The sequence below is a fragment of the Mesorhizobium sp. M1252 genome, from assembly GCF_040318265.1.
Classification (GTDB): domain Bacteria; phylum Pseudomonadota; class Alphaproteobacteria; order Rhizobiales; family Rhizobiaceae; genus Mesorhizobium.
In genome coordinates this window covers 226,536-283,088 of the sequence record NZ_JAMYLX010000002.1, presented here as the reverse complement: position 1 = coordinate 283,088, position 56,553 = coordinate 226,536, and the positions used below count along the sequence as shown (strand labels likewise).

51 protein-coding genes (2 of these 51 running past the window's edge) are annotated in these 56,553 nt (G+C 63.8%); 26 read left to right on the top strand and 25 right to left on the bottom strand.

The features are described 5' to 3' along the window. Positions 1-2,483, bottom strand: partial view of a [protein-PII] uridylyltransferase gene (locus tag NKH22_RS04890; RefSeq protein ID WP_352909052.1) — the 5' portion only. It extends 313 nt beyond the left edge of the window; 2,483 of the gene's 2,796 nt are visible here — the first part of the coding sequence; it begins with the start codon at positions 2,481-2,483; its stop codon lies off the left edge, out of view. Positions 2,484-2,516: 33 nt separating this feature from the next. Then, positions 2,517-3,359: a glycosyltransferase family 25 protein gene (locus tag NKH22_RS04885; protein ID WP_352909051.1), complete on the bottom strand. Its 843-nt coding sequence runs from the start codon at positions 3,357-3,359 to the stop codon at positions 2,517-2,519. A gap of 176 nt (positions 3,360-3,535) precedes the next feature. Here NKH22_RS04885 and NKH22_RS04880 point away from each other — a divergent pair, with 176 nt between their 5' ends. The 4 genes from NKH22_RS04880 (at position 3,536) to NKH22_RS04865 (ending at position 8,225) form a co-directional block, all read left to right on the top strand. Then, entirely contained in the window at positions 3,536-6,049 is a 2,514-nt protein-coding gene (locus NKH22_RS04880) for a heavy metal translocating P-type ATPase (protein WP_352909050.1), read from the top strand. Between the two features lie 43 nt (positions 6,050-6,092). After that, the gene (gene copM, locus NKH22_RS04875; protein WP_352909049.1) at positions 6,093-6,476 is read left to right on the top strand and encodes a CopM family metallochaperone; all 384 of its coding nucleotides are present in this window, start codon (positions 6,093-6,095) and stop codon (positions 6,474-6,476) included. Positions 6,477-6,568: 92 nt separating this feature from the next. Beyond that, on the top strand, positions 6,569-7,414 hold the full coding sequence (locus NKH22_RS04870; protein WP_352909048.1) for an aldo/keto reductase: 846 nt from the start codon (positions 6,569-6,571) through the stop codon (positions 7,412-7,414). 52 nt (positions 7,415-7,466) lie between these two features. Continuing rightward, positions 7,467-8,225, top strand: coding sequence for an MBL fold metallo-hydrolase (locus NKH22_RS04865; protein ID WP_352909047.1), 759 nt, complete (start codon positions 7,467-7,469; stop codon positions 8,223-8,225). Positions 8,226-8,229: 4 nt separating this feature from the next. On the opposite strand, the gene NKH22_RS04860 is transcribed toward NKH22_RS04865, so the two are convergent. The 3 genes from NKH22_RS04860 to mutS all read right to left on the bottom strand — a co-directional run bounded on the left by NKH22_RS04860 (position 8,230) and on the right by mutS (position 12,118). Beyond that, positions 8,230-8,784, bottom strand: a complete 555-nt coding sequence (locus NKH22_RS04860; protein ID WP_023698949.1) for a TetR/AcrR family transcriptional regulator — start codon at positions 8,782-8,784, stop codon at positions 8,230-8,232. 66 nt (positions 8,785-8,850) lie between these two features. Beyond that, complete coding sequence (locus NKH22_RS04855) at positions 8,851-9,315, bottom strand: nuclear transport factor 2 family protein (RefSeq protein ID WP_352909045.1); 465 nt, start codon at positions 9,313-9,315, stop codon at positions 8,851-8,853. Positions 9,316-9,388: 73 nt separating this feature from the next. Beyond that, positions 9,389-12,118 carry a DNA mismatch repair protein MutS gene (gene mutS / locus NKH22_RS04850; protein WP_352909043.1) on the bottom strand — a complete coding sequence of 910 codons (2,730 nt, stop codon included), beginning with the start codon at positions 12,116-12,118 and terminating at the stop codon, positions 9,389-9,391. Between the two features lie 165 nt (positions 12,119-12,283). Here mutS and NKH22_RS04845 point away from each other — a divergent pair, with 165 nt between their 5' ends. The 3 genes from NKH22_RS04845 (at position 12,284) to NKH22_RS04835 (ending at position 17,085) form a co-directional block, all read left to right on the top strand. Beyond that, complete coding sequence (locus NKH22_RS04845) at positions 12,284-13,501, top strand: glycosyltransferase family protein (protein ID WP_352909042.1); 1,218 nt, start codon at positions 12,284-12,286, stop codon at positions 13,499-13,501. Between the two features lie 106 nt (positions 13,502-13,607). Then, positions 13,608-15,887 (top strand): NADP-dependent malic enzyme, encoded by a 2,280-nt coding sequence (locus tag NKH22_RS04840; protein WP_352807692.1) that lies wholly within the window; start codon positions 13,608-13,610, stop codon positions 15,885-15,887. A 124-nt stretch (positions 15,888-16,011) separates the two neighbouring features. Beyond that, positions 16,012-17,085, top strand: a complete 1,074-nt coding sequence (locus NKH22_RS04835; protein ID WP_023746643.1) for a GGDEF domain-containing protein — start codon at positions 16,012-16,014, stop codon at positions 17,083-17,085. A 71-nt stretch (positions 17,086-17,156) separates the two neighbouring features. Here the strand turns inward: NKH22_RS04835 and NKH22_RS04830 are convergent, their stop codons facing one another. After that, positions 17,157-18,149, bottom strand: a complete 993-nt coding sequence (locus NKH22_RS04830) for an adenosine kinase (RefSeq protein WP_352909041.1) — start codon at positions 18,147-18,149, stop codon at positions 17,157-17,159. Between the two features lie 215 nt (positions 18,150-18,364). Here NKH22_RS04830 and NKH22_RS04825 point away from each other — a divergent pair, with 215 nt between their 5' ends. Further along, complete coding sequence (locus tag NKH22_RS04825; RefSeq protein WP_023672873.1) at positions 18,365-19,267, top strand: DMT family transporter; 903 nt, start codon at positions 18,365-18,367, stop codon at positions 19,265-19,267. A 197-nt stretch (positions 19,268-19,464) separates the two neighbouring features. Further along, entirely contained in the window at positions 19,465-20,166 is a 702-nt protein-coding gene (locus NKH22_RS04820; protein ID WP_023692652.1) for a sulfate transporter family protein, read from the top strand. Positions 20,167-20,171: 5 nt separating this feature from the next. Here the strand turns inward: NKH22_RS04820 and NKH22_RS04815 are convergent, their stop codons facing one another. From NKH22_RS04815 to NKH22_RS04790, 6 genes are all read right to left on the bottom strand, one after another. After that, entirely contained in the window at positions 20,172-21,170 is a 999-nt protein-coding gene (locus NKH22_RS04815) for a proline racemase family protein (protein ID WP_023692651.1), read from the bottom strand. A 13-nt stretch (positions 21,171-21,183) separates the two neighbouring features. Then, the gene (locus NKH22_RS04810) at positions 21,184-21,987 is read right to left on the bottom strand and encodes an isocitrate lyase/PEP mutase family protein (protein ID WP_352909040.1); all 804 of its coding nucleotides are present in this window, start codon (positions 21,985-21,987) and stop codon (positions 21,184-21,186) included. Positions 21,988-22,064: 77 nt separating this feature from the next. Beyond that, entirely contained in the window at positions 22,065-22,883 is an 819-nt protein-coding gene (locus NKH22_RS04805) for a hypothetical protein (protein ID WP_245260580.1), read from the bottom strand. 176 nt (positions 22,884-23,059) lie between these two features. Next, positions 23,060-23,719, bottom strand: a complete 660-nt coding sequence (locus NKH22_RS04800; protein WP_023685119.1) for an HAD family hydrolase — start codon at positions 23,717-23,719, stop codon at positions 23,060-23,062. Beyond that, complete coding sequence (gene dut, locus NKH22_RS04795; protein WP_023690041.1) at positions 23,720-24,205, bottom strand: dUTP diphosphatase; 486 nt, start codon at positions 24,203-24,205, stop codon at positions 23,720-23,722. 85 nt (positions 24,206-24,290) lie between these two features. After that, positions 24,291-24,761 carry an Lrp/AsnC family transcriptional regulator gene (locus NKH22_RS04790; protein WP_023690042.1) on the bottom strand — a complete coding sequence of 157 codons (471 nt, stop codon included), beginning with the start codon at positions 24,759-24,761 and terminating at the stop codon, positions 24,291-24,293. A gap of 113 nt (positions 24,762-24,874) precedes the next feature. Between NKH22_RS04790 and NKH22_RS04785 the strand changes: the two genes are divergently transcribed. The 3 genes from NKH22_RS04785 to NKH22_RS04775 all read left to right on the top strand — a co-directional run bounded on the left by NKH22_RS04785 (position 24,875) and on the right by NKH22_RS04775 (position 27,468). Continuing rightward, the gene (locus NKH22_RS04785) at positions 24,875-25,129 is read left to right on the top strand and encodes a DUF6356 family protein (protein ID WP_031198207.1); all 255 of its coding nucleotides are present in this window, start codon (positions 24,875-24,877) and stop codon (positions 25,127-25,129) included. A gap of 15 nt (positions 25,130-25,144) precedes the next feature. Next, entirely contained in the window at positions 25,145-25,939 is a 795-nt protein-coding gene (locus NKH22_RS04780; RefSeq protein WP_023692647.1) for a class II glutamine amidotransferase, read from the top strand. Between the two features lie 155 nt (positions 25,940-26,094). After that, positions 26,095-27,468 (top strand): amidase, encoded by a 1,374-nt coding sequence (locus NKH22_RS04775; RefSeq protein WP_023692646.1) that lies wholly within the window; start codon positions 26,095-26,097, stop codon positions 27,466-27,468. Here the strand turns inward: NKH22_RS04775 and NKH22_RS04770 are convergent. Next, on the bottom strand, positions 27,462-28,535 hold the full coding sequence (locus tag NKH22_RS04770) for an NAD(P)/FAD-dependent oxidoreductase (RefSeq protein WP_352807586.1): 1,074 nt from the start codon (positions 28,533-28,535) through the stop codon (positions 27,462-27,464). The two genes, NKH22_RS04775 and NKH22_RS04770, sit on opposite strands and share 7 nt — an antisense overlap. A gap of 138 nt (positions 28,536-28,673) precedes the next feature. Here NKH22_RS04770 and NKH22_RS04765 point away from each other — a divergent pair, with 138 nt between their 5' ends. After that, a complete protein-coding gene (locus NKH22_RS04765) occupies positions 28,674-30,266 on the top strand; it encodes a peptide chain release factor 3 (protein ID WP_023692644.1) in 1,593 nt (530 codons plus the stop codon). A 178-nt stretch (positions 30,267-30,444) separates the two neighbouring features. Here NKH22_RS04765 and NKH22_RS04760 read toward each other — a convergent pair whose 3' ends face one another. Next, positions 30,445-30,915: a VOC family protein gene (locus tag NKH22_RS04760; RefSeq protein ID WP_023672886.1), complete on the bottom strand. Its 471-nt coding sequence runs from the start codon at positions 30,913-30,915 to the stop codon at positions 30,445-30,447. A gap of 270 nt (positions 30,916-31,185) precedes the next feature. On the opposite strand from NKH22_RS04760, the gene ilvD reads away from it, so the two are divergent. Further along, entirely contained in the window at positions 31,186-33,030 is a 1,845-nt protein-coding gene (ilvD, locus tag NKH22_RS04755) for a dihydroxy-acid dehydratase (RefSeq protein WP_023692643.1), read from the top strand. Positions 33,031-33,096: 66 nt separating this feature from the next. Here the strand turns inward: ilvD and NKH22_RS04750 are convergent, their stop codons facing one another. Continuing rightward, the gene (locus NKH22_RS04750) at positions 33,097-34,854 is read right to left on the bottom strand and encodes an ABC transporter ATP-binding protein (protein ID WP_023685110.1); all 1,758 of its coding nucleotides are present in this window, start codon (positions 34,852-34,854) and stop codon (positions 33,097-33,099) included. Positions 34,855-35,029: 175 nt separating this feature from the next. Between NKH22_RS04750 and NKH22_RS04745 the strand changes: the two genes are divergently transcribed. Beyond that, positions 35,030-36,310 carry an amidohydrolase family protein gene (locus tag NKH22_RS04745; RefSeq protein ID WP_352909037.1) on the top strand — a complete coding sequence of 427 codons (1,281 nt, stop codon included), beginning with the start codon at positions 35,030-35,032 and terminating at the stop codon, positions 36,308-36,310. Between the two features lie 72 nt (positions 36,311-36,382). Continuing rightward, positions 36,383-37,306: a DMT family transporter gene (locus NKH22_RS04740; protein WP_023692641.1), complete on the top strand. Its 924-nt coding sequence runs from the start codon at positions 36,383-36,385 to the stop codon at positions 37,304-37,306. 1 nt (position 37,307) lies between these two features. On the opposite strand, the gene NKH22_RS04735 is transcribed toward NKH22_RS04740, so the two are convergent. After that, positions 37,308-38,210 (bottom strand): phosphotransferase family protein, encoded by a 903-nt coding sequence (locus NKH22_RS04735; RefSeq protein ID WP_023692640.1) that lies wholly within the window; start codon positions 38,208-38,210, stop codon positions 37,308-37,310. Between the two features lie 106 nt (positions 38,211-38,316). Between NKH22_RS04735 and NKH22_RS04730 the strand changes: the two genes are divergently transcribed. Then, positions 38,317-38,949 (top strand): class I SAM-dependent DNA methyltransferase, encoded by a 633-nt coding sequence (locus NKH22_RS04730; RefSeq protein ID WP_023692639.1) that lies wholly within the window; start codon positions 38,317-38,319, stop codon positions 38,947-38,949. A 12-nt stretch (positions 38,950-38,961) separates the two neighbouring features. Here the strand turns inward: NKH22_RS04730 and NKH22_RS04725 are convergent, their stop codons facing one another. The 3 genes from NKH22_RS04725 to NKH22_RS04715 all read right to left on the bottom strand — a co-directional run bounded on the left by NKH22_RS04725 (position 38,962) and on the right by NKH22_RS04715 (position 42,737). Beyond that, positions 38,962-41,415 carry a GcvT family protein gene (locus NKH22_RS04725; RefSeq protein WP_023692638.1) on the bottom strand — a complete coding sequence of 818 codons (2,454 nt, stop codon included), beginning with the start codon at positions 41,413-41,415 and terminating at the stop codon, positions 38,962-38,964. Then, the gene (locus tag NKH22_RS04720) at positions 41,412-42,296 is read right to left on the bottom strand and encodes a phosphotransferase (RefSeq protein WP_352909036.1); all 885 of its coding nucleotides are present in this window, start codon (positions 42,294-42,296) and stop codon (positions 41,412-41,414) included. The genes NKH22_RS04725 and NKH22_RS04720 overlap by 4 nt, the downstream gene beginning before the upstream one ends. A gap of 168 nt (positions 42,297-42,464) precedes the next feature. Then, on the bottom strand, positions 42,465-42,737 hold the full coding sequence (locus tag NKH22_RS04715) for a hypothetical protein (protein ID WP_155927298.1): 273 nt from the start codon (positions 42,735-42,737) through the stop codon (positions 42,465-42,467). Between NKH22_RS04715 and NKH22_RS04710 the strand changes: the two genes are divergently transcribed. From NKH22_RS04710 to NKH22_RS04670, 9 genes are all read left to right on the top strand, one after another. Continuing rightward, the gene (locus NKH22_RS04710) at positions 42,717-43,481 is read left to right on the top strand and encodes a DeoR/GlpR family DNA-binding transcription regulator (RefSeq protein ID WP_023692636.1); all 765 of its coding nucleotides are present in this window, start codon (positions 42,717-42,719) and stop codon (positions 43,479-43,481) included. The genes NKH22_RS04715 and NKH22_RS04710 overlap by 21 nt on opposite strands. A 406-nt stretch (positions 43,482-43,887) precedes the next feature. Further along, positions 43,888-44,499, top strand: coding sequence for a DedA family protein (locus NKH22_RS04705; protein WP_023692634.1), 612 nt, complete (start codon positions 43,888-43,890; stop codon positions 44,497-44,499). A gap of 80 nt (positions 44,500-44,579) precedes the next feature. After that, the gene (locus NKH22_RS04700) at positions 44,580-45,491 is read left to right on the top strand and encodes a LysR family transcriptional regulator (protein ID WP_023692633.1); all 912 of its coding nucleotides are present in this window, start codon (positions 44,580-44,582) and stop codon (positions 45,489-45,491) included. Positions 45,492-45,702: 211 nt separating this feature from the next. Next, entirely contained in the window at positions 45,703-46,857 is a 1,155-nt protein-coding gene (locus NKH22_RS04695; protein WP_023821497.1) for an ABC transporter substrate-binding protein, read from the top strand. A 209-nt stretch (positions 46,858-47,066) separates the two neighbouring features. Next, positions 47,067-48,065: an ABC transporter ATP-binding protein gene (locus tag NKH22_RS04690; protein ID WP_352909035.1), complete on the top strand. Its 999-nt coding sequence runs from the start codon at positions 47,067-47,069 to the stop codon at positions 48,063-48,065. A gap of 220 nt (positions 48,066-48,285) precedes the next feature. Then, the gene (locus NKH22_RS04685) at positions 48,286-49,251 is read left to right on the top strand and encodes an ABC transporter permease (protein ID WP_023732489.1); all 966 of its coding nucleotides are present in this window, start codon (positions 48,286-48,288) and stop codon (positions 49,249-49,251) included. After that, positions 49,241-50,056, top strand: a complete 816-nt coding sequence (locus tag NKH22_RS04680) for an ABC transporter permease (protein ID WP_023673416.1) — start codon at positions 49,241-49,243, stop codon at positions 50,054-50,056. The genes NKH22_RS04685 and NKH22_RS04680 overlap by 11 nt, the downstream gene beginning before the upstream one ends. 104 nt (positions 50,057-50,160) lie before the next feature. Beyond that, entirely contained in the window at positions 50,161-51,588 is a 1,428-nt protein-coding gene (locus tag NKH22_RS04675; RefSeq protein WP_352909033.1) for a gamma-aminobutyraldehyde dehydrogenase, read from the top strand. A gap of 153 nt (positions 51,589-51,741) precedes the next feature. Beyond that, entirely contained in the window at positions 51,742-52,440 is a 699-nt protein-coding gene (locus NKH22_RS04670; RefSeq protein ID WP_023826527.1) for a hypothetical protein, read from the top strand. A gap of 28 nt (positions 52,441-52,468) precedes the next feature. Here the strand turns inward: NKH22_RS04670 and NKH22_RS04665 are convergent, their stop codons facing one another. From NKH22_RS04665 to fdhD, 6 genes are all read right to left on the bottom strand, one after another. Then, positions 52,469-52,783, bottom strand: coding sequence for a hypothetical protein (locus tag NKH22_RS04665; protein ID WP_023732486.1), 315 nt, complete (start codon positions 52,781-52,783; stop codon positions 52,469-52,471). Positions 52,784-52,837: 54 nt separating this feature from the next. Beyond that, on the bottom strand, positions 52,838-53,200 hold the full coding sequence (locus NKH22_RS04660) for a nuclear transport factor 2 family protein (protein ID WP_023688799.1): 363 nt from the start codon (positions 53,198-53,200) through the stop codon (positions 52,838-52,840). Between the two features lie 76 nt (positions 53,201-53,276). After that, the gene (locus tag NKH22_RS04655; protein ID WP_023688798.1) at positions 53,277-53,756 is read right to left on the bottom strand and encodes a carboxymuconolactone decarboxylase family protein; all 480 of its coding nucleotides are present in this window, start codon (positions 53,754-53,756) and stop codon (positions 53,277-53,279) included. A gap of 110 nt (positions 53,757-53,866) precedes the next feature. Further along, positions 53,867-55,420 carry an alpha/beta fold hydrolase gene (locus NKH22_RS04650; RefSeq protein WP_023732485.1) on the bottom strand — a complete coding sequence of 518 codons (1,554 nt, stop codon included), beginning with the start codon at positions 55,418-55,420 and terminating at the stop codon, positions 53,867-53,869. Positions 55,421-55,554: 134 nt separating this feature from the next. Then, positions 55,555-55,869, bottom strand: coding sequence for a formate dehydrogenase subunit delta (locus NKH22_RS04645; RefSeq protein WP_023688796.1), 315 nt, complete (start codon positions 55,867-55,869; stop codon positions 55,555-55,557). Continuing rightward, on the bottom strand, positions 55,859-56,553 hold the 3' portion of the coding sequence (gene fdhD / locus NKH22_RS04640) for a formate dehydrogenase accessory sulfurtransferase FdhD (protein WP_023698930.1). 133 nt of this gene lie beyond the right edge of the window; 695 of the gene's 828 nt are visible here — the last part of the coding sequence; its start codon lies beyond the right edge, outside the window — the gene reads right to left on this strand; its stop codon occupies positions 55,859-55,861. The genes NKH22_RS04645 and fdhD overlap by 11 nt, the downstream gene beginning before the upstream one ends.

Genomic DNA, 56,553 nt, shown 5'->3' with positions numbered 1-56,553 from the left:
AACACCTTGGCGCCGCGCCGCGGCCGGGTGCGCTTCTCGATCATCTCCGGCAGCCAGCTCTTGCCCGACAGCACGTCCTCGATCAGCCGGCCGACGCGCTGGGCGCGACGGCGCTCATCCTCATCGCGGTCGAATTCCCGTGAGATCAGGATGATGTCCAGCGCGCGGCCGTCGGACGTGGTGAAGATCTGCGCGTCGACGATGTTGCCGCCGGCGCCGGCACAGGCGCCGGCAATAACCGAAAGCAGGCGCGGATGATCCTGCGCCAGCACGGTGATCTCGGTCACCGCCTCGAATTGGTGCGTCCTGACCACGGTGGCGAGCTTCTTGCCTGCCGCGTCGGCTTCGCGGATGAATTCGGCATGACGCAGCTGATCGGGGAGGTCGACCGTCAGCAGATAGTTCTCGTAATGCAGGCCGACATAGCGCTTGCGGGCCTTGTCCGGCCAATCGGCTAGCGCCTCGGCTAGCCGCTCGCGCGCCGCCGCCGTCCGCTTGGCGCGCGACACTTCCGAGAAGCCGCCGGTCAAAAGCAGTTCGGTCTCGTAGTAGAGCGTGCGCAGGAGCTGGCCCTTCCAGCCGTTCCACACGCCCGGCCCGACACCCCTGATGTCGCAGACGGTCAGGATCAACAGCATTTTCAGCCGCTCGACCGATTGCACGATCGAGGCGAAATCCTCGATCGTCTTGCGGTCGTTGAGGTCGCGCGTCTGCGCCGTCATCGACATCACGAGATGGTTCTCGACCAGCCAGGCGACTGTCTCGGTGTCGGCCGCCGACAGCCCCATATGCGGGCAGATGCGGCGCGCGATCCGGGCGCCGGCCTCTGAGTGATCCTCCGGCCGGCCCTTGGCGATGTCGTGCAGCAGCACCGCGACATAGAGCGCCTCGCGGCTCTTCTCTAGCCCCGGCATCAGCGTGTGCGAGAGCGGATGCACCTTTTCGCCGTCGCCGCGCTCGATCTCGGCCAAGACGCCGATGCAGCGGATCAGGTGCTCGTCCACCGTATAGTGGTGGTACATCGAGAACTGCATCATGGCGACTATTCTGCCGAAATCGGGGATCAGCCTGCCGAGCAGGCCGGCCTCGTTCATGCGCCGCAAATTAAGCTCGGCATTGCGGTCCGAGGTCAGGATGTCGAGGAACAGCCGGTTGGCCTCCTCGTCGCGCCGCAGCGACTTGTTGACCAGACCGAGCGAGCGGGTGAGCAGCTTCAGCGCATCGGGATGGAACTCCAGCCCGTGCTTGTCGGCGAACCAGAACAGCCTGAGCAGATTGACCGGGTCGCGCTCGAACACGCTGTCGTCGGCGACGTTGATGCGGTGATTGTCGACAATGAAGTCCGACGTGCCTGCCAGCTTGCGCTTGCGGCGCTGGAAGGTGAGGAAGATGCGGTTGAAGCCGGGCACATGCTTGGCCTGCTCTTCCTCGAGCGCGGCGCAGAAGATGCGGGTGAGGTCGCCGACATCCTTGGCGACGAGGAAGTAATGCTTCATGAAGCGCTCGACCGCCGACAGACCGGGATGGGTGGTGTAGCCGAGACGTTCGGCAATCTCGCGCTGGATGTCGAAATGCAGCCGTTCCTCGGCCTTGCCGGTGAGGAAATGCATGTGGCAGCGCACCGCCCAGAGGAAATCCTCGGCCTTGAGGAATTCCCGGTATTCGGCCTCGGTGAACACAGCCTTGTCGACCAATTCCTCGCCGGTGCGCACGCGATAAAAATACTTGGCGATCCAGAACAGCGTCTGCAAATCGCGCAGGCCGCCCTTGCCGTCCTTGACGTTGGGCTCGACCAGATAGCGGCTTTCGCCGGCCTTGGCATGGCGATCGTCGCGTTCGGCGAGCTTGGCCTGCACATATTCCGGTCCGGTGGTGCGCACCACTTCATGGTCGAAGCGGGTGAGCAATTCGTCGAAGAGCTTCTGTTCGCCCCACAGGAACCGCGCTTCCAGGATCGTGGTGCGGATGGTGATATCGCTGCGCGACAGCCTGAGACACTCGTCGATGTTGCGGGTGGCGTGGCCAACCTTCAACCCGAGGTCCCACAGCATATAGAGCATATATTCGACGATCTGTTCGCCCCACGGCGTCTGCTTGTAGGGCAGCAGGAACAACAGGTCGGTGTCGGAGCCCGGCGCCAGCGTGCCGCGGCCATAGCCGCCGACGGCAACGACCGCCATGCGCTCTGCGGTCGAGGGGCTTTTCACCCGGTAGACGTGGGTCGCGGCGAACTCGTAGAGGGCGCGGATGATCTCGTCCATCAGATGCGACAGCCGGGCGGCGCAGGCCGTGCCGCTGCCATCGTCCATCAGCATGCGCTCGGCAACCTTGCGGCCCTCGGTCAGCCGATCCTTCAGCAGCCGGAGCGCACCGACGCGCGCGCCGGGCTCGATGCCGCTGGCCGCCGAGATCAGCGCCGTCATGTCGCGGCGCAAAGCCTCGCTGTCGATCAGCGCGTCGAGCTTGAGGGAGATTTTTGCCATGGATTGCCGGTGGGCCTCGCCTTTGCGCGGCGTCTATAGCGCGTTTTCACGGCGCTGTGTATGGGGCGGACGGACGCGTCGGCCGCGATACCAGAAAGGGATGATCATCTCGCGCCGGAGCCGGAAGAGATCGGCGATCTGCCGCGTCAACCGCCTGGTCTCGATCCTTACCTTGGCGGTGATTGGCCTGGGGCGCCGTTTACCTATCCCGCTTGCCACCCATTCCTCTGTTCGCTCCTGCTTGAGCAGGCTTGGCAATCTCACCGGACTGTCGCCGAGGAATTGTGCCTGCAGGCACAATGCTGGGACGAGTTGGTAAATGACCTTGTCGGACGAGGTCGCAAAACGCGGATTGAAGACGAGGTGATCGACGGGAATGCTGATCTCATTCGTTGCCGCAAGAAGGTCCTGCGCGGCCTGTCTGGACAGGATGTATCCCGCCGTACCGATATGGAGCCCGTGCAGTCTGCTCGCAGAAAAACCGTGGCCGCAGGCAACTTGCTTGCGTGAAATTACGGTCCGGTTGAAGAACGTTTCAAGCTTGACGATGTCCGCATCGGCGGGAATCCAGCCCGCATCGGCAAGTAAAGCGCCGGCTTTGTCCGGGAAAACGACATCGTCCTCGAAAATCGCCGCGTAAGCATCCTCACCTGCAGCGATCATCGACCAACACTGTTGGTGGCTGAGCAGGCATGCAATCTCGGCGTCGGCCAGACGCAAATGCTTCTTGCCCTGCGGCATTTCGGCCAGATCCGGCCGATCTCGCGCATCGATGGCGGCGACCCGCTCAAACGCGATGCCGATGCGGGCGAACTCCGCCGTTACATGGGCGAGGCGATCGCGGGACCGATCGAGATTGATAATCAGGCATTTCATTTGGGTGGGATCGATGCAGTGGGACGCGCGTCCATAGCATGGGAACAAAGTTGCGTAAGCGATTTTCCCTCGATGTGCGCGATGACGGCCACGATCGAAAAGTGGAAATCGCCCCTTGACCTTCCAGTTACTGGAAGCACTACCTCCTCACCCAGACAGATATAAGGCACTTTTCGATGGCGCATTCCGAGCATCACCACCACGCGCACGCGGCCGATGGCAACTGCTGTACGGCAAAGGCTGCTGAGCCGGCCGCCGAAGCCGCGGTGCGCGATCCGGTCTGCGGCATGAGCGTCGATCCGGCAGCCGGCAAGCCGACGGCCGAGCATGGCGGCCGTCTTTTTCACTTCTGTAGCGAGGGTTGCCGTACGAAATTCGTCGCCGGGCCTGAAAAATACCTGACCGCCACCGACCCCGTCTGTGGCATGAGTGTCGACCGCGCTACCGCCAGGCATTTTTTCCGCCACGAAGGCCAGGGTTTCTATTTCTGCTCGGCCGGCTGCCGGGCGAAGTTCGAGGCCGAGCCGCAAAACTATCTCGGCGATAGGCCGACGCCGTCGCCAGTGCCGAAAGGCACTCAATACACCTGCCCGATGCACCCCGAAGTGATAAGAGACAAGCCCGGCTCCTGCCCGATCTGCGGCATGGCGCTTGAGCCGATGGGCGTTCCCACTGGCGATGAGGGCCCGAACCCCGAACTGGTAGACTTCACCAGACGGTTCTGGGTCAGCGCGGTGCTGTCCCTGCCGCTGCTGATCGTTGCCATGGCGCCGATGCTCGGCCTGACGTTCCAGGCGTTTGTCGACGGGCGAACGATGGTCTGGCTGGAATTGGCGCTGGCCAGCCCGGTGGTGCTGTGGGCGGCCTTCCCCTTCTTCCACCGCGGCTGGGAGTCGCTGGTCAACCGCAGCCCCAATATGTGGACGCTGATTTCGCTGGGTGTGGGTGCGGCCTACCTCTACAGCGTCGTCGCCGCACTGTTTCCGGACATCTTTCCGCATCAGTTCCGCGGTCATGGCGGCACAGTGCCGGTCTATTTCGAGGCAGCCGCCGTTATCGTCGCGCTGGTATTCCTCGGTCAGGTCCTCGAATTGCGGGCGCGCGAGAAGACCGGCTCGGCCATCCGTGCGCTGATCGACCTGGCGCCGAAGACGGCACGGCTGATCGGGGAGGACGGCTCCGAGACCGACGTGCCGCTCGATGCGGTCAAGACCGGCGACCACCTGCGCCTCCGTCCGGGCGACGCCGTGCCGGTCGACGGCATTGTAACGGAAGGCCGTTCCTCCATCGACGAATCGATGATCTCGGGCGAGCCGCTGCCGGTCGAAAAAACGAAAGGCGATGCCTTGACCGGCGGCACGCTCAACAAGAACGGTTCGCTGATCATGCGCGCCGAAAAGGTCGGCTCCGAAACGACGCTTTCGCGCATCGTCGAGCTGGTCGCAAAGGCGCAGCGTTCGCGCGCGCCGATTCAAGGTCTGGCCGATCGCGTCTCCTTCTACTTCGTGCCGGCCGTCGTGCTGGTCGCGCTCGCGGCCTTTGCCGCCTGGGCGATCTTCGGTCCCGAACCCAGCTTGATCTTTGCCATCGTCTCGGCGGTCTCGGTGCTGATCATCGCCTGCCCCTGCGCGCTCGGCCTGGCGACGCCGATGTCGATCATGACCGCCACCGGGCGCGGGGCGCACGCGGGCGTGCTGATCAAGGACGCGGCCGCGCTCGAGCGCTTCGCTTCGGTCGACACGTTGATCGTCGACAAGACCGGCACCTTGACCGAAGGCAAGCCTCGCTTGACCGATGTCGTCGCTGCCGAAGGCCTGTCCGAGAATGAATTGCTGGCGCTCGCCGCCGGCCTGGAAAAAGGCTCGGAGCATCCGCTGGCCGAGGCCATTGTCGGCGGCGCCGGCGAACGCGGCCTGACGCTCGTTGAGGCCGGCGGCTTCGACGCCGTCACCGGCAAGGGCGTATCCGGCACGGTGTCTGGCAGGAAGGTTTCGCTCGGCAACGCCGCCATGATGGCCGATGTCGGCATCGACACCGCTTCCCTGTCGGCCAGGGCCGAGGCGCTGCAGGCAGAAGGCAAGACGGCGATGTTCGTTGCGGTGGACAAAAAACTGGCCGGCATTGTCGCGGTCGCCGATCCGGTCAAGGCAACGACAGCCGAGGCGATCAGGGCGCTGCACGACAGAGGCTTGCGGATCATCATGGCGACCGGCGACAATGAACGCACGGCGCGCGCCATCGCCAAAAGCCTTGGCATTGACGAGGTGCGCGCCGGCCTTCTGCCGGAACAAAAGGCCGCCCTTGTCGAGGAGTTGCGTGCGAAAGGTGCCGGCGTCGCCATGGCCGGGGACGGCGTCAACGATGCGCCGGCCTTGGCCAGCGCCGATGTCGGCATCGCCATGGGCACCGGCGCCGATGTCGCTGTCGAGAGCGCCGGCATTACGCTGGTCAAGGGCGATCTCAACGGCATCGTCAGGGCGCGAACGCTCGCCCAGGGGACGATCCGCAACATCCGCCAGAATCTGTTCTTCGCCTTCCTCTACAATGTGCTTGGCGTGCCGGTTGCCGCCGGCGTGCTCTATCCGCTCACCGGCACGCTTTTGTCGCCGATGCTGGCGGCGGCGGCCATGAGCCTGTCTTCGGTTTCGGTCATCGCCAACGCATTGCGGCTGCGGACGTTGAAACTCTGAGCAAAGCCCCCAGATACGAATTTCAATCAACAGGAGATCATGGATGACCTTGGCTAAGAAAATCGTGCTTTTGATGATGGCGGCGGGAATGCTGCTTGCCGGTTTCCTCGAAAGCGTCCCGGCGCAATCCGAAGAGATGAAACACGACATGGGCGCGATGGGCGCGCAAGGTCCTTCGACCGACGGCTACAAGGCGGCGATGGACAAGATGCACACCGACATGATGATCGAATATTCCGGCAATGCCGATGTCGATTTCGTGCGCGGCATGATCCCGCATCATCGGGGCGCGATCGACATGGCCAAGGTGGAACTCGCCAATGGCAAGAATCCCGAAATCCGCAAGCTGGCCGAAGATGTCATCGCCGCGCAGGAAGCCGAGATCGCCAAGATGCAGGCCTGGCTCGCCGCCCATCCGGCGAAGTAAGGCAGCAACGGCCATGCCGGAGAGATCCATTCTGGATTTCTCTCCGTGGTTGTGATGCCATTCACATCGATTACACGGCGCCAGGAGCCCACATGCCATCGACGATAAGAGCCACCACGCTGCCTTCGGGCGAGGCCGTCCAGGTGCTGGGACAGGGCACATGGAAGATGGGCGAAGATTCCCGCCGCCGCGCCGGGGAGGTCAATGCCCTGAAGCTCGGGCTGGACCTCGGCATGACGTTGATCGACACCGCTGAAATGTATGCCAGCGGCGGCGCCGAGGAGGTGGTGGCGGAAGCCATTGCCGGGCGTCGCGACGAACTCTTTCTTGTCTCCAAGGTATTGCCGTCCAATGCCTCGCGCGCCGGCGTGGCGCGGGCCTGCGAAAACAGCTTGAAGCGCCTGCGCACCGACCGCATCGATCTCTATCTCCTGCATTGGCCGGGCAGTGTGCCTCTAGGCGAAACGGTCGACGCTTTCGAGGCGTTGAAGAAGGCCGGCAAGATCCGTCACTGGGGCGTCAGCAATTTCGACACCGACGAAATGGAGGAGCTGACCGGCCTGTCGTCTGGAGATCATGTCCAGACCAACCAGGTACTCTACAATCTGTCGCGGCGCGGCCCCGAATTCGATCTCGCACCGTGGAGCCGGCAGCGCGGCATCCCGCTGATGGCCTATTCGCCGGTCGAGCAGGGCGCGCTGGCGCGCAATTCCAGGCTGGAAACCATCGCCGCCCGCCACAACGCCACGGCAGCACAGATCGCGCTTGCCTGGGTGATGGCGCAGCCCGGTGTCATCGCCATCCCGAAGGCGAGTAGCCAGGAGCATGTCCGCCAGAATTTTGCCGCGCTCGACATCGAGCTGACGGCCGAAGACCTCGCCGAACTCGACCGCGCCTTTCCACCGCCGACGCGCAAGCGCGGGCTGGAGATGATCTAGATTGGAACGGGTTTCGGCCGGGTATCATCATACGGCGTATAGAGTCGGAGCCATGACGGTCACGTCGCTGCGCGACGGTTACGTCGACATGCCAATCAGGCGGCTGCGCCAGCCCGGAGACCGGACATTCGGTGACAACCTGCCCTCGCATGTACCGCTCGTCGACGGTGCGCTCAGGCTGTCGGTCAACGCCTTCGCCATCGATGACGGCGACGACATCACGCTGATCGACACAGGGGCTTCGAACGCCTGGCACCCGACAATGGGGCACCTGCCCGAGGCGCTGCGCGAGGCGAAGATCGCCACCGAGCGGATTCGGACTGTTGCTTTCACCCACACCCATCTCGACCATATACACGGGCTCATCCTTGCCGATGGTGGCGACGGCTTCCCGCAGCTCTCTCGGCTGCTTGTCCCGCGCGCTGAGCTCGGCATGTTTCGCGACGTGGCGAGGCTGGAACGCTTCCACGATCGCGCCCAGCCTCTCGATGCTGGACAGCGCGTCAGCGCTGACATCGATACGATCGGCTCCGCTGGCCATGAAGCCGGCCACACTTGCTTTCGCGTTGTGAGCGCAGGCGAAACACTGTTGATCTGGGGCGACATCGTACATGTGCCGTCGCTTCAATTCGATCGACCCGAGATCACGTGGGAATTCGACGCAGACCAGCAGCAGGCGAGGGCAAGCCGGTTGCAAATGCTGGCGCTTGCGGCCAACAACGACTGCTACGTCGCCGGCGCGCATCTTGAATCGCCCGGCGTCGGCCGGGTTTTTCGAACCGAGACGGCTTTCCGCTTCGAGCCCTTGTAGCACTCTAGCCGAGCGCCGCCCGCGCCCGTCGCAACGCGCGCGAAAACACTGCGGTGTCGTCGAAGGCGCGCGCCAGCGTGAGCGCGCCCTGGATGGCGCCGACCGTCTCTTCGGCGAGTTCATCCGCCTTGGCCGGGTCGTGTCCGGCGCGCGTCAGCGCTTCGGCAAGATGCGCCACCCAGCGGCCGAAGTAGCTTTTGATCGCGATGGCGAAGAGGTCGCGGGATTCATCCAGCGCGAAGGCGCCGATCAGGCATACCCGGCGTCCCGAGCGGAAATAGCTGTCGGTCGCTTCGAACATCCGGTCGATGCCCGTGCGAGGGTCGGCCCTGTCCTGCAACGGCACGAAGACATTCTCCTCGAACCAGCCATCTATATGGGCAATGACAGCCGCCGCCATCTCTTCCTTGCCGCCGGGGAAGAAGTGGTAAAGGCTGCCTTTGCCTAGGCCGGTCGCCGCACCGATCCGCGCCAGGCTCGCCCCTTCATAGCCGTGTTCGCGGAAAACCTCGCCGATGATGGAGAGCAAATCGGCGCGATCGGGCGCGACCCTGCGCATGCGCTAGTTTTTCCGCTTGAGCATGATCTTTGCCGAAAACCGCGACACAGCTCTAGGGATCATACTCTAAAGTCCGAGTTCGGACAGGCCGGGATGGTCGTCCGGCCGGCGGCCGAGCGACCAGTGATATTTGCGCTCACCCTCAGCGATCGGCAGGTCGTTGATGCTGGCGACGCGCCTACGCATCAGTCCATCCGCGTCAAATTCCCAATTCTCGTTGCCGTAGGAGCGGAACCAGTGGCCGCTGTCGTCGCGCCATTCATAGGCAAAGCGCACCGCGATGCGGTTGTCGTTCCAGGTCCAGACCTCCTTGATCAGCCGGTAGTCCAGCTCGCGCGCCCATTTGCGCGTGAGGAAGGAGACGATCTCATTTCTGCCCGAGACGAACTCGGCGCGGTTGCGCCAGGTGCTGTCTTGCGTATAGGCGAGCGAAACCCGTTCGGGATCGCGGCTGTTCCAGGCGTCTTCGGCCATGCGCGCCTTCTGCGCGGCGGTCTCGGCGGTGAAGGGCGGCAGCGGCGGACGGCTCATGTCATTCTCCCATCGGCAAAGGCGATGGCGAGCATTGTACCAATCGGTACAATTGGTCAAGGCTGAAATCGGACTAGGTTTTTCCCGCGAGCCCCTTCAGCCGGTAGAGTGCTTCCAGCGCCTCGCGCGGCGTCATCTCGTCTGGATTGATCTCGCCCAGCGCTGCGCCCAGTGCGTCGCTCTTCGCAGGCTTTGCCGCTTCCCGCTTCATTGCCACCGAAAACAGCGGCAGATCGTCGACCAGCCGGTTGGCCTTGCCGGAGACATCGCCTTCCTCGAGCTGATGCAGCACCTCTTTGGCGCGGCCGACCACCGCTTCCGGCAGACCGGCAAGGCGAGCGACCTGAACGCCATAGGAGCGATCGGCGGCACCCTTGCCGACCTCGTGCAGGAAGACCACGTCGCCTTCCCACTCCTTGACCCGCATCGTGACATTGTGCAGTCGCGGCAGCTTGCCGGAGAGTGCCGTCATTTCGTGGAAATGAGTGGCGAAGATCGCCCGGCAGCGGTTCTTCTCGTGCAGATACTCGACTGCCGCCCAGGCGATCGACAGGCCATCGAACGTGGCGGTGCCGCGACCGATCTCGTCCAGGATCACCAGCGCCCGTTCGCCGGCCTGGTTGAGGATCGCCGCCGTCTCGACCATCTCGACCATGAAGGTCGAACGGCCGCGCGCCAGATCGTCCGAGGCGCCGACCCGCGAGAACAGCCGGTCGACAACGCCGATATGGGCCGACGTCGCCGGCACGAAGGAACCGGTTTGGGCGAGGATGGCGATCAGTGCGTTTTGCCGCAGGAAGGTCGACTTACCGCCCATATTCGGACCGGTGAGCAGCCAGATCGCGCCGGCCTTGGCCCCGTCTTGCGGCGACAGATCGCAATCATTGGCGACGAACGGCCCTTCGCCCGAGCGCCGCAGCGCCTGTTCCACCACCGGATGTCGTCCGCCCGAGATATCGAAGGCGAGGCTGGAATCGACCAGCGGCCGGCACCAGGCTTCACTCTCCGACAACAGCGCGAGCGCCGCCGACACGTCAAGTACGGCAAGCGCCTCGGCGCCGGCGCGAATTTTTTGCGCCTCGGCGACCGCCTCTGTCGTCAGCGTGTCGAAAGCGGCAAGCTCGATGCTCAGCGCCCGGTCGGCAGCATTGGCGATTTTGGTCTCGAGTTCGGCAAGTTCGGTCGTGGTGAAACGCATGGCGTTGGCCATGGTCTGGCGGTGGATGAAGCGCGCCTTGGCGCCGTCGCTTCCGGTCATGATCGAATGGTGGTTGGCCGTCACCTCGATGTAATAGCCCAGCACATTGTTGTGGCGGATTTTCAGCGAGCGGATGCCGGTCTCCTCGATCAGCGAGCGCTCCAGTCCGGCGATCACCTTGCGCGATTCGTCGCGCAGCGCCCGCATTTCGTCGAGCTCGGCATGGTAGCCGCCGCGCGCGAAGCCGCCGTCGCGCCTGAGCAGCGGCAGTTCCTCGCCAAGAGCCTGGGCCAGATGCTTGGCCAGCGCACGCGGCAGCGCCTTTATCGCGGCAAGTGCTTCCGTCAATTCATGGGGCAGCGCTGTTGCGGCGAAGATTTCGGCAATGGCGCCCGCCGCTTCAAAGCCGGCACGCAGCGAGCCGAGGTCGCGCGGGCCGCCGCGGTTGAGCGCCAACCGCGACAGCGCTCGCGGCATGTCGGCGACGCTCTTCAGGCTTGACCGCACCGCTTGGCAGAGCCGCGTCTCGGCGCGGAAGAACGATACCGAATCAAGCCGGGCAGCAATCGCCGCCGGATCGGTCAGCGGCGCCATCAGCCGGTCGGCGAGCAGTCTGGCGCCGCCGCCGGTGACCGTGCGGTCTATAGCCTTGAACAGCGAGCCGTCGCGGCTGCCCGACAGCGTGCGCAACAGTTCCAGATTGCCGCGTGTCGCAGGATCGATGAACAGCGTCGAGCCCTGCTCCTCGCGTTCGGGACGCGACAAAGGCGGCCGCTCGGCCTTCTGCGTCTTTTCGACGTAGGCGATGGCGCCCGAGATCGCCGACAATTCGGCTCGCGAGAAGGCACCGAAACTGTCAGGCGTCGCCACTTCGAAAAAGCGCGCGATCCGCGCCGCTGCCGAAGCCGAATCGAAAAGCGACGGCGGCTGCGGGCTGGCGACGCGGCCGATGACGTCGAACACCGGCTTCAGCTCGGGATCGTAAAACACCGGCTCGGCGACGATCAGCTCGCGCGGGTCGACGCGGAAGACATCGGCCAGCAGGCGGTCGGCCGTGGTTTCGGCGACGCGGAAGACGCCGGTCGAGATCTCGATCCAGGCCAGGGCGAAGGCGTCACCGCTGTTGCCGCCCTTCACCCGCCCTAGCGCCATCAGGAAGCTCGATTCCGACGGCGCCAGCAATTTATCCTCGGTGATGGTGCCTGGCGTCACCAGGCGCACCACGTCACGGCGTACGACCGATTTGCCGCCGCGCTTCCTGGCTTCCGCCGGGTCCTCGATCTGCTCGCAGACGGCAACGCGAAAACCTTGGCCGATCAGCTTTTGCAGATAGTCGTCGGCCGCATGCACCGGCACGCCGCACATCGGAATGTCATGGCCCTGATGCTTGCCGCGCTTGGTCAGGACGATGCCCAGCGCCCGACTCGCCTTCTCGGCGTCGTCGAAGAACAGCTCGTAAAAATCGCCCATGCGGTAGAACAGCAGCGAATCCGGGTTCGCCGCCTTGATCTCGATATATTGCTCCATCATCGGCGTGACGCTGCCGACGGGCGCAGGCGGTGTCACCTCGGGGGCGTCGGTTTCTGCTGAAGTGTGCATGTTCATCCCCGCACGCTAGCAGATGTGGGTGCGGGGTTTAATGCCGGCGGCCCGAAAAGCAGGGGACGACCGGCCTCGACGGCGGCTTGTGCTCCCTCTACGCCGGGTGAAGCCGTTGGTTGCTTCGGGCGCCAACCAGACCCTATGATCGCCATGGCGGGGATAAGCGGCATGGATGAGGACAAACAGGAGGCGTTCGAAGAGCTGGTCGGTCCGGCTGGATCGGCGCTTGAGCGCCTGCTGCTGTTGGCGGCGCGGCGCGTCCACCGTACCAAAAGCAAGCTTAGGGGGACAGTGCGCAAGCGCGTCCCCTTCCTCCTGCCGACACGGGGACCGCTGTCCGATCTCGATAGCGGCATCGAGATGTCGCTGCATGTGCTCAGCCGCGACCCGTTGGTGCTCTATGTCCCGATTGGCGGAGCCCGTCCGCTCTATCCACTGGCGGCCCTTGGCCGGCGCCTGGCGGGACGGCGCGTCACCTTCCTGACGATGCAGACCTGGACCATGGAGCGGCCGGCTGTCATCGCCCGGATGGGCCGCGATCTCGCCTGGTATGCCGGCCGGTTTCCGCTGCACGAAATCATCTTCCTGTGCAACACCGAGGAAGAGCGCCGTCTCGTCGCGGCTGCGGGCGGCAATGCCATCTTCTCCAACCACAATCTGATGGTGTCGGAGGATATATTCCGGCAGCTGCCGGACGTGCCGGTCGAATTCGACGCGGTCTACAATGGCCGCATCTCGCCGATCAAACGCCATCACCTGGCCTTCGACATAGAGCGGCTGGCCCACATCACCTATTCGATCGGCGAATTGCCGCCGGTTGCCGCCCGCGCCTTTGTTCGGCGACTGCAGGCGCGTTCGCCGCTCCACCAGATCGCCAATCCGCTCGTCGACGGCTGGCCGGGCAAGCTGACGGCGCAACAGGTCAACCACGTCTACAACCAGGCCGCCGTCGGGCTGTGCCTGTCGGCCGTGGAAGGAGCGATGTACTCCTCGATGGAATATCTGATGGCCGGCCTTCCGATCGTCAGTACGCCGAGCCTTGGCGGTCGCGACGTCTATTTCGATCCGGATTATTGCATCGTCGCCGATCCGGAACCGGCTGCCATTCGCCGCGCCGTCGAGACGCTGCGAGATCGTGCCATACCGCGTCAGCAGATCCGCCGCCGCACGCTGGAGAAGGTTCACGCCCAGCGCATCGAACTCATGGCGTTCCTGACTGCATTGCTGCGGCGCAAGGGAAGCCGTGCGCCACCCATCGAGACGTGGCCTTTCCCCGGCACAGACGGCATGATGCGGCGGGGAACGGTGCGCGAAATCGCTGCCTTCGTCAGCGAGCCAGAGCCGACGTGGCGCCGTTCGACTTCGGGAGATTCGCTGCGGGCGTGAAGATCGCTTGGCGATTTACAGCGGTGGCGTGTAGCCTTGATCCAGAAGTTTCAAAAACACGCACCCGTCTCAAGGGGGCGACACCGGCGAGGAAATCAAAAGCATCATGGCCAAGAAAACCGAAAATAGCGGCCCCTCCGTCAGCGCCGAGGAGGCGCTGGAATTCCACGCCATGGGCCGCCCCGGCAAGCTGGAGATCGTCGCCACCAAGGCGATGGCGACGCAGCGCGATCTGAGCCTCGCCTATTCGCCGGGTGTCGCGGTTCCTGTGCTGGCCATTGCCGAAGACCCCAGCCGCGCTTTCGACTACACGACGCGCGGCAACATGGTCGCCGTCATATCCAACGGCACCGCCATTCTCGGCCTCGGCAATCTCGGCGCGCTGGCCTCCAAGCCGGTTATGGAAGGCAAGGCGGTGCTGTTCAAGCGTTTCGCCGATGTCGACTCCATCGACCTCGAAGTCGACACCGAGGATGCCGACGAGTTCATCAATTGCGTGCGCTTTCTTGGGCCGTCTTTCGGCGGCATCAACCTGGAAGACATCAAGGCGCCGGAATGCTTCATCATCGAGCAGCGCCTGCGCGAACTGATGGACATCCCGGTCTTCCACGACGACCAGCACGGCACCGCCATCATCTCGGCCGCCGGGCTGATCAACGCGCTGGAGATCACCGGCCGCGACATGAAGACCACGAAAATGGTCTGCAACGGCGCCGGTGCGGCCGGTATCGCCTGCATCGAACTGATGAAGGCGATGGGCTTTGCCCCCGACAACATCATTCTGTGCGACACCAAGGGCGTCGTCTACCAGGGTCGCACCGAAGGCATGAACCAGTGGAAGTCGGCGCATGCGGTCAAGACCGACACGCGCAGCCTGGCCGAGGCGCTGGATGGCGCCGACGTCTTCCTCGGCCTGTCGGCCAAGGGCGCATTGACCACCGAGATGGTGCAGTCGATGGCCAAGAACCCGATCATCTTCGCCATGGCCAATCCCGACCCGGAGATCACGCCGGAGGAAGTGGCCGAAATCCGCACCGACGCCATCATGGCCACCGGGCGTTCCGACTACCCCAACCAGGTCAACAATGTGCTGGGCTTCCCCTACATCTTCCGCGGTGCGCTGGATGTCAGGGCCACCACCATCAATGACGACATGAAGATCGCCGCAGCGAGAGCGCTGGCCGACCTGGCGCGCAAGGACGTGCCCGACGATGTCGCCGCCGCCTATCAGGGCAACCGGCCGAAATTCGGCCCCAACTACATCATCCCGGTGCCGTTCGATCCGCGCCTGATCTCGGCCATCCCGCTCGCGGTGGCCAAGGCGGCGATGGAGTCGGGCGTCGCCCGCAAGCCTATCCTCGACCTCGACCGCTACGCGCAGGAGCTGTCGGCCCGCCGCGACCCGATCGCCTCGACCTTGCAGCGCATCTACGATCGCGTCCGCCGCCAGCCCAAGCGCATCGTCTTTGCCGAGGGCGAGGAAGAACAGGTGATGCGCGCCGCCGTCTCCTATGTGAACCAGAAGCTCGGCACCGCGATCCTGCTCGGCCGCGACGATGTCATCAAGGAAAACGCCAGGCACGCCGGCATCGACCTCAACAAGCAAGGCATCGAGATCATCAATGCCAGGCTGTCGCGCCGCAACGGCATCTATACCGATTATCTCTACGAGCGCATGCAGCGCAAAGGCTTCCTGTTCCGCGACTGCCAGCGGCTGATCAACAACGACCGCAACCATTTCGCTGCCTGCATGGTGGCGCTGGGCGATGCCGACGGCATCGTCACCGGCGTCACTCGCAACTATTCCACGGCACTTGACGATATCCGCCGCGTCATCGACGCCAAGCCCGGCCACCGCGTCATCGGTGTCTCGATCGTGCTCGCGCGGGGTAAGACAGTCCTCGTCGCCGACACCGCCGTGCACGATATGCCCAATGCCGAGCAGATCGCCGATATCGCCGAGGAGGCGGCGGGCTTCGCCCGCCGCATGGGCTACGAGCCGCGGCTCGCCATGCTGGCCTATTCGACCTTCGGCCACCCGCAGGGCGAACGCTCCGAGCGGGTGCAGGAAGCGGTGCGCATCCTCGACAAGCGCCGCGTCGATTTCGAATATGACGGCGAGATGGCCGCCGACGTTGCGTTGAACGCCCGTGCCATGGCGCAGTATCCGTTCATCCGGCTGACCGGCCCTGCCAATGTGCTGATCATGCCGGCGTTCCACTCGGCCTCTATCTCGACCAAGATGCTGCAGGAACTCGGCGGCTCCACCGTCATCGGCCCGCTGCTGGTCGGCTTGAACAAACCGGTCCAGATCGTCTCGCTCAACGCCAAGGATTCGGACATCGTCAACATGGCTGCGATCGCGGCCTATAGCGCGGGAGCCTGATTGGCGGCAAAATCGCCAACCCATAAGAGGTTGATAATATTCGGCTGCTATAGGGAACGTTCTCGCCCCCTATGGCCTTATGGCATTGGCGGCGCGCTCAGACCGCCAAAACGGGGGTGCGGCCATGAAGCATGACACGGCATCTGTGGTCGGCCAGGGGGTCTATCACGACGAGCGCCTGGATGCGCTGCTGAGCATCACCGGCCGCATGGACGGTTATCTCTACCGTTGCCGCAACGATGCGTCCTACACCATGCTCTACATCAGCGACGGCATTTTCACCGTCAGCGGTTATCGGCCGAGCGACTTCATTCAAAATGCCGTGCGCGACTATGTCTCGGCCATCCACCCGGATGATCTCGCTGCCGTCTATGCCGCCGTCGATACCGCGCTCGAGGCGCGCTGCAACTGGAACGTCGACTACCGCATCGTGCCGCAGGTCGGCGAGCCGCTCTGGGTCCGCGAGATCGGCGGCGGCGTCTGGGACGAGGCAGGCGAACTGGAATTCCTGGAAGGTTTCGTCGTCGACATCAGCGACCGCAAGGTCGTCGAGGATCTCAACGCCGAGCTGCTGCTCGAACTCAAGGCCGCCAATGAGGAACTCTCCGTACAAAAGCGCGAGATCGAGCTGGCCAAGCAGCACAGCGACCACTCGGCCAACCACGATGCATTGACCGGCCTGCCCAACCGGCGCGCCTTTCACAACGAGCTGAGGTCGGTGATCGACCGCTGCGACAGCACCGGCCAGGCGGCCGGCCTGCTGTTCATCGACCTCGATAGGTTCAAGAAGGTCAACGACACGCTCGGCCACGAGGCCGGCGACGCGCTGCTGCATGAGGTGGCGGGTCAGCTTCGCACCGTCCTGCGCAGCGCTGATTTCGTGGCGCGGCTCGGTGGAGACGAGTTCGCATTCCTGTTTTCAGGAGAGGCTAGCCGGGCCCGACAGAAGGCCGTGGGCGTCGCCGAACGTATCCTGGAAAAGCTGCGGATCAAGGTGCCGACGCCGAATGGTGCCATCCATGTTGGTTGCACCGTTGGCGTCGCCATCTACCCGGCGGAAGCGTCCGATTCGGAGGCGCTGATAACGCTCGCCGACCGACTGATGTACATCGGCAAAAAGAGCGGCCGCAACCGGCTGGTCACCGCCGGGGCTTTGGAACCCGGGCCTACGTCCGACGACCTTCGCCGCACCGCCTGAGCGGAGCGCCGGACAGCCTCAACCGGCGGGCACCCCTCATCTGGCTCGGCGCTGCGCGCCGAAAGACGGCCCTACAGCAACCCCGCCAATTGGGCCGCGCTGCGCAGGTTTTGCCGCGGCCGTGGCCCGAGCTGCTGGATCACCAGCCCGGCGGCCAGCGAGCCGAGATCGCCGCAATCCTTCAGGCTGCGCCCCGAGGTGTAGCCGTAGAGGAAACCGGCGGCATAGAGGTCGCCGGCGCCGGTGGTGTCGACCAGTTCGCGGATCGTCGTCGCCTGAATGGTGACGGTCTCGTCGCCGCGCACGATCACTGAGCCTTTTTCGGAGCGGGTGACGGCGGCAATCTTGCAGTCTTTGCGGATAGCCGCCAGCGCCTCGTCGAAGGATTTTGTCTGGTAGAGCGACTTGATCTCGTGGCTGTTGGCAAAGACGATGTCGACAGTGCCCGAGCGCATCAGCTCGAGGAACTCGTCCCGGTAGCGGTCGACGCAGAACGAATCCGACAACGTCATCGACACTTCGCGCCCGGCCTCGTGTGCGAGCTTCGCCGTCTGCCGGATCGCCTCCTTGGCGCGCGGCGGATCCCACAGATAGCCCTCGAAATAGGTAACCTTGGCGCCGGATGCCTTGTCGGCCTCGACGTCTTCCGGGCCGAGTTCGACGCAGGCGCCGAGATAGGTGTTCATCGAACGCTCGCCATCGGGGGTGACGAATATCATCGAGCGCGCCGTCGGCGGCTGTCCCTCAAGCGGCTTGGTGTCGAAGGCAACGCCCTGGGCATGGATGTCATGGGCGTAGATCTCGCCGAGCGGGTCGTTCGATACCTTGCCGAAGAATGCGGCGCGGCCGCCGAAGCTGGCGACGCCCGCCGCCGTGTTGCCGGCGCTGCCGCCCGAGGCCTCGATCGCCGGCCCCATGCGGCTGTAGAGCAGCTCGGCGCGCTTGGTGTCGATGAGGTTCATCGCACCCTTGATGATGCCGTTGGTCTCGAGAAAAGCGTCGTCGCACTGGGCGATGATGTCGACAATGGCATTGCCGATGCAAAGCACGTCAAAATCCGGCATCAATGTCTCCGCCTCGGAACCTGCCGGCTTTCTGCCGCGCCCGGGCGGGTCTACAGCATCACCCCGAAAAATGGCAACCGATTTCCATCCTTTGCCGGCCCAAGCCGGCGCGCGCGCCTGGGACGAGGCTCCATCACAGTTCGACCGTGGCCGAAGCATCTGACCGCCGGGTCGCCTACAAGCTTGGCCTCAAATCAGGCGCTGGAAGCACCCGCATGCAAGCAAAGACCGACATGACCACCGAACTGGCGCTGCTTGGCGTGCTGGCGGCCCTGTGGGGCGCGTCCTATACCTTCATCAAGATCGGTGTCGAGACGATCCCGCCGATATCCTTCATCGCTGCCCGCACCTTGATTGCCGGCGCCATCCTGCTCGCGCTGATCCGCTGGCGCGGCCTCGCCATGCCCAAGGACAGCGCGACCTTGTGGCGGTTCATGGTCCAGGCCTGCCTCAACAGCGTCGTGCCGTTCACGCTGATCGCCGCCGCCGAGCGCTCCATCGACGCCGGTCTGGCCACCATTCTCAACGCGACCTCGCCGATCTTCACCTTCCTGCTGACCGCGCTTATCACCCGCCATGAATCCGTGACCGCACGCAAGCTGTTCGGTGTCGGTGCCGGCATTGCCGGCATTTGCCTGATCGTCGGCACCCAGGCGCTTGGCGGGCTCGGCCATCAATTGTGGGCGCAGCTTGCCGTCATTGCCGCCACGGTCTGCTATGCCGGCGCAGCCATTTTCGGCCGCAGCTTTAGGGGACTCGACCCGATGCTGCCGGCCGCCGGCTCGATGCTGTGCGGCGCGGTCATCCTCGTCCCCTTGAGCCTGGCCTTCGACCGCCCGTGGACGCTGTCGCCTTCAATGGCGTCGATACTGGCCTTGTTGGCATTGTCGGTGTTCTCCACGGCGCTGGCCTTCTGCATCTTTTTCCGCCTCATCCACACGCTTGGTTCGGTCGGCACGACCTCGCAGGCCTATCTGCGCGTGCCGATCGGCGTCGGCATCGGTGTCCTGTTCCTCGGCGAAAGCCTGGGGCCGACGGCGTTCTGGGGGATGGGCTGCGTCGTCGCCGGCGTTGCGGCGATGACCATCCCCGCCCGCTCCCGGGCGCTGGCGCGCTAGATCATGATGAGATTTGGTTGAAATCTCATCATGATCTAGCCCTTTGTTGGGGCATGATCTTTTCCAAAACCGGTACCCACTTTTTGGGGTCATGCTCTAAGTCCCGTCCGGAATTGTGCCCGCTCCGGCAGGCTTGCGGCTGACAGGGTCTCCGCCTATGTCGGAGATATTCGTTTGTTCCTGGGGGTGGAAACGCCGTGATCTCCAACGCTGCCCGCGCCGCCTTCAGCCGGCTGTTTTCTCCCGAATTCCGCGCGGTTTTCCTGAAGACGCTGGGCTTGACCGTCCTGGCGCTGGTCGCCTTGTGGTTCGTCTTGACCGGGCTTGTCGATTGGCTGGCGCTGCCATGGGTTCACTCCTTGTTGCCCGGCCTGCCGTCCTGGGCCGGATGGCTGGGCGGCATTATCGCGGCCATCGCTCTTGCCTTCGGGATGGCGCTGCTGATCGCGCCGGTGACGGCAATCGTGGCGGGCCTGTTTCTCGACGACATCGCCGAAGTGGTCGAGCGCACCGACTATCCGGCCGATCCCGTCGGACGCGCCATGCCGGCGCTGCGCTCGCTCGTGTTGTCGGTGAAATTCTTCGGCGTCGTCATCCTGGGCAACATCGTCGCCTTGCTCCTTCTGTTGGTTCCAGGCGTCAACATCGCCGCCTTCTTCATCGTCAACGGCTATCTGCTCGGACGTGAATTCTTCGAATTCGCCGCCATGCGCTTCCGCCCGGAAGATGAGGCGAGGGCGTTGCGCCGGAAATATGCCGGCACCGTCTTTCTGGCCGGGCTGCTCATCGCTGCCTTCCTCGCCGTGCCCCTGCTCAACCTGCTGACGCCGCTCTTTGCCGCCGCCATGATGGTGCATCTGCACAAGGCGGTCGGCGCGCGGGAGAGCGCCGGGCGATAGGCCTATCAACGCAGAAGAAAACCGCGTCCCAATTCGTCATCCGGCTCGACGGTGAATTCCGCCCGGCCCGAATAGTAGGCGCGGCCGCCGACGCGGGCGATGATCGCATCATGCGGGCCGGCCATGGTCGTGCGCGCCACCGCTCCGGAAAAGCGCGAGCCGGCGATGCTTTCGAAGGACCGCTCCTGACCAGGGTTGATCTCACCCTTGGCATGCATTGCCGCCAGCCGCGCGGTGACGCCGGAGCCGGTCGGCGAGCGGTCGACCTCGGCATCGGCAAAGACGCAGATGTTTTTTGTTGCCTCGCCGGAGAACGCATCGTGTCCATCGGTGAGGATGGTGCCGTAGAGGAAAGCGAGATCGGCATGGTCGGGATGCGATAGAGGGAACGCCGCCTTCAGCCGCTCGGTCAGCGCGGTTGCCGCGTCGACGAAATCGCGCACCCGGCTGCGGCCGAACTCCAGGCCGAATTGATGGCAGTCGGCCAGCGCGTAGAAGGCGCCGCCATAGGCGATGTCGAACGCAATCTTGCCGTATCCCCCCAATTCGATTTGTTGGTCATGGGCAAACAGAAAGGCCGGCACGCTTTCGAACGACACCGATCCCGCTTTGCCGTCCCTGACCTCGACCGAGGCGACGACCATGCCGCACGGCGCCTCGATGTTGACGGTGGTGATTGGCTCCTGCTTGACCACCAGCCCTTCGTCGACGGCGTAGCGGCCAAGCGCAATGATGGCGTGGCCGCACATCGTCGAATAGCCCTCGTTGTGCATAAACAGCACGGCCAGCTCGGCGCCGGGCAGGTCGGGCTCCACCAGCAGCGCGCCATACATGTCGTAGTGGCCGCGCGGCTCGAAGATCAGCAGCTTGCGCAAATGGTCGAGGTGGTCGCGCACATAGGCGCGCTTTTCCAGGATCGTGCCTTTGGGAATGTCTGGATAGCCGTCGGTGACGATCCTGAGCGGCTCGCCGCCGGTGTGCATGTCGACGACGGTGAGCGTCATGCGCCGGGACCCCCTAGCCTGAGGATTTGGAAAACAGCGCCTGCAATTTGCCGAACGGGATGGCGGCCCGGGTGAAGCCGAACGTGCCGTCCTGCTGGAACTCGCGCGCCGCGGTTTCCAGCATGCCGAAGGCGAAATTGGTCAGCCACGGACCGAGCGAGATGCGCTTGACCCCGGCCATGGCAAGGTCGGCGATGGTGAAGGCCGGGAGTGCCATGACATTGACCGGCCTGCTCACCGCCGAGCAGACTTTCTGGATGGTCTCGACATCTTTGAGGCCGGGCGCATAGAGCACATCGGCGCCGGCCTTTTCGAAGGCCTGCAGCCGCTTGATCGTGTCGTCGAGATCCGGTTTGCCCCAAAGGAAATTCTCGGCCCGTGCGGTGAAGACGAAATCATGCTTGAGCGCCCGTGCGGCCTCAGCAGCAGCTGCAACGCGCTCGACTGCGTGTGAAAACTCATAGATGGGCTTGTCGGGATCGCCGGTATGGTCCTCGATCGAGCAGCCGGCGAGACCTGCCGCTTCGGCCGCAAAAACCGTCTCGGCGGCACTCGTCGCGCTGTCGCCCTTGCCTTTCTCGAGATCGGCCGACACCGGCAGGCTGGTTGCCGCCGTCAGCTCGCGGCAATGGTGGATCATCGCCTCGAAGGTCACTGCGCCATCGGGCAGGCCGCGCGAGAAGGCAAAACCGGCGCTGGTCGTCGCCAGCGCATTGAAGCCGAAGGAGGCCAGGAGCTTGGTCGTGCCGACATCCCAGGGGTTGGGCATGACGAAGGTCGAGGCGTGCAGGTCGCGAAAGATCTTGCCCTTGTCCATGAGTGCTCCCTTCAGATGCGGAAATGCCGGCAGATACTATCGTGCAGCAATGCACCGGGCAAACGAATGCGGTTGGCTCAGAAGCGTTTGGCGTTCTCTCCTGCCAATTTGTCCAGCGCATCGGAATCCTTGACGTAGTGCAACGTCTTCTTGTCCCAATGATAGGTAACGGAAATTGTGTGGGCTTCAGGCTTGGGCGGCTGGTCGTCGCAGCTCTCGCCGTTGAGCACCGTGGCGTCGGTCACCGTCACTTTGACCGCGGCATAAGGCTGCCCGTCAGCGATCGTCTGGAAAGCAACGTCCTGCTTGCGGCTGTAGGCGCACAGGTTCTCATCGAAGGTGAAGATCATGTCGATCAATTGGAATTTGTCGTCGCGCACCATGATCAGCGGCGTGATCGCGTAGTTTTGGCTTGAATTGAAATGCGCGCTCATGGTGATCACGATGTCGTCGTTCGGCCCAACGGAAAGCTTGCCCGGTTCACGGAAATAGGTGCCGCGGTCGAGCGCGACATTGACGGCGTCGAGCAGCTTCGGCTTGTCTGTGATGTCGTAGAGCGCCAGCACGGCATAGCCTTCGGCGCTGTCGGGAGAGTCGCCGAGGTCGTAGAGCATCGCCAGCCGGTCCTTGCCCCCGGCCTTGATGGCGAGCACGCCGGCGTTGGAGAGGCCCGATGTCTCAGGCGGCGAACCGCCGCCATCCGGTCCCTCGATGTGGCGCATCTCGATCGGCAATCCACCCCGGTAGAAACCGTTGCTGTCACCTGCGAGGCCGGGAATGACCATCCTTGCGAGGTCCAGATAGGTCACATCCATGTGGCCGGGGATGGCGCTGCCGAATTCCGGGAAGCTGACGGCTTGCGCGCCGGCTGCGGTCCAAAGCCACGGCAGCAGCACAAGCGCTAGAGCAATTTCAGGAAAAGTGTGTGCGGTTGTCCGGCCGGAAATTGCAACAAAACAAAAAGATAGAGCGGTTCGCCGTTTCCATGAAACGGTGAAACGCTTTAGGATGGAGCGAAGCAGGTTCGTTGGCATGGGCGCCTCAGGCTGGCCGCGCGGAACCTAACACAGCTTCAGTGGATCGGCACCAGCCCGGCAAGTTCGCGCATGTCGTCGAACAGGACGCCGCCGGCGCTGGCCAGGCCATCGCGGTCGGAATAGGGATCGCCATGATAGGCATAGACACGCATGCCGGCGGCAATGCCGGCCTGCGTGCCGGCAACGCTGTCCTCGATGACGATGCAGTCGGCCGGCGCAAAACCCATGGTCTTTGCCGCATGCAGGAACAGGTCCGGGAACGGCTTGCCGCGGCTGACCATGGTCGAAGAGAACATGGCATGCTCGAACAGCGGCAGCAGCCCGGTCTGGCCGAGCGTGATGTGCATCTTCGAGATACGCGCAGAAGTGGCGACGCAATAGGGAATGCCGGCCGCGCGAACCGCCTCGATGAAGTCGCGCACATAGGGGATCGCCTCGACGCCATGCGCAAACAGATCGGGCAGGCCGGCATTCCAGCGATCGACGAAATCGGCGCCGAGCCGCACCGTGGTCGTCTCTTCGATTTCCTTCTGCACCGAAGCCATGCTGCGGCCGGAAAAATATTTGCGGCAATATTCGAATGTGGTGGGATAACCGGCGGCAACAAACCACTCGGCAAGCCGCCGGTTGGCAAGGTTCTCGGTGTCGACCAGGATTCCGTCGCAGTCGAAGATGACCAGTTTCGGTATGCTCATTCAGGCGGTGCCGGTCGATCCGAACCCGCCCGCGCCGCGCGTCGTGGCGCCGGCCAGCGAGCGCTCCTCAACCGTCACCTGCGTCACCGCGGCAAAGACGATCTGGGCAATGCGCATGCCGCGCGTCACCGCGAAATCCTCGTCGCCGAGGTTGACCAGCAGCACCTTAACCTCGCCGCGATAGTCGCTGTCGACCGTGCCTGGTGAATTGAGGACGGTCAGCCCATGCTTGAAGGCAAGGCCGGAGCGCGGCCGCACCTGGCCTTCCATTCCTTCGGGAATTTCCAGGATCAGACCGGTCGGCACCAAGGCGCGCTTGCCAGGCAGGATCAGCAGCGGCCGGTCTTCCGGCACCGCGGCGCGCAGATCCATGCCGGCGGCGCCGGTGCTTTCGTAAGCGGGAAGGGGAAGTCCATCGCCATGCGGCAACCTGACGAAGCCGACGGTTGGACCGATGACGGAGGAATTGTGGAGGGCTGCGCGCATAAAATCGATCCTATCGGCGCGAACGGCGATTCGGTCAACTCGTCCGCAGGCCTATCAACGGCTTTCTTTCGGGCGTCAGTGTGACCTAGCGCAATTCCACCGGAACGACCGTCGTCTCCTTGATCTCCTCCATGACGAAGGAGGCCGAAACGTCCGACAGCGCCACCTTGGCGATCAGCCGCTGATAGAGCCGGTCATAGGCCTTCATGTCAGCGACGCGGGCGCGCAGCACGTAGTCGAGATCGCCGGACATGCGATAGACTCCGGTGATCTCGGGAAAACCGGTCACCGCCGCCCGAAACTTCTGCAGCCAGTCCGGGTCATGATTGGACGTGCGGATCAGGATGAACACCGAAAGCCCGAGCCCGAGCTTGTCGGCATCGACCAGCGCCACCCGCCCGGTGATGACGCCGTCCTCTTCCAGCCGCTTGACCCGGCGCCAGCAGGCGTTGCGCGACAGCGACACTTTTTCGGAGAGCTGATCGACCGACAGTGTGCCGTCGCGTTGCAGCTCGGCCAGCAATCTTCGGTCGATTTCATCAAATTCAAGCGCCATGTTGGGATGAATGTCCCGAACCACGGCGTTAGACAAGGACAAATTGAGACCGATGAACCTTACCCCGTGGCAGGATACCCACATCGGGGCTTATCCCGGCAGGAGGGATCACCATGACGACGCTGTTTTCGAAGCTGTTCACCTCTCACCCGGCCAAGGTGGGCGAGACCTATTTCAGCCATATGGCCTTTGCCGCCTGGTTCTGCTCGCGCCTCCTGATGGCCGCTGGTGCGGCACTCGTTCACGCTTTCTTGCCGTTTCTCTTCGAAACTGTGGCAAGCCGAATCGTTCGCGAACTTTATGAACGGACGCACAACAGAGGCTCGCACGCGGTCAAGGAGCCCCAGGCTCACTTGGATCTCGTCTAGGATTGGTTAGAAGCGATGTGCCGATGGGCGGCCTATCTGGGTGAAGCGGTCTTCCTCGAAGACGTCGTCACCGCGCCTTGCCACTCGCTGATTGCCCAGAGCCATTGCGCCCAGGAAGCCAAGTCGCCGACCAATGGAGACGGTTTCGGCCTTGCCTGGTATGGCGACCGGCCCGAGCCCGGCCTCTACCGCGACATCCTGCCGGCCTGGTCGGATCCCAATCTGAAAAGCCTGTGCCGGCAGATCAAATCCGGCCTGTTCCTCGCCCATGTCAGGGCGTCGACCGGCGGCGCCACCAGCCGCATGAACTGCCATCCCTTCATCTCCGGCAGCTGGTCTTTCATGCACAATGGCCAGATCGGCGGCTTCGAAAAGATCCGCCGCGCGCTGGAGAACTCGCTCTGCGACGCCGTCTTCGACCAGCGTGAAGGCACCACCGATTCCGAGCTGCTTTTCCTGCTGATGATCGACGAGGGTCTTGCTGGCGACCCGCAAGGGGCAGTATCGCGCGCCACCGCCCGCGTCATCGAGGCATCGCGCCGCGCCGGTCTGGAGCCAGCCTTGAAACTGACTGCGGCCTTTTCGGATGGAAAGGCGCTGTATGCCGTGCGCTATGCCAGCGACGATCACGCGCCGACGCTGTACACGTCGGTGCGCAATGCCGGCCGTTGCATCGTGTCGGAGCCTTTCGATCGCGAGGGCGGGGAATGGCAGGCCATCCCGCCCGCGAGTTTTGTCACGATCAGCGGCGATGGGATGGTTATTCGGCCGTTCGTGCCGGCAACTGCGAAGCTCGCGCTGGTGGGCTGATCGAAGGAAACAGGGTAGGCCGCATTCCTTCGCGCCCCCCTCAACCGAACCGGTCAGCGCAATTACGATCAAGCGTTCCCTGTCCTAGAAATGCTGAACTCACTTCAAGCCGCGCCTGCCATTTGGCGAAGGCGCCGACTGCCGGAGCATTCGCCATGGACCTAGTCTTCTCCTCGACCGTCGACCTCGCCACCACGATTGCGGCGCGAAAAATCTCCGCCGTTGAGGCGCTAGACGCGCAACTGGCGCAGATTGATCTGCATAACGAGGCGGTCAACGCGGTCGTCAATCTCGAGCGGGAAGGCGCCCGCGAGCGCGCGAAACAGGCCGACGCGGTGCAGGCGCGCGGCGATGGGCTCGGACCGCTGCATGGCGTGCCTTTCACGTTGAAGGACATGCACCAAACCGCTGATATGAAGACCACGGTTGGTTTCGCACCATTCGCCGACTATGTGGCAAAGGCAGACAGTCCGGTCGTCGCCCGATTGAAAGCCGCAGGCGGCATCCTGATTGGAAAGACCAATGTCGCGACGATGCTGGGGGACTGGCAGGCGGACAACCCGCTGTTCGGTCGCACCAGCAATCCGTGGAACCGCTCGCGCACGTCAGGCGGGTCCAGCGGTGGCGCCGCGGCAGCGGTGGCGACCGGGATGACGCCGTTCGATGTCGGCACCGACATGCAGGATTCGATCCGTCTGCCGTCGGCTTTTTGCGGTGTCTACGGGTTGAAACCGACCGAGCATCGCGTGTCGCTGGCCGGCGCCTTCCCCGATCCGAACGGCGCGGCGCGTAGCGTGCGGCTGATGTCCTGCCTCGGCCCGCTGGCGCGCAGCGTGGAGGATCTTGCGCTGATCTACAAAATCATCGCCGGCCCGGACGGAGCAGACACGGACCTCGCGCCGGTGCCCGTAGAGGCCATGCTCAGGCTAGACCTCAAGACATTGCGCATCGCCGTGGCGCCGTCCATCACCGGCTTTCCGGTGGCTGGCGAAATCGCTGTCGCCGCCGAAAGCCTGGCCAAGCGGTTGCAATCAGCAGGGGTGATTGTGGAAGAAGCGAACTTGCCTGAGATCGATCTGCATCACGATCTGGGGCAGGGCGGCGATCTGATCGGCATGATGCTGGAGGCAGCGCAGCCCGAACCGCCGGAGCAGCCAACGCCGATCACCAATTGGTTCGAGGCGCTCGCTCGCCGCGACCGCTCGATCCTGGCCTGGGACAGGTTCTTCGAAACCTGCGATGCCTTGCTGTGCCCGGTCGCCATGACCACGGCCTTCGCGCATTGTGAGCCCGGCACGCCGATCGAAGTCGACGGCAAGGAGCAAAGCTATTGGATGCTACCGGCCTATGGCGCGGTCTTCAATTATTCCGGCCATCCGGCACTCTCGCTGCCCTGCGGGCAAGACCGCGACGGCCTGCCTATCGGCCTGCAACTGGTCGGCAAGCGCTGGTCGGAATCGCGGCTGCTCGGCATCGCCAAGGCGATCGAAGCGCTGACCGGCGGCTTCAAGCGTCCGCCGGGCTACTGAGCAAACCGACCCAACCAATAAGGCGTCAGCAGCGGATCACGCTCGCCGTCGAGAATTTCGCGCGTGGCGAACAGCCCGACCGCCGGCGCCAGCGTTATGCCGGAATGCATGACGGCGACATAGAGACCTTCCGTGCCCTCGGCGCGGCCGATGATCGGAAAGCCGTCGATCGGCGTCGGCCGGTAGCCAACCGTGTGGAAATCAAATTCCAGTTCGTCGGCGCCGCGCAAAGCCGCCTTCATTGCTGCAAACAGCTCGCGCGCCGTGGCGTCGCGATTCTCACCGGGATCGCTCCCCGCGAAATCCGAGCCGGCGATGATGCGGCCCTCCGCCGTCTGGCGCATATGCAGCTTTTCGGCATGCACCAGCCCGTTGAGGAGCTTCTTGTAGGGCTGCGAGTGGACGATCAGACCGGGCGGCGTCTCGATCGGCAGCTTGATGCCGACGGTAGCGGCAATATCGGGCGCCCCGACACCGGCTGCGATCACCACCTCTTCGGCTGGCATCAGCCCATGCGATGTATCGACACCGGCAATCCTGCCATCGGTCTGGACAAGTGCGGTTACAGAACTGGAGAGAACGCGCGCACCTTGCCGTTCTGCGTCGGCCAGCAGCGCCTTGGCCGCTGCGACCGGTTCGGCCACGCCTTCTTCCGCGACATAGACAGCGAATTCCGGCGGCTCGACGAGATTGGGCTCGATTTGCGCTGCGCGCCCGGCGTCGACGCGTTCGATGCCGTAACCCCAGGAAGCGTGCTCAGCCGCGTAGGCTTCGAGCCTGTCGGCCGGCAGATCCCAGCACAGCCCGCCGCACCAGGCGAGCGGCAGGCCGGGCAGCTCGTTTGCCAGCCGCTTCCATTCGGCCATCGCACGGATGCGCAGCCGGAAATAGATTTCGGGATTGCCCCAGCTGGCGTTGATCCAGGCAAAGGAGTTTGGCGTGGCGACGCCGCCGGCACCACTATCGGAAATCACAGTCACCCGCGCCCCGGCCTTGGTCAGGTGCCAGGCGATGGACGCCCCGATAATGCCGGCGCCGATGACGATGACTTCTTTAGCGCTGCTCATACCGGACCTCTCAGAATGGGCTCCTCTGATGCCACCGTAACGATTCAAGCTCAAGTGTGGTCGGCCTGCCGGCCCGAAACTGTCGACAGGCTGGCAATGCGCTGCTAGAAGCCCGCGCCACAGACAGGATTCCAGAAATTGGCTGAAGACATCGAACAGGCGGTATCGCGCCGCCGCACTTTCGCGATCATCGCCCACCCAGACGCCGGCAAGACGACGCTCACCGAAAAGCTGCTGCTGTTCGGCGGCGCCATCCAGCTTGCGGGCGAGGTCAAGGCCAAGAAGGACCGCATCCAGACGCGGTCCGACTGGATGAAGATCGAGCGCGAGCGCGGCATTTCGGTCGTCACCTCGGTGATGACCTTCGAATACGAGGACAATGTCTTCAACCTGCTCGATACGCCCGGCCACGAGGATTTTGCCGACGACACCTACCGCACGCTGTCGGCGGTGGACTCGGCCGTCATGGTCATCGACGCCGCCAAGGGCATCGAGCCGCGCACGCTGAAGCTGTTCGAGGTCTGCCGGCTGCGCGATATCCCCATCATCACCTTCATCAACAAGATGGACCGCGAAAGCCGCGACCCCTTCGAGATTTTGGACGAGATCGAGCAGAAGCTGGCGCTGGACACTGCCCCCATCACCTGGCCGATCGGCCGCGGCAAGACTTTTGCCGGCACCTACCACCTGGCGCTCAACGCTGTGCGCAGGGGCGATGCAGAGAAAGACCGCACGCCGGTCAACGGCCCCGACTCCAACCGCGTCGCCGGCCTGCTGCCGGAAAACGAGCGCGAAGCCTTCATCGAGGAGCTGGAACTCGCGCGCGAGGCCTGCCGACCTCTTGATATTGACGCGTTCCGTGAGGGCCATCTGACGCCGGTCTATTTCGGCTCGGCGCTGCGCAATTACGGCGTGCGCGACCTGATCGAGGCGCTCGGTGCCTTCGGCCCGCCGCCGCGTGCGCAGGAAGCAGACACCCGCAAGGTCGAGGCGACGGAGGAGAAGATGACGTCCTTCGTGTTCAAGATCCAGGCCAATATGGACCCCAACCATCGCGACCGCATCGCCTTCGTGCGCGTCTGTTCGGGCAAGCTCGAGCGCGGCATGAAGGCGAAATTGGTGCGCACCGGCAAGCCGATGAGCCTGTCGGCGCCGCAATTCTTCTTTGCCCGCACCCGCGTCACCGCCGACGAAGCGTTTGCCGGCGATGTCGTCGGCATCCCCAACCACGGCACGCTGCGCATTGGCGACACGCTGACCGAAGGCGAGGAGATACTGTTCCGCGGCGTACCTAACTTCGCGCCGGAAATCCTGCGCCGTGTGCGCCTCGGCGACGCGATGAAGGCGAAAAAACTCAAGGAAGCGCTGCACCAGATGGCCGAGGAAGGCGTCGTGCAGCTGTTTTCGCCGGAAGACGGCTCGCCGGCCATCGTCGGCGTCGTCGGCGCGCTGCAGCTCGATGTGCTGAAGGAACGGCTGAACTTCGAATACACGCTGCCGGTCGAATTCGAGATGTCGCGCTTTTCAGTCTGCCGCTGGATCTCCGCCGACGACAAGGCCGAGACGCTTCGCTTCATTGAGGCGCATCGCGGCGATATCGCCCGCGACCTCGACAACGATCCGGTGTTTCTGGCCCAGCACGCCTTCTCGCTGAACTACGAAGCCGAACGCTGGAAAGCCATCCGCTTCGCTACCATCAAGGACTACCAGGTCCGCGACAAGGCGGCGTAAGGCGCCCCTTTTCCTTCTGCCCGTTTACGCGGAGAAGGTGCCCGAAGGGCGGATGAGGGGCAGCGCCGACGTTGAAGGGTCAATTGGCTCCAACGCGCGCCGGCCGTTCGCATGGCTCAGGGCGTTCGAAGCTCGAAAAGCAAAGCAATTGGCTTTTCGTCCGCTACGCGGCCGCTTCTCACCCCTCCGCAGCTTCCTCGATCTTGGCAATATCGATCTTGCTCATCTGCATCATCGCCGACATCACCCGCCCGGCCTTGGCCCGGTCCGGATCCAGAAGCAGGCGCGGCAGCTGCTCCGGCACGACTTGCCAGGAGACGCCGAACTTGTCCTTCAGCCAGCTGCATTGCGACGGTTCGCCGCCGCCTTCGATGAGCTTGTCCCAGAAATAATCGACCTCTTCCTGGGTCTTGCAGTCGATCGACTGTGACATCGCCTCGTTGAACTTGAATTGCGGTCCGCCGTTGAGTGCCTGGAACTGCACGCCGTCGAGTTCGAACGTGGTCACCAGCGCCTTGCCGGCATCGGCATGGCCTTCGGGCCAACGCAGCACGCTCAGCACCTTCGAATTCTTGAAGATGGAGACGTAGAAATTCATCGCCTCTTCGGCCTGGCCATCGAACCACAGGCAGGTGGTGATCTTTTGCATGTCATGCTCCTCGGGTGTTTGGTTGCGGTTACAGGTGAAGCTGCTGACTTATAGAAATGGTGCCATTCCCTTGCCGTCGTCCAAGGACGGATGCCGGGCTAGCGATCCGACACTGGCCGGCAATCTTTTTCGAAACCCTGATTTTCAGCGAGACTCTGGCGCATTGCAAAAAAGTGGCCAGACCATACTTGCCGGTCTATAAACCCTGCGATCCAAGTTCCGCGCCGCCACGCTCCGCACCGGGCGCAGCCAGCCAGCCAAGGAAAATTCATGCCTGCCTATCGCTCCCGCACCACCACCCACGGCCGCAACATGGCCGGCGCCCGCGGCCTGTGGCGCGCCACCGGCATGAAGGATTCGGATTTCGGCAAGCCGATCATCGCGGTGGTCAATTCCTTCACCCAGTTCGTGCCGGGTCATGTCCATCTGAAAGACCTTGGCCAGCTGGTGGCGCGCGAGATCGAGAAGGCCGGCGGCGTCGCCAAGGAATTCAACACCATCGCCGTCGATGACGGCATCGCCATGGGCCATGACGGCATGCTCTATTCGCTGCCGTCGCGCGAGCTGATCGCGGACTCGGTCGAATATATGGTCAACGCGCATTGCGCCGATGCCATGGTCTGCATCTCCAATTGCGACAAGATCACGCCCGGCATGCTGATGGCCTCCTTGCGCCTCAATATCCCAAGCGTCTTCGTCTCCGGGGGGCCGATGGAAGCCGGCAAGGTGGTGCTCGCCGGCAAGACACAAGCGCTCGACCTGGTCGACGCCATGGTTGCCGCCGCCGACGACAAGATCTCCGACGAGGACGTCAAGGTCATCGAACGCTCGGCCTGCCCGACCTGCGGCTCGTGCTCCGGCATGTTCACCGCCAATTCGATGAATTGCCTGACCGAGGCGCTCGGCCTGTCGCTACCCGGCAACGGCTCGACGCTGGCAACCCACGCCGACCGCAAGCGGCTGTTCGTCGAGGCGGGTCACCTTATCGTCGATCTCGCCCAGCGCTACTACGAGCAGGATGATGAGTCGGCGCTGCCGCGCAGCATCGCCTCGAAGGGCGCCTTCGAGAACGCCATGACGCTCGACATCGCCATGGGCGGCTCGACCAATACCGTGCTGCACATCCTTGCCGCCGCGCACGAGGGAGAAGTCGACTTCACCATGGAAGACATCGACCGGCTGTCACGGCGGGTTCCGGTGCTATGCAAGGTCGCACCGGCCAAGTCCGACGTGCATATGGAAGACGTCCACCGCGCCGGCGGCATCATGGCGATCCTCGGCCAGCTCGACAATGCCGGGCTGCTCAACCGCAACCTGCCCACGGTGCATACGGCGAGCCTCGGCGAAGCGCTCGACCATTGGGACATCTCCCGCACCTCGAGCCAGAGCGTCCGCGACTTCTTTCTCGCCGCTCCGGGTGGCGTGCCGACACAGGTCGCCTTCAGCCAGGACCGCCGCTGGGACGAGCTCGACCTCGACCGCGAGAAGGGCGTCATCCGCTCAGCCGAGACGCCGTTCTCGAAAGACGGCGGCCTTGCCGTGCTGAAAGGCAATCTGGCGCTCGACGGCTGCATCGTGAAGACGGCCGGCGTCGACGAGTCGATCCTGAAGTTCACCGGCCCGGCCCGCGTGTTCGAAAGCCAGGACGCTTCCGTGAAGGCGATCCTGTCCAACGAAATCAAGGCCGGCGATGTCGTCGTCATCCGCTATGAAGGACCGCGCGGCGGTCCCGGCATGCAGGAAATGCTCTACCCCACGAGCTATCTAAAGTCGAAAGGCCTCGGCAAGGCCTGCGCGCTGGTCACCGACGGCCGCTTCTCCGGCGGCACATCAGGCCTGTCGATCGGCCATGCCTCGCCCGAAGCAGCGGAAGGCGGCACGATCGGACTGGTGCAGGAAGGCGATACGATCGAGATCGACATCCCCAACCGCACGATCCGGCTTGCTGTCAGCGACGCTGAACTCGACGCGCGCCGCGCGGCCATGGAGGCGAAGGGCGCCATGGCCTGGAAGCCCGAGGAAAAGCGCAAGCGCAAGGTGACGACCGCGCTGCGCGCTTACGCCGCCTTCGCCACCAGCGCCGACAAGGGCGCGGTGCGGCACGTGCCGGAGTGAGGGTGCGGCGCCGACCCCCACCCCGCTGCTGCGCAGCGACCCTCCCCACAAGGGGGAGGGTAAAGCTCACGGCATCAGCTGATATTCGTAAAGCTTCTGATACAGCCCGCCCTGGTTGAGCAGCGTGCGATGCGCGCCGCTTTCCACCACCTTGCCGGCCTCCAGCACCACGATCGTGTCGGCCTGGTGCACGGTCGACAGGCGGTGGGCAATGACGATGGTGGTGCGCCCGACCGTCAGCTGCTGCAGCGCGTCGCGGAACAGCGCCTCGGATTCGGCGTCGAGTGCGCTGGTCGCCTCGTCCAGAAGCAGGATTTCGGCATTGCGTAGCATGGCGCGTGCGATCGAGATGCGCTGGCGCTGGCCGCCTGACAGCAGCGCGCCATTCTCGCCGACATCCGTGTCGTAGCCTTTCGCCTGGGCGCTGATGAAGTCATGTGCATTGGCGGCCCTTGCGGCGGCCATCACTTCCTCGTCCGTGGCGCCCTCGCGCCCGAGCCTGATGTTGTGCATGATCGTGCCGGCAAACAGGAACGTGTCCTGGCTGACATAGGCGATCTTTTCCCTGACCGAGGTGAGCGTGGCACAAGAAATGTCCTGCCCGTCGAACATCACCCTGCCGCTCTGCGGGTCGTACATGCGCATGATCAGGTTGAGGATGGTCGACTTGCCGCTGCCCGAGGGTCCGACCAGCGCCGTCATCTTGCCGGCGGCAAGCGTCAGGTCCAGTCCCTCGAACACCGGCGCGCTTTCGGGGTAGGCGAAGCTGACATTGTCGAAATGGATCTCACCCGGCCCGGCCCGCAGCGGCTTTGCATCCGGCTTTTCGGCCAGCGTCAGCGGCCGGTCGGCGAGCTGGAACATCATGCGCACGCCGACAATGCCGGTTTCAAGCGAGATGCGTACGCGGGCCAGGCGCTTGGCCGGCTCATAGGCCAACAGCAGCGCCGCGATGAAGGCCATGATGTTGCCCGGCATCTGACCGCCGCCGCCCAGAACCAGGAAGCCGCTGACAAAAACGGCGCCAGCGATGGCCAGCCCCGCAAGCGTTTCCATCACCGGGCTGGTGGCGGCCTCCAGCGTGGCGATGTTGTTGGCGCGGCTCTCCACGTCCGACACGGCCTTGTACATGCGCTTGCGCATGGCGCCTTCGAGGCCGAAGGATTTGACGACGCGCACGCCGATCGCAGTTTCCTGCATCACCTGCACGATCTGGCCGAGCGAACGGAATTCTTGCGAGGCAATTTTTCGGACGCGCTTCAGGATACGATTGACGCCGTAAATGGCGATCGGCCCGATCACCAGACAGATGAGGGACAGCGCCGGCTGCTGCCAGACCATCACACCCACCAGCGCAGCCAGCGTCACCAGATCGCGAACATAGGACGTGACGATTTGGTCGAGCACGCTGCGCGCGGCCTGGGCATTGTTCGTCATGCGCGAAATCAGTTCGGACGAAGAGGTCGAATGATAGAATTCGATGCCTTGCGCGAGAATGCTGTCATAGATCTTGCGCTGCCGGTCGGCGATGATGGCATTGCCGACCCTGCTCATGAAGTAGGCCTGGATGAAGTTTGCGAAGCCCTTGAGAATGAAAATCGCTCCGGTCGCCGCCGCGATCAGATTGACCTGCCCAATCCTCTTGTAAACCACGAATTCATTGGTGATTTCGCGCAGCATATAGGCGCTGGCTGCTGTCGTTGCCGCCACCACCAGCATCGACAGAATGGCCGCAGCGTAGCCAAATCTATGTGCGTGAAAGGATTCCCGCAAAAGCCTTGCGATAAGGCGCTGGTTTTCCGTCGAACGGAAGAAGCGAAACAAATGGCCGATCCCATGCCTGACTGACGAATTTCGGATTCGCCACCGGGGCGAAAGGCGGCTTATAGAGCGAGTTGTGACCGGATGGAACCTTTCGCTGTCGCGGAGACAATCGGCTGCGGCACGGTGTCTTTTGCGCCACGATTGCGGCGACTGATCTGCAGGGAGATGACGACAGATGGATTTCGATCTTGTTGTGCGCGGCGGAACGCTGCCCGACGGCACCGTCGCCGACCTAGGCATCATCGGCGAGACGATCGTCGCCATCGAGTCCGAACTGCATGTCAGCGCCGGCACGGCGATCGACGCCCGTGGCAATCTGATCTCGCCGCCCTTCGTCGATCCGCATTTCCATATGGACGCCACGCTGTCCTACGGCATTCCACGCATCAACGCTTCGGGCACGCTGCTGGAAGGCATTTCGCTGTGGGGCGAACTGAAGCCGCTCTTGACCCATGACGCGGTGCGCGAGCGGGCGCTCGCCTATTGCGACTGGGCGGTCTCGATGGGCCTGCTCGCCATCCGTACCCATGTCGATGTCTGCGACGACCGGCTGCTGGCGGTCGAGGCGCTGCTCGACGTCAAGAAGATTGTCGCGCCCTATATCGATCTGCAACTGGTCGCTTTCCCGCAGGATGGCTTCTACCGTTCGCCGACGGCGCGCCAGAACACGCTGCGCGCGCTCGACATGGGCGTCGACATCGTCGGCGGCATCCCGCATTTCGAACGCACCATGGCCGACGGCACGCGCTCGGTGACCGAATTGTGCGAAATCGCGGCGAAGCGCGGGCTGATGGTCGACCTGCATTGCGACGAGACCGACGATCCGCTGTCGCGCCACATCGAGCAGCTTGCCTATGAGACGCAGCGCCTTGGCCTGCAGGGCAAGGTAGCCGGCTCGCATCTGACTTCAATGCACTCGATGGACAATTACTACGTCTCCAAGCTGCTGCCGCTGATTGCCGAGGCCGGTGTGTCGGCGATCCCCAATCCGCTGATCAACATCATGCTGCAGGGCCGCCACGACACGTTTCCCAAACGCCGCGGAATGACCCGGGTGAAGGAGATGCTGGCGCTCGGCATCCGCGTCGGTTGGGGCCAGGATTGCGTTCTCGACCCCTGGTATTCGCTGGGCACCGCCGACATGCTCGACGTCGCCTTCATGGGGCTTCACGTCGCTCAGATGTCGAGCCCTGCCGACATGGCACGCTGCTTCGACATGGTCACCAATGTCAACGCCGCCATCATGGGCCTCGATCATCTCGGCCTTGCCGTGGGCAAGCGCGCCAGCTTCGTCATCCTCGATGCAGGCAACCCGATCGAGGCCTTCAGGCTGCGTGCCGAACGGCTGTGCGTCGTCGCCAGGGGCAAGGTGGTGGCCGAGCGCACGAAACAGGAGACACGGCTGTCGATCGCCGGCCGTCCCGGACAGGTGAACCGGCGGCACAAAACTGCGTAGAAACAGCCGATTTCCGCCGCTGGTCTTACCGATTTGCCTCGTCAAAGCGACCGCTTGCAGCTAGGGAGCCGCATGGCCCAGTCGCTCGTCCGCACCTTCACTATCAGGAACGCGCTTCTGGCCGGCATCCTCTTGATGCTGGCCGGCGACTTCATGTTCGCGCTGAACGACGCGATGGGCAAATGGCTGGTCGCCAGCTTCTCTGTCGGCCAGGTGGTGCTGATCCGATCCATCGGCGCCTTCATCGTGCTCGGCCCGATGATCGCCAACCAGGGCGCCCGCAGACTGTTCCGGATGGAGCGGCCGGTCCTCCAGATTCTGCGCGTGCTGGCGACCACGGCGGACACGGCGCTGTTCTATGCCGCCGTCGTCTATCTTCCGCTTGCCGACGTGATGAGCTTCTACATGGCCGGGCCGATCTATGTAGCGGCGCTGTCGCATTTCCTGCTCGGCGAAAAGGTCGGCTGGCGCCGCTGGGCCGCCATCATGGTCGGCTTCTGCGGCGTGCTGATCATCTTGAAGCCGTCTTCGGCGGCGTTCTCGCAGTCCTCGCTGTTCGCACTGGTCGGCAGCATTGCCTTCGCCTTCGCCATCATCCTCAGCCGCCGCCTGCGCGGCACCAGCGACACAACGCTGGTCACCTGGCAGACTATCGGCACGCTGCTCGTCGGCGGCGTGATGACCATAGGCGCCTGGCAGACGCCCTCGGCACTCGATTTCGGCGCCATGCTCCTGCTCGGCATCGTCTCCTGCAGCGCGCATCTGATGATTACCAGGGCGCTGAAACTGGCCCCTGCCTCGACGCTGGCGCCGCTGCACTACAGCCTGCTTCTATGGGCGGTGATCTTCGGCCTGGCCTTCTTCGGCGACCTGCCGGGACCGCGCATCCTGATCGGCTCGGCCATCGTCGTGCTCGCCGGCCTGTTCATCTTCCACCGCCAGAAGGTGGTCGAAACAGTCGTGCCGCCGGAGAACGTGCCGAAAGGCGTGAATTGACCTAACCTTGGCGCACCGCCGCCAGATGCCGTAAAAACTCAGGCGTTTCCATCAGCGCCTTGCAACGGGCGAAGCGGCCGTCGGCATAGGCGCGGAAGTCCTCGACCGGGTTGTTGTTGGCAAGCTGGATCAGCCCCCACAGCGTCCACAACAGGTCGCACATCGCCTTGTAGATAACGACGCGGCCGCGCTCGGCCGGTTTCGCCTCGCCGCCGAAATAGGCGCGCATCATCTCTTCCTCTTGCGCGGTGTGGAACCGGCCTTCGACCGAGAGGTCGCCGAGGTCCCAGAGCGGATCGTTCATCCCCGAATATTCCCAGTCGACGATCCACATCCGCTCGCCCGTATCGAGAAAATTCTCGCACAGCGGATCGCAATGGCAGGCCGCAAGCGGCAGTCTATGCGCGGCAAGGGCGGCACGCACGGTGTCGGATTCGCGCACCACGTCGTGGTAGCCCGGCGGCAAGGCGACGTCCTTGGTCGATAAGACCTTGAGATAGTCGTCGATCATCGCAAACAGCTCGAAGCGGAACGGAAACACCGCACCGGACGCGTGCAGCCTGCGGAAGGCTTCGCCGGCGCGGGCCGGGCTGCCGGCGCGCAGCTTGAACTTTTCCGGCGACATCGTCACGGCGCCGGCAACGAAGCGGCTCGCCAGCACGCCTGTCGCGGGGTCGACATGCAGCACCTCGGGACTGACGCCCGCTTTGGCCGCCTCACGCGCCGCCACCGCCTCATTAGCGCGGTTGATATACTCCTCGGTGCCTTTGCCGGGGATACGCAGGCAGATATCGCCGGCCCGAAAGACGAGATTGGTCATCCCGCCCAGCCGCTCCAGCGGTCCGTCGTAGCCCGCTAATGCCGGAATTGCCGCAAGTGTTGCGCGTGCCTCGTCGGTCCCCATGGCTGTTGCCCCTGGCGTGTTATTTCTTGCGACAACGGTTCCACAGTTTTCGCCGTTTGGCTATCATCCGATCGAGGGTGAGCAGCGAGCTGGCGGAGAAACAGCCATGGCGGGCAACAAGGATCATGGCGGGCTTGGCGCCGCCTATGCGGCGCAACGGCCCGAGGACGTCGCCGCGATCTATGACAGTTGGTCGGAAACCTACGATGCCGACATGTCGGCCGCCGGCTACCGCCATCCGACGATCTGCCTGGCCCTGCTCGCACGGCATCTGCCGCGCGGCGCCGCACCGCTTCTCGACGCCGGCGCCGGCACCGGGCTGATCGGCGAGTGGCTGGCCATCACCGGCTATCCCCAGGTCGAAGCGCTCGATATTTCGCAAGGCATGCTGTCTAAAGCGGCGGCAAAGGGCGTCTATTCGGCGCTGCATTGCCTGGCGCTCGGCGGGCCACTGCCCTTTGCCGACAATGCCTATGCCGGCATCGTCTCGGCCGGCGTTTTCACCTCCGGCCATGTCGGCGCCGAGGGGCTGGACGAACTGATCCGCGTCTGCCGTCCCGGTGGCGTCATCGTGCTGACCATCAAGAACACGCTGTGGAACGCCGGCTTTGCCGATCGCATCGCTGCGCTCGAGGCTGAGGTCAGGGTCGTTCGTGCCGAGGAGACTGCGCCTTATGTTTCGATGCCGGGCGAGGCTGACACCGTGCCCAGCCGCGGCCTTGTACTCCGTGTGAGCTAATCCAGGTTTCGTCTACGCCTTGATCCTGCTCATCGAAGAATCGTACATCGGTTCGAGATGAATGTTGGCCGGCGTCCGTTCCATCGCGACCACCAGCTCATAGTCCCCTGAGCTGAGAAAATCGTCGCTGACGCCATCGGCGTTGCGGACATAGCCATAGCCGATGTTCTTAGCCAGCGTGTAGCCATAACCGCCGCTGGTGAGATAGCCGACCGGTTCGCCATTGCGCAAAATCGTCTCGCGCCCGACCAGCACGATATCGGGATCGTCGACCGTGAAGCCGGCAAAGCGTTTCTTCAGGTCGGCGCCGCTGATCTTTTCGAGCGCCCGCCGGCCGACGAAATCCGTGTTCTTTCTCAGCTTCACCGCCCAGCCGAGGCCGGCCTCCAGCGGCGTGTCGTTGGGTGTGATGTCGGAGCCCCAGGCGCGATAGCCCTTCTCCAGCCGAAGTGATTCCAGCGCTCGGTAGCCGATCGGCCGGATGCCGAGCGGCTTGCCGGCGGCCATCAATGCGTCGAAGATTTCGCCGGTGGCGGCGATTGGCACATGCAATTCCCAGCCGAGCTCGCCGACATAGGTGACGCGCAGCGCCCGAACCGTATGACCGGCAATGGCGATCTCGCTGACATGGCCGAACGGGAAGGCGACATTCGAGACATCCGCGTCGGTGACGGCCGAAAGCACATCGCGGGCGCGCGGCCCCATCAGCGACAGCGTGCCGAAATCCTCGGTGACATCTTTCAACGTCACGTCGAGGCCCTTGCCGACATGGTCGCCGATCCAGGAGAGATCATGCGTGCGGAAGCCGGTGCCGGTCACGATGTAGAATTTGTCTTCGGCGAGCCTGGCCACCGTCAAATCGGCCTCGATGCCGCCGCGCGTGTTGAGAAGCTGCGTGTAGGTCAGCCGTCCCACCGGCTTGGCGACATCGTTGGCGCAGATCCAGTCCAGCGCCTTAGCCGCATCCGAACCCGTCATTTCGTATTTGGCGAAGGAGGACTGGTCGAAGATGCCGACTTTCTCGCGCACATGCCGGTGCTCCTCGCCGACCGGGCCAAACCAGTTCTGCCGGCCCATGGAATAAATGTCTTCGGATGTGGCGCCCTGCGGCGCGAACCAGTTCGGCCGTTCCCAGCCGAGCTTGGAGCCGAACACCGCGCGGTGCGCTTTCAGCCGCTCGTAGAGCGGCGAGACGATGCGCGGCCGGCCCGAGACGTACTCCTCATGCGGAAAGCCGATCGTGTAATGCTTGCCATAGGCTTCCAGCGTGCGATCGCTGACCCATTGCCGGTCGCGGTGCAAATTGGAAAAGCGCCTGATGTCGACCACCCAAAGGTCGAGCGGCGCTTCACCATCGACAACCCATTGCGCCAGTACCCAGCCGGCGCCGCCGCCGGAAGCGATGCCGAAGGCGTTGAAGCCGGCGCCGACGAACATGTTGGCGCATTCGGGCGCGACACCGAGGATGAAATTGCCGTCCGGCGTAAAACTCTCCGGCCCGTTGATCATCTGCTTGACGCCGACCGTCTCCAGCGCCGGCACGCGCGCGATCGCCTGGCTCATATGCTGTTCGAAATGATCGTAGTCGTCGTCGAACAGGCGGAACTCCCAGTCATCGGGGACATCGCCGCCGGGCAGGCCGGTCGCCCAGGCCTGCGGGTTCGGCTCATAGCCGCCCATCACCAGCCCGCCGACCTCTTCCTTGAAATAGGTACGGCGGTCGGGATCGCGGATTGTCGGCGCGTCGGTCGCCAGCCCGTCGACCTTCTCGGTGATGATGTACTGGTGCTTGACGGGTTGCAGCGGTACGGAAATGCCGGCCATCGCGCCGACCTGGCGCGCCCATTGCCCGGCACAGTTCACCACCTTGTCGCAAGCAATGTCGCCCTTGTTGGTCTTCACCGCGGTGATGTGCCCGTCCATCATGTCAAATCCGGTGACGCGGACATCCTCGAACAGCTTCGCGCCATGCATGCGCGCGCCCTTGGCCAGCGACTGCGTGATGTCGGAGGGGCTGGCCTGCCCATCGGTCGGCAGCCAGGAGGCGCCGACCAGGTCGCTGGTCTCCAGCAGCGGCCACATCTTTTTGACCTCCCCCGGCGACAGCAACTGCATGTCCATGCCGAAGCTCCTGGCCGTCGTCGCCAGCCGTTTATATTCGGTCCAGCGGTCGGCATTGGTCGCAAGCCTGAGGCACCCGGTCATCTTCCAGCCGGTAGCGAGCCCGGTCTCAGTCTCCAGTCCCTTGTAGAGCTCGACCGAATATTTGAGCACGCGGGTGATCGAGGCCGACGAGCGCAACTGGCCGACCAGCCCGGCCGCATGCCAGGTCGAGCCCGAGGTCAGCTTGCCCTGTTCCAGCAGCACGACATCGGCCTTGTGGTCGCGCGCCAGGTGATAGGCCGTCGAACAGCCGATAATGCCGCCGCCGATGACGACGATGCCGGCATGTGTGGGCAATGTCATGACTGGGTCCCGTACTTCGTGCGGTAATTGTCCAGCGCCGCGTCAAGCCGCGTCAGGTTCTCTGCGGTGTAGGCGACGTAGTCGATGCCGGGCGCGTCGAGGTAAAGTTCGGAAACCATGCTCCACATCGCCTCGCGCAGCAGCGAGGCGCATTGCATGGCGGCGTGCGAGCGGCGGATCGCCTCATCCGGCTCGCGCATGAAATACGCCGTGAGGAAAGTGAAGGACTCCGCGTCGCTCATCTCGGCGTTGGAGGCAACGCCGGCAAGATCGAACATCGCCGTGTTGAAACCGGCATATTCGAAATCGATGAGCCACAACCTGTCGCCATCGTCGAGGATATTTGCCGGCAGAAGATCGTTGTGGCCAAATACGATCGGCAGCAGCTTCTGCGCCCGCTCCAACTCGTCGGCCAGAGCCAGCAGCCTGGGCAGCTCGTCGCGCTTGCGGCTGCCGCCTTCGCTCAGCGTTCGCGCATAGTCGCGGATGACATGGAAGACCCAGAACATGAAGCCGGCGCCGGAGATGTGATTGGGCATCTCGCGATGGAACCCGCGCATAAGCGCTGCGACGCGGCCGATATTGGCGCGCACGTCCTCGGCGACATAGGTCTTCGCGCCGAGGAATTCCGTGACCATGATGCCGGGTTCGGAATGGTGGACCGCCGGCGCGAAGCCTGCGGCGTGCGCCGCGCGGGCCGTCATCACCTCGCGGTCGCGAAAGACGTGGTGAAATGGATAGTCCTGGCCGAAGCGCACGACATGCCGCCCGGCCGCGTCGTTGACCAGATAGTTGGCGTTGCTGAGGCCGCCCGGCAGCGGCGCAATGTCGATGCTGCCATTCCAGCAAGGCAAGGCCCGGATGCGGTCTTCAGCAGTCACGGGGCCATCCCTGACTTTTGCGGAGCTTCGATAGGCGCCAAGCGCCGCGCAACGAGCGTTGGGAAACGCAAAAAATCTCGTCGGTGCGGGACGCAGGAACTCCTATCCCGCGCCGCACCGACGAGCCCCTCTGGCCAGGTTTTAATACCCGGTCTCCGCCCCCGCGGATCAGAGAAACTTTTGTGCCAGTTCAAACCCAGACGGTCTGGCCAGACGGTCCGGTCCGTGAATTGCGGCTCTGCCATCACCCTCCCGTGGCAGTTCCGAAGCTGTCACGCCGTCAATGTCACGCCAGTGCTGCCTACCTGTCAATGAAATGTTGTGACTTTTTTTGGGTGTTTTGCCCGAAACCACGAGCAATTCCTTTAAAAACGGCGGCATTGCCCTAAAACCGGGCAGGCCGCAAATTGAGGAAGCCAGATGATCCATTCGAAACGGCATGGCGAAATCCTCCGCCTCCTCAAGGAAGAGGGCACCGTCACCATTGCCAGCCTCGCCGACCGGCTGGGGGTTTCGCTTGAAACGGTGCGCCGGGATGTCAAGCCACTGACCGGCAATGGCTCGGTGCTCAAGATGCATGGCGCCATCGGCCTGCCGTCGATGGCCGGCGAAGCGCCGTTCGAGCGGCGCATGCGCGACAATGCGGAGGCCAAGCGGCTGATCGCCCGCATGGTCGCTGCCACCATTCGCGACGGTGAATCGGTCATGCTGGACACCGGCACCACGACCTCGTTCCTGGCCCGCGAACTGCTCGGCCACCGACGGCTGACCGTGGTCACCAATTCATCCGACATCGCCCGCACGCTGGCCACCGTCAACGGCAACAAGGTCTATATGGCCGGCGGCGAATTGCGCAGCGATTCCGGAGCCGCCTTCGGCGCCTCGGCGATCGATTTCGTCAGCCGCTTCTCGGTCAGCCATGCGGTGATTTCGATCGGCGCCGTCGATGCCGCCGCAGGCCTTGCCGACTACGATCTGGAAGAGGCGGAGTTCGCCCGCATGGTGCTGTCGCGCGGCCAGCGCTCGCTGGTCGTCACCGACCACACCAAGTTCGGTCGCCAGGGTCTAGTCCAGGTCTGCGGCTTCGACGGTTTTTCCGAACTCGCCACCGACCAGCCGCCGCCGCGCGACATTGCCTCGGCACTTGCCGAGGCTGGAGCGCGCCTCAGCATCGCTGCGGCCTAGCCAAACACCAGCGACTGGCGCGCCGCGATCCCGGCCCATGCCGCTACCCGATACCACGAAGGCGATGTTGTGCATCATGCGCGCCGCGTCGCCGGCCGCATAAGATGTCGTTCTGGTGAAAAATTGTTTTTCAATCATCCGGCTCTTCGCAATGTCCATGCAACTTGGCAGCCGCAAACAGCGCCTCGTCGAAATGCGGGCCGGGCGAATCGCCCGCATCAGCAATGAGGTCACCATGCTGCAAACGATGCCTTGTCTTTCCTCATGGCTTGGACGCTTGCGCGCTCCGACCTGGAAGCGGACCCGGCTTGGCCGGATATTCCGCAACTTTCCGCCGGCGACGGTGTATGACGGTGTATAAGGTGTCCAGGATCAAGAACCTCAAAACCTATGACTGGCGCTTCGCATGACTGATCCACTGTCGGCGATCCTGGGCTTCGGCCTGCTTGGTGTCGGCTGTCTCGCCTTCACTGAAAAGATCCTGCCGCTGCCGCCCTCGCATGTGCTGCTGCTGTTCCTCGGCATGACGGCAGCCTCCGATCTCCTGGCGCTGGCGATTCTGCTCCTGGTGACGACGCTGTCCGCCATCACAGGCTGCCTTGTCTGGTATAGTGTGGGCCGTAGGATTGGATTGGATCGTGCCGACAGGCTGGTCGAGCGTTTCGGCAAATATGTCTGCTTGCGCTATGCGACCTACAGCAAGCTTGGTCAGGCCTACCGCCGCCATCATGTCCGGGTCTCCTTGCTGGCGCAGTTCATCCCGACGGTTCGCAACTATCTGCCGATCGCGGCCGGCGCGCTCCGTCTTCCACTCTTGCCCTTCGCGGCGGCGACGCTGCTCGGCGCCACTTTGTGGAACACCGGCTTCCTCGTCACCGGCTACCTTATGCGCGGCAGCGGCCGGGATTCCTATGCCATCGGCTTTCGCATCATCGTCATCGTTTTGGCGCTGGAGACGGCGTTTATGCTCGCGCTTCGCTACGGTCCTGCCTGCCGGCGGCGCCTCGGGTTCGGCTGACCAGGAGGCGCCTCAAGCCGTATGGGTATAAGCTCCGCCTTCGGCTTTCCTTCCCCGGCGCGCCGGTGTTTAGTCCGGCCATGGCTTTCACCATCCGCCAGCTGCAGTTCTTCATTGCCGTCGCCGAGCAAGGCACGGTGTCGGGCGCCGCACAAAACCTCTCCATCTCGCAATCCTCGGTCACCGAGGCGATCAAGGAGCTGGAGAGCGATCTCGGCGTCGAATTGTTCGAGCGCCATCCGCGTGGCCTCAACATTACTCACAAAGGCCACCAGTTCCTGCGCCATGCGACCAAGATCCTGGCCGACGTCTCCGATGCGCGCCGCGCTTTCTCCGACGACCAGGTGGCGGCCGGCGGGCGCCTGCAGCTCGGCGTCACCTCGCTGGTCGCCGGCTATGTGCTTTCCGATCTTCTGGCGCGCTATCGCCGCGCCTATCCCGGGGTCGATGTCTCGGCTATCGAGGACAATGGCGACTATCTCGAACATCTGCTGATCGGCGGCAAGCTCGACATTGCCGTCATGGTCACCTCCAATTTGCGCGACCGCACCGCTCTGCAGTCGGAAATCCTCGAGGTCTCGGCCTACCGGCTGTGGGTCCCGCTCGGCCACAAGCTGGCCAGCGCCGACATTATCGGCATAGGCGACATTGCCGGCGAGCCGCTGATCATGCTGACCGTCGACGAGATCGAGGAGAACACCGGCAAGCTTCTGGCGGCGATCGGCGCCAGGCCGCATGTCGCCTTTCGCACCCGCTCGGTCGAAGCCGTTCGCAGCCTCGTCGCCACAGGTGCGGGCGTGGCGTTGCTGCCCGACCTAGTCTACCGGCCGTGGTCGCTGGAAGGCGACCGCATCGAATCGCGCGACATTTCGGGTTCCCTGCCGGTCGTCCAGGTCGGCATGGTCTGGCGCCGCGGCTCCGGTCTGCCGCAGGCGTCGCGCGACTTCATCGGCCTTGCCCAGTCGCAGCGTATGGTACGCCAGCAGCGTTGATAGGGTGCGTGGTTATCTATCGGAAAAACCGATATCGCGTTTCTGATAAATGAATTTGCGAAACCGGAATTTTCCGAGCACTTTTCATGTCAGGGACGAAAGCCGCCATCAGAGCGGCAACGTGCCATCGGATGAACTGACGCTTTTCAGCCTGCGGCTGACCGCGGCGGCGACTCGCTTCGCAGTCAGGCGCCAAAATGGGAGATTGACGATGAATTCATTCCTGAAGACGTGCACCGCCTTGACGGTCGCGCTGACCTTTTCCGGTCAGGCCGTCGCCCAGGTCAAGGAACTTGGCAAGGGCGAAGGGGAGGTCAGCATCGTTGCCTGGCCGGGGTACATCGAGCGCGGCGAAACCGACAAGGGCTATGACTGGGTGACCTCCTTCGAGAAGGAGAGCGGCTGCAAGGTCAACGTCAAGACCGCGAACACCTCCGACGAGATGGTCTCGCTGATGAATGAGGGTGGGTTCGATCTAGTCACCGCTTCGGGTGACGCATCGCTGCGCCTCGTTGCCGGCAAGCGCGTGCAGCCGATCAACACCGATCTCATCCCGAGCTGGGAGGCGGTAGACGACCGTCTGAAGGATGCGCCCTGGTTCACCGTCGACAAGGTGCATTACGGCGTTCCCTATCAGTGGGGCCCGAACATCCTGATGTACAACACCGATGTCTTCAAGGAAGCGCCCAAGAGCTGGAACGTCGTCTTCGAGGAAATGAACCTGCCGGACGGCAAGTCCAACAAGGGCCGCGTCCAGGCCTATGACGGCCCGATCCACATCGCCGACGCCGCCAACTATTTGATGTTCCACAAGCCGGAACTCGGCATCAAGGACCCGTACGAATTGAACGAAGACCAGTACAAGGCAGCGCTCGAGCTGCTGCGTGTTCAGCGGACGCTGGTCGGCCGCTACTGGCATGACGCCGCCATCCAGGTCGACGACTTCCAGAACGAAGGCGTCGTCGCTTCCGGTTCGTGGCCTTACCAGGTCAACACGCTGGTTGCCGCCAAGAAGCCGGTCGCCTCGACCGTGCCGGAAGAAGGCGTCACCGGCTGGGCCGACACCACCATGATGGAGGCCGACGCCGCGCATCCCAACTGCGCCTATATGTGGCTTGAGCATTCGCTGTCGCCCAAGGTCCAGGGCGACGTCTCGGCCTGGTTCGGCTCGCTCCCGGTCGTGCCCGCTGCCTGCAAGGGCAACGAGCTGCTCGGCGAGGAAGGCTGCAAGACCAACGGCTACGAGAACTTCGACAAGATCAAGTTCTGGAAGACGCCGGTCTCGAAGTGCGCCACCCAGAACGACCAGTGCGTGCCTTACTACCGCTGGGTGTCCGACTATATCGGCGTCATCGGCGGGCGGTGAGCTCCCTTAACCCTCCCCCCTTGTGGGGAGGGTCGAGCGCAGCGTCGGGGTGGGGGGCAGCGCTGACGTCCGGTGCTAGTCACCCCCACCCGCGGCTTCGCCGCGACCTCCCCCATCGAGGGGGAGGTGAAGTGCCGTGCCCGCTGGCCTGATTGGTGGCGGCAAGAGCTATTTCGACGAACCACAAACCGGCAACAGACGGACAGCCCATGACATCGGCCGTTTCCTTCCAGAAAGTCTCTCGCCATTTCGGCAGCGTGCGCGCCGTCGATGCGGTCGATCTCGACATCGTGCCCGGCGAGTTCTTCGCCATGCTCGGTCCGTCGGGGTCAGGCAAGACGACCTGCCTGCGCCTCATCGCCGGCTTCGAGCAGCCGACATCGGGCTCGATCTCGATCTTCGGCGAACGCGCCGAGGGCGTGCCGCCCTATCGCCGCAACGTCAACACCGTGTTCCAGGACTACGCGCTGTTTCCGCATTTGAACGTGCTCGACAATGTCGGCTACGGGCTGATGGTCAAGGGCATCGCCAAGCCGCAACGACAGAAGGCGGCGGAAGAAGCGCTGTCGCTGGTGCGCCTGCCGGGCTATGGCGCCCGCCGTCCCGGCCAGCTCTCCGGCGGCCAACGCCAGCGCGTCGCGCTGGCCCGTGCGCTGGTCAACCAGCCCAAGGTGCTTTTGCTCGACGAGCCGCTCGGCGCGCTCGACCTCAAGCTGCGCGAGAACATGCAGGAAGAGCTGAAGTCGCTGCAGAAGGCGCTCGGCATCACCTTCGTCTTCGTCACCCATGATCAGGGCGAAGCGCTGTCGATGGCCGACCGCGTTGCCGTCTTCAATGACGGCAAGATCATGCAGGTCGGCACGCCGGAAGACATCTACCAGCGGCCGAAGACCCGCTTCGTCGCCGATTTCGTCGGCTCCTCCAACGTACTGCCGCCGGACTTCGTCCAGCGCTATTCCGGCCAGCACCGCTGGGGCAGCCTGCGTCCCGAATCCATCCGCATCGGCCGCGCCGCCAAAGGCGAGGGCGTTGCCGCGCGCCTGGTCGGAACCAACTATCTCGGCGCTACGACCAAGCTGGCGCTCGACGCCGACGGGTTGAGGCTGCACGCCATCGTGCCGGCCGGGACAAAGCTGCCGGCGGAAGGCGAAGCGGTGGTGCTGACGTTCAACCGCGAGCATTTGCATTTGATGGACGAGCCGGCATGATTGAGGTTTGCGCCAAGCACCCCCCTCTGTCCTGCCGGACATCTCCCCCTCAAGCGGGGAGATTGGCTGTTCCTCCCGGTTTCGCCAATCTTCAACGTTGGGGATTTGGCGAGGCAGCGAAACTGCTGATCTCCCCCCTTGAGGGGGAGATGTCCGGCAGGACAGAGGGGGGTGTGAAGGAACGCGGCTTCTCAGGGTTCCTTCAGCACGCGGTCGCCCCATGACCATCGCCGCGCTCAACTCAACCTCCGCCCCCGCCATCCTGCCCGGCAGCGGTGGCATGCGCGGCGCACTGTCGGACCTTTTCTGGCGCAAGCCGCAACTGCTGCTGTTCCTCATGCTGGCGCCGCCGGTGCTGTGGTTGGGCGTCGTCTATATCGGTTCGCTGTTCGCGCTCTTGGCGCAGAGCTTTTTCTCGATCGACGAGTTCTCCGGCCTCATCAACCACGAATTCACGCTGAAGACCTATGGCGACCTGTTCCAGCCCGCCAATCTCGACATCATCCTGCGCACGGTGACGATGGCGGTGCTGGTCACGCTGGCCTCGGCCGTCATCGCCTTCCCGATCGCCTATTATGCGGCGCGCTATGCCCGCGGCCGCTGGAAGGCGCTGTTCTATCTCGGAATCATGCTGCCGCTATGGTCGAGTTACCTCGTCAAGATCTACGCCTGGAAGCTGATCCTCGCCAAGGAAGGCATTTTGACCTGGCTGCTCGCCAAATTGCATCTGCTCTGGGTGCTCGATGGCTGGCTGTCGCTGCCGGTCGTCGGCGGCAACTCTTTGTCGGTCTCCGCCACCGGCACCTTCATCGCTTTCGTCTATGTCTGGCTGCCGTTCATGATCCTGCCGGTGCAGGCGGCATTGGAGCGCGTGCCCGGCAATCTGGTCGAGGCGTCCTCCGATCTCGGCGCATCGCCGGGCCAGACCTTCCGCAACGTGCTGTTCCCGCTGGCGCTGCCCGGCATCGTCGCCGGCTCGATCTTCACCTTCTCGCTGACGCTGGGCGACTACATCATCCCACAGATCATCGGCACATCGCGGCTGTTCATCGGGCAGGCCGTCTATTCGCAGCAAGGCACAGCCGGCAACATCCCGCTCGCCGCAGCCTTCACCGTCGTGCCCATCGTCATCATGGGTTTCTATCTCTGGGGCGCCAAGCGCATGGGGGCCTTCGATGCGCTCTGACGGTTCGCAATCCGCTCCGCTCGGCCTCAAGATCGCTGCCGCCTGCGGCCTGCTGTTCCTGCATCTGCCGATCTTGTTGATCTTCGTCTACGCCTTCACCACGGAAGAGAAGAGCTTCGTCTGGCCGCCGCCGGGGCTGACCACACAATGGTTCGCCGTCACCTGGAACCGGCCGGATGTCTGGCAGGCGCTGTCGCTTTCGGTCCGTGTCGCCGCCATCTCGACCGCGATTGCCTTGATACTGGGCACGCTGTGCGCCGCCGCCGTGTCACGGACGAAATTCTTCGGCCGCGAGACGATCTCGCTGCTCGTCATCCTGCCGATCGCGCTGCCCGGCATCATCACCGGCATCGCGTTGCGCTCGGCCTTCTCGCTAGCCGACATCCCGTTCTCGTTCTGGACGATCGTGCTCGGCCACGCCACCTTCTGCGTTGTCGTCGTCTACAACAATGCGGTCGCCCGTTTCCGCCGCACTTCCGGCTCAATGATCGAGGCCTCGATGGATCTCGGCGCCGACGGCTTCCAGACCTTCCGGCACGTCGTGCTGCCCAACATCGCCACCGCTCTGCTTGCCGGGGGGATGCTCGCCTTCGCGCTCTCCTTCGACGAGGTCATCGTCACCACCTTCACCGCCGGCCAGCAGCAGACCGTGCCGATCTGGATGCTGGAAGAGCTGATCCGCCCACGCCAGCGTCCGGTCACCAATGTCGTCGCCATGGTCGTGGTGCTGGTGACGCTGCTGCCCATCCTTGCCGCCTATTACCTGACCCGCGACGGCGACCAGATCGCCGGTTCGGGCAAATGAAGAACAGCGAATAGGGAGTAGCGAATAGCGAATAGGGAGATTGCACGACCAGCCCTATTCGCTACTCGCTATTCGCTACTCGCTCCTGACCAAGGAGAACCCGCATGGACACCCAGATGCTGATCGGCTCGAAGTTCGAGAACGGCACCGACACCGAGGAGCCGATTCTGAATCCAAAGACCGGGGCGACCATTCTCAACCTGCCTGAAGCCAGCCAGGCGCAGATCGAGGCGGCTGTTACTGCCGCCGGGCGAGCGTTCGTCTTGTGGTCACGCACAACGCCGGCGCAGCGCTCCGGCTATCTCCTCAAGATCGCCGACCGCATCGAGGCCAACGCGCGGGAGTTCGCGGCGCTCGAGGCGCTGAATTGCGGCAAGCCGATCAACGCCGTGCTCAATGACGAAATCCCGGCGATCGTCGACTGCTATCGCTTCTTTGCCGGCGCGGTACGTTCGATGCCGGGCGTGGTCGCCGGCGAATATCTGCCCGGCCACACCTCGATGGTGCGGCGCGACCCGATCGGCATCGTCGCTTCCATCGCGCCGTGGAACTATCCACTGATGATGATGGCCTGGAAGCTGGCGCCGGCCATTGCCGGCGGCAACACCGTCGTCTTCAAGCCGTCGGAGCAGACGCCGCTGACGGCGCTGAAGCTGGCCAGGATCCTGGCCGAGGTTCTGCCCGAGGGCGTCGTCAATGTCGTGCTCGGCCGCGGCGACAGCGTCGGCAACACGCTGATCAATCACGCCAAGGTCAACATGATTTCGATCACCGGCGACGTCGCCACAGGCAAGAAGGTGCTGCAGGCCGCCGCCAAGTCGGTCAAGCGCACGCATCTGGAACTCGGCGGCAAGGCGCCGGTCATCGTTTTCGACGACGCCGACCTCGGCGCCGTGGTAAACGGCCTGCGCGCTTTCGGCTACTACAATGCCGGGCAGGATTGTACAGCCGCCTGCCGCATCTATGCCGGCAAGAAGATCTACGACAAGCTCGTCGCCGATCTCTCATCTGCCGTCTCGACCATCAAATACAACCAGCCCGATGACACCGAAAACGAGATCGGGCCGCTGATCTCGCGCCGCCAGCGCGATCGCGTCTCGAGCTTCGTCGAGCGCGCTTCGGAACTGAAGCACGTCGAGATCACCACCGGCGGCAAGCCCGGCGAAGGCTCCGGCTTCTATTACCAGCCGACGGTGGTTGCCGGCGCGCTGCAGGAAGACGAGATCGTGCGCCGCGAAGTGTTCGGTCCGGTCGTCTCCATCACCCGCTTCTCCGAAGTCGATGAAGCCGTGAACTGGGCCAATGACAGCGACTACGGCCTGGCATCCTCGGTGTGGACCAAGAACGTCTCGCGCGCCATGGCGACGGCCGCCCGTCTGCAATATGGCTGCACCTGGATCAACACCCATTTCATGCTGACCAACGAGATGCCGCATGGCGGGCTGAAGCAGTCCGGCTACGGCAAGGACATGTCTCTCTATGCGCTGGAGGATTATACCGCCGTTCGTCATGTGATGGTGGCGCATGGGTAGAGGCCGCCACTATCTCTAAAATATTCGCCAACCCGTTTTCTGTACATTAAGCGAGAGTTACTTTTGCGGTACGGCGGGAGTTCACGATTTACTGAATATTCAACCTGAACGAGCAGCCTCTTGCCGGGAAACCGCGCGGCGAGGGGTTTGCGCATGAACACGACCAAGATCAAGCTGGTACTCATTGGCGGCTTCTGTCTGCTGATCGCTGTGTTCGGCGGCAAGGACATGATCAAGAAGAGCGGCTGGCCCGAGGCACCTGCTGAAATCCTCGCGGTCAATGTCGAATGCGACATGGAATCGACCGCCCACAAGATTGTCTACAAGACCGTCAGCACCGCCACGATCCCGTGCGAACTGGTGGATGCGTTCAAGACGGTTCATGCTGACAAAGAGTGGAAGGTGACCCAGAAATTCACCGGCACCTTGCGCGTCGGCACCGGCGCCGACGCCGTCGAGGCCACGATGGAGCTGAACAAGAACGGTGCCCGCGAACCGCAGGTCCGCGACAAGCTCACCGTCGTCCAGAACCCCGCCAACCCCACCCAGATCGAACGCACCGGCATGACCGGCACGCGTTTGACGATCGTCATTGGGGCTGGACTGCTCGGCGCGTTGCTTCTCTATCTTGCTTTCAAACCCCGCCGGCGGATGTCGACCTCCGCCGTGGCGGGCAACCCTGCCGGAGATGCCGGCGCGGACCAGCGCGCGCGCCAGGCCGACGCCTTGATAGCGGCGGCCCTGGCCAAGCAGGCCACATTGCCCAATCAGCCGGCACGTGTCGCGGCTGCCGGATCGGCCAGGGAAGGGCGGTTTTCCGGGCAGCGGACGAGTTTCGGCCGCCGCAACTGATGGCCGAAAACTGCTGCACCTGCCACGGCTACTCCACGATGCGATAGATGTTCCAAAGGCTGGTGCCCGACACGACGTAGGGCTCCATCTCCTTGCCCCATTTTGCGTGCGCGTCGATCTTGCCGATCTTGGCGAAGAATCCCTCCAACTGGGCAAGGCTTTCGACCTGATGATGCGATTCGACCGTCGCTTCCCGGGCGCCGATCGAACCGGTCATGATCTGGAATTTGAGGTCGGCGATGCCGACCTGAGAGCCGATCTCGCGTTCCCATTTCTTGAGCAGTTCGAGCACGGTCTGCTTGTGTCCGAACTTGGCGTCGATCTGCCATCTGGCGCTGAACATTTTTGTCTCCTCCAGTTATGCGGCCCCAAACCGCGGTTGATCTTTCGCGGTGACCTACTCGTCCCAGGCTTGCACGACGGTCTGTCGCGCAATCCGCCCATTCTTCAGCTCCAGCATCGCCGCGCAGAACACTTTCGTTCCGTCCGGATAGGCGCAGGCCTGGGTGAAGGCGAGATTGTCGCCATCGGCGATGGTGGTGTCGACCTTGTGGGTCATCGCCCGGCTGCAGATGTCGTCCCAGAACGTGCTGATCGCCGCCCGGCCGCGGATCTCGCGCGGCTTGCTCGGCGGATTGTTGCGGTCGATCACCCGCACCAGCGCGTCGTCGGCATAGAAGCTCGCCAGCATCCTGCCGTCCCGTCCTTCGATCGCTTTCTTGATCGCCGCGCCGTCCACGCTTTGCGTCTTTGTCAGCATTTCTTCCTCCATGGCCCGTCGATCGGGCGGTTGATGATCAAGCACTGCCCGGCGCGCACCGCCGGGCGTTTGTCTTTCACTGCGACTTGGCTTTGACGGCTGCGAACACGCCGTCGGTCTGTTGTTTGAAGGTCGCGAAGTCGACCTGGCTGCCGTTGAGCATCGTCGACCAGTGGCGCACGATGGCCGCCATCGCGATCGCTTCCTTGATCTCCTCATCGGTCGCGCCATTGAGCTTGGCGGCCTCGGTGTGGAAATAGATGCAGTACTGGCAGGGGATCTGCGAGGCGACGGCCAGCCCCAGCAGTTCCTTGGTCTTGCCGTCGAGCGCGGTCTTGGGGTTGAGCTGCACACCCTTGATCTCGGCCCAGGCGCCGGCAACCGCGACATCGGGCAGCGTCTTGAACATGTCCGGCACTGAGCCGAGCGTCGCCTCGATGTCCTTGTAGGCGGCGGCCGCCGAGGCATCCTCGGCTCTGGCGGGAGCGATCGTGAACAGCGCGCCAACGCCTGCCGCTATCACCAGCGATTTGATCGACCTGTTTGACTTCAGCATTGCATCCTCCATCCGCAGTGCCTTTCCCGGCGACATCCGCCTGGCCTGCATGGAGAGAATTGGTACGCCTCGACCCCACCTGGCCGCTTCGCCCGAAAGCGCCATGGTCCCTATGGCCCGTCCGGGCCAGCCTGCCTGGCGGAAAATGCCGCTGCCGCCGCCCGTGACGGCAAATCGAGCTTCAGCAATATGTTGGCGACATGACGCTTGACCGTATGCTCGCTGAGCCTCAGCTCGGCGGCGATCGCGGCATTGCTCTTGCCGTCGGCGATCAGGATCACCACCTCGCTTTCGCGCGCCGTCAGTTGAGCCGGCTCGGCGGGTTTCGCCTTGGGGCGGCAGGCCGGCTCCAGGTGCTGTTCCGACGTTGCCTGGACCAGCGCCAGCGGCTCGTCCAGCTCATCCACCGTGACACGCCCGGCATCGATGAAATGCAGGCCGGACCCCGCCGCCAGATCGGCGGCCAGCCGCGACGCCAGAATATCGCCGCGCCCGGCATGGGCGGCGATCTGCATCGTCACCCGTGCCATCAGCCCCACCGGCGGCCCGCGCATTTCGACCTCTCCGACATGGGCGCCCTGGGCGCTTGCAATGCCCATATGTTGCGCCGCATCGCGCAGTGCCGCCGCGCAGCGTATGGCCCGCGCCGGCCCGTCGAAGCGCGAGATCATCAATTCGCCATGGATGCCGGCGACGCGTCCGCCATGACGGCCGACCAGCTGCTGCCAGCTCTCCTGGAAGCGCTCGCTACGTTCGCTCCACATGCGGTCGCCAACCCGCGCCGTGTCGTAGATGCGTGTCGCCAGAAGAGCGGCAAGCACGCGCTCCGCTTCGGCCACGGCACGCTCGCCGGTCAGGAATTCCTCGATCAGGTCGGCCACCCGGTCGACATCGCCGGTCCAGATCGGGTGGTCGCGCCCGGGGACCTCGACCAATCGCGCATTGGCGATCTCTTTCGCCAGGAAGCGGCTGGCGTCCGGGTCGACCCGCGCGTCGTTGCGGCGATGAATGAGCAGTGTCGGTGCGCCGATCGCCGAAAGCACGCCGCGCACATCGATTCCGGCATTCATCCGGGCAAGGGCTGCCGCTGCCGTCGGACTGGCCGACAGCCGCTCGAAGCGGCCCCACCACTGGGTGAAATGCGCATCATCTACCCGGCCGGGAGCGAAGTTGGGCAGTGTGGCGCCCGTGCCCCATTCCGTGCCGGCCGTCGCGATGAAGGCCTCGAGGCGCTCCGGCGACATCACCCATTTGTGGAAATGCGCATAACCGCCATAGAGCGCCAGCGCTCGTGTCCGTTCCGGATAGGTGGCGGCAAACAACATTGCCATCGGCGCGCCTTCCGAAGCGCCGAGCAAGGCCGCGCGGCCGCTGCCGGTGGCATCCATCACCGCGCGCACATCGTCCATGCGGGTTTCAAGGCTGGGCAGGTGGCGTGGGTCGACGCGGTCGGACAGGCCGGTGCCGCGCTTGTCGAACAGGATCAGCCGCGAGAACGCCGAGAGCCGTTTCAAGAGCCTGGCGTAGCCCTCGTCTTCCCAATGCAGGTCGAGATTGGAGATGAAGCCGGGCACGAAAACCAGGTCGAACGATCCCTGGCCGACCACCTGATAGGCGATCCGCACGTCGCCGCTGAGGGCATATCGCGTCTCGATCGGCCTCACGTTGCTATCCCGCCCGGCCAGACGATTTCTGATCGCCGACCATAGCAGACGCCTGGCGGATGCGGCAGCCAAACTTTAGAAGACAGGAATATAGCCCGCGGCGAACCGTGTTCGCCCGCCATTTCTGGGGGAGGCTATTTCTGGGGAGCGGCGCTCTCTGCACCCGTGGGTTGGACGTAGCCGATGCTCACATCGGCCTGCTCCTCGGTCTTCGGCCGCTTGATCCTGGCCGAGGCCACGACGACGAGTTCGTCAAAACCTTCGCCGCCACTGTCCAGCATCTCGAAGAACTGCCGGCGCATCCTGGGCTCCCAGAACTTGTTGATGTGCTCGGCCACGCCCGCCACACCTTCCTCGCGGGGCCTTGAATGGAAGAAGGCGGCGATCTGGTTGGCCATGCGCACCAGCTTTTCCCCGGTGCTCGTGATGTGTTCTTCGTCATGCGACATGCTGGGCAACTCCCAAGACCACCCGTTCCGGGTGGGTGAAAACATCGAAATCGTCGCCGCGCACCAGCGCCACCAGCGTCATGCCGGCCTCTTCGGCGGTGCGGATGGCAAGGGCTGTCGGCGCCGACACGGCGATGATGAAGGCGGAGCCGATCGCCGCCGTTTTCTGCACCATCTCCACTGAGACGCGTGATGTCACCACCACCGCGCCCGATGCACCGTCAATGCCGGCCTTGGCCAGCGCGCCGGCCAGTTTGTCCAGCGCATTGTGCCGGCCGACATCCTCGCGCGCCATGACGATGCCTTTGCCGGGAATGTAGAAGCCCGCTGCATGCACGGCGCCGGTTTCTGAATGCAGAGGCTGCACCTTGGACAAAAGCTTTACCGAACGGGTGATGTCGTCGGCTTCAAGCGTAAGCTTGGACGCACCAACCTTATCGACCGAGCGCATCGCTTCCTCGATGGATTCGATGCCGCACAGCCCACAGCCGACCGGGCCGGCGAGCCGCCGCCGCCGCGCCTCGAAGCGCGTATTGGCCTGGTCCTTCAGCCGGATCTGGATATCGATGCCGGCGCCATGGTCCTCGACCTCGATCGCCTCGATCTCGTCAGGCAAACCGATGATGCCTTCGGTCAGCGAGAAGCCGAGCGCGAAATCCTCGAAGTCGGCCGGGCTCGCCATCA

What these genes read in the sequence shown, in the direction of transcription:
- NKH22_RS04705 (WP_023692634.1), top strand. Translation starts at nt 43,888, where the DNA reads ATGACTGATCCACTGTCGGCGATCCTGGGCTTCGGCCTGCTTGGTGTC.
- NKH22_RS04770 (WP_352807586.1), bottom strand. Translation starts at nt 28,535, where the DNA reads ATGAGCAGCGCTAAAGAAGTCATCGTCATCGGCGCCGGCATTATCGGG.
- NKH22_RS04885 (WP_352909051.1), bottom strand. Translation starts at nt 3,359, where the DNA reads ATGAAATGCCTGATTATCAATCTCGATCGGTCCCGCGATCGCCTCGCC.
- NKH22_RS04790 (WP_023690042.1), bottom strand. Translation starts at nt 24,761, where the DNA reads ATGGCGCTTGAATTTGATGAAATCGACCGAAGATTGCTGGCCGAGCTG.
- NKH22_RS04855 (WP_352909045.1), bottom strand. Translation starts at nt 9,315, where the DNA reads ATGAGCCGTCCGCCGCTGCCGCCCTTCACCGCCGAGACCGCCGCGCAG.
- NKH22_RS04710 (WP_023692636.1), top strand. Translation starts at nt 42,717, where the DNA reads ATGATCCATTCGAAACGGCATGGCGAAATCCTCCGCCTCCTCAAGGAA.
- NKH22_RS04860 (WP_023698949.1), bottom strand. Translation starts at nt 8,784, where the DNA reads ATGCGCAGGGTCGCGCCCGATCGCGCCGATTTGCTCTCCATCATCGGC.
- NKH22_RS04680 (WP_023673416.1), top strand. Translation starts at nt 49,241, where the DNA reads ATGCGCTCTGACGGTTCGCAATCCGCTCCGCTCGGCCTCAAGATCGCT.
- NKH22_RS04735 (WP_023692640.1), bottom strand. Translation starts at nt 38,210, where the DNA reads ATGGGGACCGACGAGGCACGCGCAACACTTGCGGCAATTCCGGCATTA.
- NKH22_RS04670 (WP_023826527.1), top strand. Translation starts at nt 51,742, where the DNA reads ATGAACACGACCAAGATCAAGCTGGTACTCATTGGCGGCTTCTGTCTG.
- NKH22_RS04780 (WP_023692647.1), top strand. Translation starts at nt 25,145, where the DNA reads ATGTGCCGATGGGCGGCCTATCTGGGTGAAGCGGTCTTCCTCGAAGAC.
- NKH22_RS04870 (WP_352909048.1), top strand. Translation starts at nt 6,569, where the DNA reads ATGCCATCGACGATAAGAGCCACCACGCTGCCTTCGGGCGAGGCCGTC.
- NKH22_RS04745 (WP_352909037.1), top strand. Translation starts at nt 35,030, where the DNA reads ATGGATTTCGATCTTGTTGTGCGCGGCGGAACGCTGCCCGACGGCACC.
- mutS (WP_352909043.1), bottom strand. Translation starts at nt 12,118, where the DNA reads ATGAACATGCACACTTCAGCAGAAACCGACGCCCCCGAGGTGACACCG.
- NKH22_RS04800 (WP_023685119.1), bottom strand. Translation starts at nt 23,719, where the DNA reads ATGAGCATACCGAAACTGGTCATCTTCGACTGCGACGGAATCCTGGTC.
- NKH22_RS04700 (WP_023692633.1), top strand. Translation starts at nt 44,580, where the DNA reads ATGGCTTTCACCATCCGCCAGCTGCAGTTCTTCATTGCCGTCGCCGAG.
- NKH22_RS04880 (WP_352909050.1), top strand. Translation starts at nt 3,536, where the DNA reads ATGGCGCATTCCGAGCATCACCACCACGCGCACGCGGCCGATGGCAAC.
- dut (WP_023690041.1), bottom strand. Translation starts at nt 24,205, where the DNA reads ATGCGCGCAGCCCTCCACAATTCCTCCGTCATCGGTCCAACCGTCGGC.
- NKH22_RS04665 (WP_023732486.1), bottom strand. Translation starts at nt 52,783, where the DNA reads ATGTTCAGCGCCAGATGGCAGATCGACGCCAAGTTCGGACACAAGCAG.
- NKH22_RS04845 (WP_352909042.1), top strand. Translation starts at nt 12,284, where the DNA reads ATGGATGAGGACAAACAGGAGGCGTTCGAAGAGCTGGTCGGTCCGGCT.
- copM (WP_352909049.1), top strand. Translation starts at nt 6,093, where the DNA reads ATGACCTTGGCTAAGAAAATCGTGCTTTTGATGATGGCGGCGGGAATG.
- NKH22_RS04840 (WP_352807692.1), top strand. Translation starts at nt 13,608, where the DNA reads ATGGCCAAGAAAACCGAAAATAGCGGCCCCTCCGTCAGCGCCGAGGAG.
- NKH22_RS04810 (WP_352909040.1), bottom strand. Translation starts at nt 21,987, where the DNA reads ATGGACAAGGGCAAGATCTTTCGCGACCTGCACGCCTCGACCTTCGTC.
- NKH22_RS04725 (WP_023692638.1), bottom strand. Translation starts at nt 41,415, where the DNA reads ATGACATTGCCCACACATGCCGGCATCGTCGTCATCGGCGGCGGCATT.
- NKH22_RS04695 (WP_023821497.1), top strand. Translation starts at nt 45,703, where the DNA reads ATGAATTCATTCCTGAAGACGTGCACCGCCTTGACGGTCGCGCTGACC.
- NKH22_RS04785 (WP_031198207.1), top strand. Translation starts at nt 24,875, where the DNA reads ATGACGACGCTGTTTTCGAAGCTGTTCACCTCTCACCCGGCCAAGGTG.
- NKH22_RS04730 (WP_023692639.1), top strand. Translation starts at nt 38,317, where the DNA reads ATGGCGGGCAACAAGGATCATGGCGGGCTTGGCGCCGCCTATGCGGCG.
- NKH22_RS04685 (WP_023732489.1), top strand. Translation starts at nt 48,286, where the DNA reads ATGACCATCGCCGCGCTCAACTCAACCTCCGCCCCCGCCATCCTGCCC.
- NKH22_RS04690 (WP_352909035.1), top strand. Translation starts at nt 47,067, where the DNA reads ATGACATCGGCCGTTTCCTTCCAGAAAGTCTCTCGCCATTTCGGCAGC.
- NKH22_RS04660 (WP_023688799.1), bottom strand. Translation starts at nt 53,200, where the DNA reads ATGCTGACAAAGACGCAAAGCGTGGACGGCGCGGCGATCAAGAAAGCG.
- NKH22_RS04865 (WP_352909047.1), top strand. Translation starts at nt 7,467, where the DNA reads ATGACGGTCACGTCGCTGCGCGACGGTTACGTCGACATGCCAATCAGG.
- NKH22_RS04760 (WP_023672886.1), bottom strand. Translation starts at nt 30,915, where the DNA reads ATGCAAAAGATCACCACCTGCCTGTGGTTCGATGGCCAGGCCGAAGAG.
- NKH22_RS04655 (WP_023688798.1), bottom strand. Translation starts at nt 53,756, where the DNA reads ATGCTGAAGTCAAACAGGTCGATCAAATCGCTGGTGATAGCGGCAGGC.
- NKH22_RS04715 (WP_155927298.1), bottom strand. Translation starts at nt 42,737, where the DNA reads ATGCCGTTTCGAATGGATCATCTGGCTTCCTCAATTTGCGGCCTGCCC.
- NKH22_RS04675 (WP_352909033.1), top strand. Translation starts at nt 50,161, where the DNA reads ATGGACACCCAGATGCTGATCGGCTCGAAGTTCGAGAACGGCACCGAC.
- NKH22_RS04830 (WP_352909041.1), bottom strand. Translation starts at nt 18,149, where the DNA reads ATGCCGGATTTTGACGTGCTTTGCATCGGCAATGCCATTGTCGACATC.
- ilvD (WP_023692643.1), top strand. Translation starts at nt 31,186, where the DNA reads ATGCCTGCCTATCGCTCCCGCACCACCACCCACGGCCGCAACATGGCC.
- NKH22_RS04825 (WP_023672873.1), top strand. Translation starts at nt 18,365, where the DNA reads ATGCAAGCAAAGACCGACATGACCACCGAACTGGCGCTGCTTGGCGTG.
- NKH22_RS04835 (WP_023746643.1), top strand. Translation starts at nt 16,012, where the DNA reads ATGAAGCATGACACGGCATCTGTGGTCGGCCAGGGGGTCTATCACGAC.
- NKH22_RS04815 (WP_023692651.1), bottom strand. Translation starts at nt 21,170, where the DNA reads ATGACGCTCACCGTCGTCGACATGCACACCGGCGGCGAGCCGCTCAGG.
- NKH22_RS04775 (WP_023692646.1), top strand. Translation starts at nt 26,095, where the DNA reads ATGGACCTAGTCTTCTCCTCGACCGTCGACCTCGCCACCACGATTGCG.
- NKH22_RS04740 (WP_023692641.1), top strand. Translation starts at nt 36,383, where the DNA reads ATGGCCCAGTCGCTCGTCCGCACCTTCACTATCAGGAACGCGCTTCTG.
- NKH22_RS04645 (WP_023688796.1), bottom strand. Translation starts at nt 55,869, where the DNA reads ATGTCGCATGACGAAGAACACATCACGAGCACCGGGGAAAAGCTGGTG.